Here is a 57,671-nt window from a genome sequence, read left to right as displayed (position 1 = left end):
AGCGCGCGGGCTCCAAAGACGCCCGAGTTGCTGGAGATGATCTCGCCATCGAACTGCATGCCCAGCGACGGCGTGCAGGTGATCTTGGCTTCCTTGGTCTGGATGATCTTGAACTGCGGGCGGCCGAGCACCTTGCCGGCGGGATCGAGCGCGGCGGTGATCACGGTCGGGAGCAGCTGGACGGTTTTTACGGGCTCGATGACCGCGATGTCGACCATGCCGTCGTTCATGCGGCAATCGGGGAACAGGTTGATGTCGTTTTGAATGACCGAGGTGTTGCCGGCCATGCAGCAGATGCCATCGAGCTCCTCGACAATGCCGTCATGCTCAATCGTAAAGTGCGCCACCGTGGGGTTGGGTGTGGCGAGCGCCGACAGGAAATAGGCGATCTCACCGATGTCGTTTTTGGCGGGGGCGGCCTTCATCATGATCTCGGCGTCGAAGCCCGAGCCGGCGATGATGATAAAGCCGTGGCGCTTTTCGTTGCCGTTCTCGTCGAGCCAAAAGAGCTCGCCCATGTCCACTTTGACCGTGCGACCGGCGCGGCAGGCCTTGGCAAGCGCCGCGGCCTCGGGGGCATTGCCAATGTTGTTGAAGAACAAGCAGGCCGTGCCGGAGGGGAAGACGAGCGTGGGGACGCCGCATCCGCGCATCTGGTCGAGCACGTTGGAGACGGTGCCGTCGCCGCCCGAAACGACCACGCGATCAAACTCGCGCACGTCTGCCACGGCGTCCTCGGGTTCCATGCCATCGCCGATAAAACGCATCACGATCTCGTCGCCGCCCTGCGCGAGGGCGTGCGCGAACGCGTAGATTTCATCTGAGCTGGGGCCCGATGCCGGGTTGTGGATGATAAGGCAGCGCATACTTACGTTCCCGTTCTGTGACTAACCGAGTATAGTTGTAAGGCAATGCCGATATCCTACCCGTGTTTTTCGGGCCTAACCTTATTCGATGGGTTGATATGTACATTTCCACACATCAGGCTCTGCTCGACTTTTGCCAGCGCGCCCGCGAGTTCGACGCGATTGCCGTCGATACCGAGTTTTTGCGCGAGCGCACGTTCCACCCGCGCCTGTGCTTGGTTCAGATCGCCACCCCTGCCGAGAGCGTCGCGGTCGATCCTCTGGTGATCGACAACCTGTCGCCGCTCGCCGAGCTTATGGGCGATGAGAGCGTGATCAAGGTGTTTCACGCCTGCTCGCAGGATATGGAGGTTATGCTCCATACCGTGGGCGTGCTGCCGCGTCCCATTTTTGACACGCAGGTGGCCGCCGCCTTTTTGGGTGAGCGCCAGCAGATTTCCTACGGCGCACTCGTGCAGACGTTTTGTGGCGTTTCATTGCCTAAGACCGAGTCGCTGACCGACTGGTCGCGCCGCCCGCTGACCGATAAACAGATCGAGTACGCGATCGATGACGTCAAGTACCTGATTGTCGCCTATACCGAGATGATGAGCCGCCTGCGTGAGCTGGGCCGCGTGGACTGGGTGCTCGACGAGTTGCGTCCGCTGGCCGACGAGTCGCACTACCGCGCCGACCGCCATGAGGCATTCCGCAAGGTCAAGCGCATCAACTCGTGTAGCCGCCATCAGCTGGGCATCGCGCGCGAGCTTGCCGCTTGGCGCGAGGACCGCGCCGAGCGGCGCAACATCCCGCGCAAGTGGGTCATGTCCGACGATACGCTGCTGGCCCTGGTTAAACGTAATCCCGTTCGTGTTGAGGAGTTCCGCAGCATTCGCGGTACCGACCAGCTGGGGGAGCGCGACGTGGACGGCGCGCTTATGGCCATCAAGCGCGGTGCGAGCTGCCCGCACGATCGCCTGCCGCTCATGGTGCGCGGGCATCGCCAAATTTCGCCGGAGCTGGAAAGCGTGACGGACCTGATGTATGCGCTCATTCGCCTGGTCGCCGAGCGCTCGGGCGTGGCGACCTCGGTCATTGCCTCGCGCGATGACCTGGCCGACTATATTGAGCATCCCGAGCAGAGCCCCCTGCGCGAAGGCTGGCGCTTTGAGCTCGTGGGCTCGCGCCTGGACGATCTGCTCTCGGGCAACATGGGACTCACCGTGAAGGACGGAAAGATTGAGTTGTTATAGGGAAGCCTAGCCGGTTGAGTGGGTAAAATGCCTCCAACGTGTAACTCGACTCGGAGGAATTCGCATGCCTTATTACTATGGATACGGCTTTGGCATCGACCCGCTGTACCTGCTGGTTGTTCTTGTCTGCACGGTGCTTGGCCTTGCCGCACAGAACTATATCAACTCGACGTACAAAACCTGGTCCAAGGTTCGCTCGGACGGCGATACGGGTGCCACAGTCGCTCGCCGCATGCTCGATGCCAACGGTTGTAGCGCCGTGGGTATCAAGGGTGCCGCTGGCGAGCTTACCGACCATTACAACCCGCAGGACAACAACCTGTATCTGTCGGATGCCAACCGTTCGGGCGGTTCGGTCGCAAGCGTTGCCGTCGCCTGCCACGAGGCGGGCCATGCCGCCCAGCGTCAAAGCGGCTATGCCATGATGAAAGTGCGTACCGCCCTCGTGCCGGTCGTCAACTTTACCCAGAACACCTGGACCATCGTGTTACTCTTGGGCCTGTTTATGAACATTGCCGGGCTCACGACCCTCGCGTTGATCTTCTTCTCGTTTAGTGTGCTGTTCCAACTCGTTACGTTGCCTGTCGAGATTGACGCCAGCCGACGTGCTGTGGCGTACATCGAGCAGTCGGGCATGAGCTCCAAGCAGGTCAACGGCGCCAAGAAGGTACTGACGGCAGCCGCGCTTACCTATGTGGCTGCAGCGCTCACTTCGATCATTCAGTTGCTCTACCTTATGGCTCGCTACAACAGAAACTCCAACCGATAACAAATGGGACAGGCAGGCGCCGCGGGGATTCGTGTCCTCGCGGCGCTGTACTATGTGTTGGACTTAATTTCGCACGGGGCCGGAGCCTCTGTGCTCGATAACGAAAGGAGGCTGCGTGGCAGGCTGGAATCTGACCGGCAATGCCGTTTCCGCCGAGTTTGACGGTTCGGATGAGCGGGAGCGCAAGGAGCTCAGCGTGAGCCAGGCGGTAGAGATCGCCGCCGGTGCGCTCGATGCCATTCCGCAGCTGAGCGTTTTGGGCGAGGTCACGGGTTTCCGTGGTCCCAACGCCCGAAGCGGCCACTGCTACTTCCAGATTAAAGACGACTCGGCCGCCGTCGACTGCATCATCTGGAAGGGCGCCTATCTCAAGCGTACCTTCGATCTGCGTGACGGCATGCAGGTGAGCTTTAAGGGCAGCTTCAACCTCTATAAGCCCACGGGTCGTATGAGCTTTGTCGCTCGCTCGTTTTCGCTGGCGGGGGAGGGTCTGCTGCGTCAACAAGTGGCGCAACTGGCCGAAAAGCTGCGTCGCGAGGGCCTGATGGACGAAGCGCGCAAGCGTCGCATCCCGGTGTTTTGCTCGCGCGTGGCAGTCGTCACCTCGCTTTCGGGTGCCGTAATCGACGACGTCAAACGCACGCTGCGCCGTCGCAACCCGCTCGTCGAGCTTGTCTGTGTGGGTGCCAAGGTCCAGGGCGAGGGTGCGCCGGCAGAGCTTATTGAAGGCCTGCGCCGCGCCGCTGCCATTACGCCGGCGCCCGATTGCATCTTGCTGGTGCGCGGCGGCGGCTCTTTCGAGGACCTCATGACCTTTAACGACGAGGAGCTTGCCCGTGCGGTGGCAGCCTGTCCCGTGCCTGTGGTGACGGGCATTGGGCATGAGCCCGATACCTCGATCTGCGATATGGTGAGCGACCGTCGCGCCTCCACGCCAACGGCGGCGGCAGAATCGGTAGCGCCGGCTATGACGGAGTTGGCCGACGTGCTCGAGGCGCGCCATCAGCGTCTGGGTGCCGCGATGGCATCGATGATTGGGTCGGCCCAGGTCGACCTGGAGATGCTCAACCAGCGCGGTCGTCGTGCCTGGGACACCTATACGGCTCGCTTGGGCGATGCGCTCGATGCGGCTGCGTGCCGCCCGTGCGTCAACGACCCAACTTTTATGGTCGAGCGTCGCGAGTCTGAGCTTGCCCTGACTGCCGATCGTCTGTCCGGCGCCATAGCGCGTTCGGTTGGGGCCTTCCGTTCCAACTTCGAGCGTCTGCCCGAGCGCTTGATCGCAAGCACCTCAGGACTCGATGGCAAGCGCCATGCGCTCACGCTCGCAAGCTCCCGCCTGGAGCATCAGGGGCGCACGATGCTCAGCAAACCCGCGTCCGACTTGGGCCGTGCGGCGGCCTCACTCGATGCCCTGTCGCCGCTCAAGGTGCTTGCCCGCGGCTATTCCATCGCGTACAGCGATGATGGGGTGGCTACGAGCGCCAAGACCTTTAAACCGGGCGACGCCATCCGCGTGCGCATGGCAGACGGTAACGTTGCGGCAACGGTCGATACGGTCGAGTAGGCCGCGTTTCATAGCGATAAACCTTTAGGAAAGGAAACAGATATGGCAGAGAAGACCCCGGTCGAGCAGCTTACGTACAAGCAGGCCTCGCAGGAGCTGGAGCTCATCATTCGCAGCTTGGAGTCGGGCGATATGGAGCTCGAGGAGTCGCTCGAGAACTATACCCGCGGCGTCGAGCTCCTCAAGAGCCTGCGCACCCGCCTGTCCGATGCCGAGCAGAAGGTCTCGGTGCTTCTGAAGGATGTTGACGGCAACGACGTGCTCGCCGACGGCGAAGCCGCCAACACGGACGACAACCTCTCGTTCTAACCATCCCGACCAAATATAATTACCTTGGTCTGTGAGAAAGGAACCAACCATGTGTGATTGCATCTTCTGCAAAATTGCCAACCACGAGATCCCCTCGACCGTCGTCTACGAGGATGACCAGGTCATCGCGTTCGACGACCTCAATCCCCAGGCGCCGGTCCACACGCTCGTGATCCCTAAGAAGCACTACAGTGACATCGCCGATAACGTGCCCGCCGAGACCATGGGCGCCATGGCCCACGCCATCCAGGAGGTCGCCAAGGCCAAGGGTCTGGAGGACGGTTTCCGCGTCATCTCCAACAAGGGCGTCAACGCCGGTCAGACCGTCATGCACTTCCACATGCACGTCCTCGGCGGCAAGAACCTGGGCGAGAACCTCATCTGAGGACGCACGGCCCGTCGCCTTGGCTGCCTTTGGAGTAACCTATGCAGTTTTCTCAACTCGAATACCTTCAAGCGGTAGCGAACTACGGCGGCGTGCGCAAAGCGGCTCGCGCCGTTCACGTGAGCCCACAGGCTGTCTCGTCGGCAATTAAGAAACTGGAGTCTGAGTATCAGATCGTTTTGCTCAATCGATCGGCGGGGGAGGCTGTTTTGTCTCCGGCGGGCAGAGAATTTGCGCGTCGTGCACGCGTGATCCTGGCACAAGTCGACGATCTCAAAAAGTACACCCAATCGGGGAACGGTGGCGTTTCGCCCGACGGCCACTTTCGTCTTTACGTCCCCTGTCTTCACGGGCGGGGGCGTCTTTTTTCCGAAAACTGGTACGACTCGTTTGAAAGCTCGCGCCCTCAGATTCACCTTGATGTGTGGCATCAGCCAACGGCTACATGCTTTGAATCACTTGTGCTTGGCATTTCGGATGCGGCCATCTCATTTGAGGAACCAAGGGACAGTGTCCTTTCTTCGAAATACTTGGGTGAAAAGGAGCTCAAGGTTCTTTCGTGCCCAGCGGGTCATCAATCTGTGGGTGCTATGACCGTTCGTGAGTTACTGGGCGGCAGGTTAGCTGTTCCCATTAATTTGTCGCTCTGTCTCAATGCGATCAATCAATGCCCCGAAGCTCAGCTGGTTAATTTCCGCTTCCGCGACGTCGAATACGGAAACAGAGCGCAGGCTGAGTTTCTTCAAGCCGGGGGATTGATATTGGGTTTTTCTGGCTCTTCTCTCGCATCAGATGGGTCGGAAGTGAGCGAGTACTCTATTGAAGGTTCGCATGACGTAGCCTTGCCCATCTACTTTTGCTATCGACAAAATGCCTGGACCGATCGACACCAGACGGTATTTCTTCACCTATTGCGTCATCTTGCTTCGTGAGGCCATTTGGCCTCGTGTCGTCAAGTGAATGTTGACGCCTTGTAACACATGACTGACGGCTTTGCCCTCATGCTTTTCCAAGATTCCGATTTAGATTGTTGACTCTTGGAGGGCGGAGCATGAAAAACCGTACGGTTTTGCTTTATATGACGTTTGTTTTTCTGTCGAACTTCAGCGCCATTTTGTATTTTCTGACGGTTTACCTTGAATTCGTCGGATTCTCGATGGTGGCGATTTCTAGCATGATGATTGCATATCAAGTGAGCAAGTTCATCCTTGAAGTTCCCACTGGCTATATTGCCGATAGGTTTGGACGAAAGACAAGTGGTCTCGTTGGCGTCGTGGGGATGCTTGGATACTACGCCGCCCTGCTTCTCGTCCGTTCTCCTCTGCTTTTAATCGGCGCGTTTGCTCTCAAAGGTTTTGCCGCTGCATGTATGAGCGGGTCCATGGAAGCGATTTACATTGACAGCGTTTCTCTGGACCAGCTCGTAAGGCTTAATGTCGTTGAGCGATTTGTTTTCTATGCCTCTTATGCCCTCTCCGCTTGTGTGGGCGGTTTCATTTCGTCCGCTGGCGCGTATCTCATTGGTCTTTTGGCAGATATCATCGCAATGGTGTTGACGTTGGTTGTCGTTGCCTGCATTCCTGAGATCCGAAGAGGGGACATTGCAGCGACACCTAAGCGTGGAATTAGCCCGAAGATGATCGGTGCCGCTATTGCGCGTAACGGCATTCTTCGTTCAGCGTTCATCATGGACTGCTCTCAGGCATTTGCTTTTGTCGCCCTGGAAGACTTTTTCTCACTGCTGCTTGCGGGTCGCGGAATGAATGCCGTCGCTTCGGGTGTGACCATTGCGGTCCAGCTCCTTGCCTCGGCTTCCATGGGGCTTATTGTGCCGAGTGTGATTGCTCATGTCGACAAGGGCCGTTTTGCGCGTATTTGCGGCATCGTGCGCCTTTTCCTGACTGCTCTGTTTTTGATTCCCTTTACTCCGGTCTATTTGCTGCCCGTGTTCTATGTGCTGCAGACGGTTGCTTACTCGTTATTTGCTCCAATTAAATACTCAATTTTTCAAAATGCTGTCGATTCTTCGATGCGCTGTTCACTGATTTCGGTCCAAAGCCAGATGGTGGCGGTGGGTGCCATCCTTTTCTATCTGTTCAATGCTGCGTTGAGCAGCATCGCGGGTATTCGAGTCATATTGCTTGTAGCGCTCGGGATATCTTCTTTGGTGTATATCCCCGCGCTCTTTCGTCTTACAAGTCAAAGGCCGTGAGTATTTGGGCACCGATAACTTATATATCAACGCAATAAACCCGAGCGCGAGGGCGTTTGGGTTTATTATTGAAGCGTATGTAACCTGGCGGCGCCACACCGCCTGTTAGTAGGGAGACACATGAACGTTCTGGTCGTCAACGCAGGATCTTCGACCCTCAAGTATCAGGTCATCGATACCAAGTCCCACAAGGTGTCCGCAAAGGGCTCCTGCGAGCGCGTCTGCTTTACCGGCGGTACCTTCACCCACGCTGCCAACGGTTCCAAGAAAGTGACCGAGAACATCGAGTTCCCCGACCACAAAGTCGCCATCGAGGTCGTCCTGAAGGACCTCGAGGCCAACGGCGTCAAGATCGAGGGCATCGGCCACCGTATCGTTCAGGGCGGTTGGTACTTCGGCGATTCCTCCCTCGTCGACGAGGACGTCCTCGCCAAGATCCGCGAGGTCGCTCCGCTCGCCCCGCTGCACAACAACCCCGAGGCCAACGTTATCGAGTACTGCCTCGAGCAGTATCCCGACCTGCCCAACGTCACGGTCTACGACACTGCTTTCCACTTCAATATGCCCGAGGTCGCCAAGACCTACGCCCTGCCCAAGGACGTCTGCGACAAGCTGCACATCCGTAAGTACGGCGCCCACGGCACCAGCTACCGCTACATCTCCAAGAAGGTTGCCGAGATGACCAACGGCGAGGCCCGCAAGGTCGTCGTGTGCCACATCGGTTCCGGCGCTTCCCTGTGCGCCATCGAGGACGGCAAGTGCATGGACACCACCATGGGCTTGACGCCGCTCGACGGTGTCATGATGGGCACCCGCTGCGGCTCCATCGACCCTGCTACCGTGTGCTACCTGCAGCGCGAAGGCGGCTACACCTTCGACGAGGTCGACGAGATGATGAACAAGAAGTCCGGCCTTTTGGCTGTGACCGGCGGCAAGACCAACGACTGCCGCAACGTTGAGGAGCTCGCCGCTGCCGGTGACCCCGAGGCTCAGCTCGCCTTCGATATGTTCGTCTACAAGATTGCCGCCAAGGCCGCCGAGATGGCCACTTCCATGTGCGGCATGGACACCTTGGTCTTTACCGCCGGCATCGGCGAGCACGCTCCGGCTGTCCGCGCTGGCGTGGCCGACCGTCTGGTCTTTATGGGCGTCAAGATGGACCATGCCCGCAACGCCCTGCGCGGCGACGGCGCTTGGTGCCTGTCCGCCAAGGATTCCAAGGTCAAGATCTTCGTCATCCCCACGGATGAGGAGTTCATGATCGCTTCCGACGTCGAGCGCATCGTCAACAGCAAGTAATTGCAAGAGGGGAGGGGCTGGACGACCAAGTGCCGTTCGGCCCCTCTTTTGCGCTCGTTGGGCGATATGCTGATATCTATTTATCAAGATATGATAACTTCTTATTAAAATGCGGCCGCCTTAAGGGGCCTGCGTCGACCGTATTGCACTGCGAAGGAGTCTCATGAACGTACTTGTTGTCAACGCCGGCAGCTCAAGCCTTAAATATCAGCTTTTGGATACCGATACCCGCAAGGTTTTCGCCAAGGGCAACTGCGAGCGTATCGGATCGGACATGGGCATCTTTGGCCACTCCGAGAACGGTGGCGCTAAGCAGACCGAGGAGGTCCCTTTCCCCGATCATCGCTCTGCTATCGCTCGCGTGCTCGAGGAGCTCGAGAAGACCGACTTTACGATTGATGGCATTGGGCATCGTATCGTTCAGGGCGGCTGGCACTTCGATGATTCCGCGGTTGTCGACGACGAGGTTATGGCCAAGATTCTTGAGGTGGCACCGCTTGCTCCGCTGCACAACTACGGCGAGGCCGCAGCGATTGAGTATTGCCGTGAGAAGTATCCGGAGCTGCCCAACGTGGCGGTCTTCGACACCTCGTTCCACATGACCATGCCCGAGGTTGCCTACACCTACGCGCTGCCCAAGGACGTTTGCGACAAGTACCACGTGCGCAAGTACGGCGCCCACGGCACGAGCCACCGCTATGAGTGGATGATGGCCAAGGAGATCCTGGGTTCGCGCTGCCACCGCCTGCTTTCGTGCCATCTGGGCAACGGTGCTTCGCTCGCTGCTATCGAGGACGGCGTGTGCCGCGACACCACGATGGGTCTCACGCCGCTCGATGGCCTGATGATGGGCACCCGTTGTGGTTCCATCGACCCGGCCACCGTGTGCTACCTGCAGCGCGAGGGCGGCTACAGCTACCAGGAAGTCGATGACATGATGAACAAGCAGTCTGGTCTGCTTGCCATCTCGGGCATCTCCAACGACGCCCGCGACATCCGCACGCGCGCCTCCGAGGGCGACGAGCGCTGCCTGCTCGCCTTCGATATGTTCGCCTATAAGGCCATGCAGCAGGCCGGTTCCATGATCGCTTCCATGGCGGGCGTGGACACCATTACCTTTACCGCCGGCATCGGCGAGAACGACTGGTCGATCCGCAAGGCCTTCTGCGACTGCTTTGAGTGGCTGGGCGTGCGCATCGACAACAACAAGAACCGCGAGGCCGTGGGCAACGGCCCACAGGTCATCAGCGCCGCCGGCTCTTCCGTCACGGTTATGGTCATCCCCACCGACGAGGAATACATGATCGCCCACGACGTCGAGCGCCTGACCAAGAACAACTAACGCGCGCATTTGCAAGTAAACGAAAGGCCTCCAGAGCAACAGCTCCGGAGGCCTTCCTGCTAACAGGCGGGCGGCGGAAACTCTGTCCCATTTCTAGCACAAATTCTGGGACACGCTTTCCGGTTGAGGCACGTTGCGGAAAGTGCGACCCACAATAAAGCAAAATTCCGTCCCACAGTTTCCCAAACAGCCCCCAAGCGGAAGCTGCATCCCACAATTCGCCTTCAAACCGGGACACGCTTTCCGGCACAACAACCGCCGAAGCCCATTGGCCTTTCAATCTCCAAAGTGATCGCCACCAGCAACGCCTGCGCTTTCAGCAACGGCACCCATCCATTCAGATTCTCAGCCCCAGCTCGTAGCCAAGCCGCCGTCCATTCCAGATGCCCTGAATGCTACGTGGCGGTAGAAGGCCGTACGGGCTAACCCCTGAAAACAATCCGCAGACCAGAAACGCCCCCGTTCGTAGCTCCGGAGGAGTAGAACGGGGGCGTTTCATTGGTCGAGGACGTTTTCAGGGGTTAGCCCGTGCGGCCTTCGGGCGAGTGCGTACGCTACTCAGCCATCTGAGCCTGGACGGCGGTGATGGCCACGACACCCACGATGTCGTCGGCAGAGCAGCCGCGCGACAGGTCGTTGACCGGCTTGGCGATGCCCTGCAGGATGGGGCCGTAGGCGTCGGCGCCGGCGAAGCGCTGGACCAGCTTGTAGCCGATGTTGCCGGCCTCGAGGTCGGGGAACACGAGCACGTTGGCCTTACCGGCAACGGAGGAGCCGGGAGCCTTGAGCTGGGCGACGGTGGGGACGATAGCGGCATCGAGCTGCAGGTCGCCGTCGATGGCGAGCTCGGGAGCCTTTTCCTTGCAGAACTTCACGGCCTCCTGGACCTTCTTGGCGACCTCGCCGCCGGCGGAGCCCATGGTGGAGTAGGAGAGCATGGCCACGTGCGGCTCAACGTTGCCCATGAAGGTGGACCAGGAGTGAGCGGAGGCGATGGCGATCTCGGAGAGTTCGTCAGAGGACGGGTTGATGTTGAGGCCGCAGTCGGCGAAGATCAGCGTGCCATCGGTGCCGAACTGCGGGGTGTTGGTGCACATCACGAAGAAGGCCGAGACCAGCTTGGTGCCCGGGGCGGTCTTGAGGATCTGCAGCGCGGGGCGCAGGGTGTCGGCGGTGGAGTGGCAGGCGCCGGAGACCAGGCCGTCGGCATCGCCCATCTTGACCATCATGGTGCCAAAGTAGGTGGCGTCCATCACCTGGGCGCGAGCCTGCTCGATGGTAACGCCCTTCTTGGCGCGGAGCTCGGCAAACTTCTGCGCGTACTCCTCGTGCTTCTCGGCATTGCGCGGGTCGATGACGGTAGCGCCGGGAACGTTGATCTCGTCGGGGTTGCCCAAGATGACGATCTTTGCCAGGCCCTCCTCGATGATTTTGGTGGCCGCGACGATAGTGCGCGGATCCTCGCCCTCGGGCAGGACGATCGTCTTAAGGTCGGCCTTGGCGGCAGACTTCATACGGTTTAGGAAATCGCTCATGTTACTCCTTACAAGCGTTTCGCTAAGCTCCAGGCGCCCGGCTGTTTACGAATAAACCCGCTGCTAGCGGGTTTACCTTTCAATTATGTACGCCGCGGTGCTTGAGCTTTCCTTGTGTGGCAAGCTCATTATAGGACGCATTAGCGCTATAATCGCTCTGATAAATATGTCTCGAAGAATGTTCGAGAAAAGCCCAGCTAACGAGCCCGTGGCTTTTGACAAGGAGTATCGATGCAGATTACCTCAGGCCTGCCTGAAGGCTTTAACGCCGGCGCGTACGACATGATTGTCGTCGGTGCTGGATATGCCGGTGCCGTTTGCGCCCGCCGTCTCGCCGAGACTATCGGCTATCGTGTTGCCGTTTTGGAGCGCCGTAGCCACATTGCGGGCAATGCCTATGACTGCACTGACGAGGCCGGAATCCTGATCCACGAGTACGGTCCGCATATCTATCACACCTTTAACGAGCGCGTTCACAATTTCCTGTCGCGCTTTACCAAGTGGACGGATTATCAGCACAAGGTGCTCGCCAACATCAACGGTACCCTTATGCCCGTGCCCTTCAACCATGCGAGTCTCAAACTCGCCTTTGGTGACGAGCGCGGCGAGGAGCTGTATCAGAAGCTCGTGGAGACCTTTGGCAAGGACGTCAAGGTGCCCATTATGGAGCTGCGTAAAAAGAACGACCCGGATCTTGCCGAGGTCGCCGATTACGTCTACGAGAACGTCTTTTTGCATTACACCATGAAGCAGTGGGGCCAGACGCCCGATCAGATCGATCCCTCGATTACCGGCCGCGTTCCCGTCTTTGTGGGCGATGATGACCGCTACTTCCCGCAAGCTCCCTTCCAGGGCATGCCGCAGGAGGGCTACACGGCGCTCTTTGAGCACATGCTCGACCACGACCTGATCGACGTGTTCTGCGACGTGGACGCCCGTGACCTCTTTGAAATCGACGAGACTACCGTCAAGATCGACGGCAAGGTCTATGGTGGCGAGATCGTCTACACCGGTCCGCTCGATGAGCTGTTCAATCTCGATCTGGGCGCGCTACCGTACCGCACGCTCGACATGAAGTTCGAGACGCTCGATATGGACCAGTTCCAGCCCGTGGGCACTGTCAACTACACCACGAGCGAGGACTACACGCGCATCACCGAGTTCAAGAACATGACCGGTCAGGTCCTGCCCGGCAAGACCACCATCATGAAGGAGTACTCCAAGGCCTATACGCCCGGCTCGGGCGAGACGCCGTACTACGCCATTCTTGAGCCCGAGAACCGTGAGCTCTATGAGCGCTATCTTGAGCGCGTCCAGAACCTGACGAACTTCCACCCGGTGGGTCGTCTGGCCGAGTATCGTTACTACGATATGGACGCTGTGACCAATTCCGCCCTCGATCTTTCGGATGAGATTATCGCCTGCCATGCATAAAGTCATAACATTCGGTATTCCCTCGTATAACGCCGCCAAGGACATGGACCATTGCATCACCTCCATCTTGGAGGGGAGCAATTACGCCACCGATATCGAGATTATCGTAGTGGACGACGGCTCCAAGGACGAGACGGCCGATAAGGCCGACGAGTGGGAGGCACGTTATCCCGGTATCATTCGCGCGGTGCACCAGGAGAACGGCGGCCACGGTATTGCCGTCCTTTCGGGTCTGCGCGAGGCACAGGGCACCTACTACAAGGTCGTCGACTCGGATGACTGGCTCGATGCTGCGGCTCTTTCGACTATGCTGTCGATTCTGCGTGGCTTTGAAGAGCGTGACCAGCGCGTTGACCTGTTTATCTCGAACTACGTGTACGAGAAGGTTTACGAGGGCACGCATACCGCTATTGGCTACAAATTTGCCCTGCCGCGCAAAAAGATCTTTTCCTGGGATCAGATCGGTCATTTCCGCCTGGACCAGAACCTACTCATGCACAGCCTGTGCTATCGCACGGATGTGCTGCGCGAGTCCAACCTTCCCATGCCGCCGCACACGTTCTATGTGGACAACATCTACGCCTACGTGCCGCTACCGCGTTGCAAGACCATGTACTACGCCGACATCGACCTCTATCGCTACTTTATCGGTCGCGAGGGCCAGAGTGTCAACGAGGCCACGATGGTCAAGCGTCTGGACCAGCAGTTCCGTGTGACGCGCATCATGATGGAGTCGTACCACCTGTACAGCGATGTTGAGTCGTCGCGTCTGCGCTCGTACATGATGGGCTATTTCACCATGATGATGGCGATCTGCTCGGTGCTCACCAAGCTTTCCGAGGAAGATTGCGCCGACGAGCGCCTAAAGACGCTGTGGAATGATTTGAAGGCCTACGACGAGCGCATGTATCGTCGTGCCCGCTACGGCGTGGTCGGGTTCTTCACCAATCTGCGCGGACGGGCCGGAGACAAAACCACACTCGGCCTATACCGTCTTGCCTCAAAGATCTTCAAATTCAACTAGCTGCTGAGTAATCGCTGCTGATAGGTTGACTGGGCCCCTTGGCCTTTAGTTTGCTACTGCGAACAGTCCTGCTCGCACGGAAAGCACATTTAGTGCTTTCCGGCTCGTGCGGAACTTGTATCAAACTAAAGGCCAAGGGGCCTCTGCAATAAGAATCGATTGTCAGGTTATTTGAATTTGAAGATCTTCGAAGCGCGGTACGCAGGGGCCTGGGCTGAAAAGAATTAGGTTGGAAGTCGGTCGGAGGCGGGCGGGCATTACGTTTGTCGCGAGTTCCGCATGCAAAGAAGGCCACTTAATGTGGCCTTCGTCTTGCATAGGACTGTAGAGCAGCAAACGTAACGCCCGCCCGTCTCCGACCGACGGTCGAGTGGACTACTTCGCGGCGCCGGGGATGCTGTGGGAGGTTTTGGCGGTTTTGGCTCCGTTTACGATGGCAGTTTCCAGGGCCCTTACTGCGAGCATGCCCAGCAGGTCTAGGGGAACGGCGGCGCTTGCCTGGGCGCCCAGTTTGCCGCTGGCGAGGGTGTAGATGGTGTCGCCGTCGTTGGTGGTGTGTGTGGGGCGGATGGCGTGTGCGTAGGCGTCTGCGGCCATCTGGGAGACCTTGGTGGCTTGTGCCTTAGTGAGTTCCACGTTGGTGATGATGCAGCTGATGGTGGTGTTGGTACGGTCGAGCGGCATCTGCATGGATCCGGCGGCGGCAAAGGCTGCGAGTTCCATGTCGACGATCTGGTCGCTATCGGCTGCGGCGCGCATACCGGCGACCCACTCGCCGGTGAAGGGGTCGACAACGTTGCCGCAGGCGTTGACCGAGACCACGGCGCCCACCTTGATGGGGCCGAGTGCCACGGCGGCAGCTCCAAGGCCGGCTTTCATGCAGGTGGCAGGCCCCATGAGCTTACCCACGGTAGCGCCCGTGCCGGCGCCCACGTTGCCCTGTTCGAGCTTGGTGGGGGTGTGGTCGAGTGCTTCGCGCACGGCGGCGATGCCGGCCTCAATGTCGGGGCGCACGGTGGGGTCGCCAAAGGCAAGGTCGAAGATGCAGCTGGAGCACACGATAGGCACCTGCGTGGGGCCGACGGGAAGGCCGATGCCGCGGCTCTCAAGCTCGCGAGCGACGCCGCTTGCAGCCTCGAGGCCAAAGGCCGATCCGCCCGAAAGGCAGACGGCGTGGACCTTGTCGACGGTGTTCTCGGGTCGCAGCAGGTCGGTTTCGCGCGAAGCGGGAGCACCGCCGCGAACGTCAACGCCGCCGGTGGCGCCCTCGGGTGCCACGATTACGGTGCAACCGGTGCCGGCCTCCTCGTCCGTATAGTTGCCATAGCAAAAGCCATCGACATCGCAGACGTCAATGGCCTCGAGCAGTGTATCCATGTTTAACTCCTATCGGTTTTCCGCCGCGCCTTGTGCCCGGTCGGGATCCGTACGGTACGCCAAAATTGTAGGCGCTGGGGAATACCCAGCGCCAGATGCAATTACGAGAGTTTTTGAATGGTACGTGCGACGCGGGCGATGGGTAGGCCCACCACGTTATAGAAGTCGCCCGAAATATCGTGCACGAGCATGCGGCCGCCTGTGCCCTGGATGCCGTAGGCGCCTGCCTTATCCATGGGCTCACCAGAGGTGACGTAGTGCTCGATCTGCCCGTCGGTAAGCTCATAGAACGTCACGTCGGTCACATCGACAAACGACAGGCTCTCGGCGGCATGCGGGGCGGCAGTATCGCCTGCCTTAACGATGCAGACGCCGGTTGCGACCTGGTGCGTGCGGCCCGAAAGCTCACGGAGCATGGTGCGCGCCTCGTCCTCGGTTGCCGGCTTGCCCAGAATCTTGCCGTCGAAGGTGACGATGGTGTCGGCCGCGACCGTCAGCTCATTAGGCTCGGCATGCTCGGCAGCAACGGCAGCCGCCTTGGCGCGTGCCAAGCGCTCGACAAGCGTGAGCGGGGCCTCGCCATCAAAGGGCGTTTCGTCGATATCCGCGGGAATCACGCGAATGTTGTAGCCTGCCTCGCGCATCAGTTCTATGCGGCGCGGCGATTGCGAAGCCAAAATCATAGTTGGATGCCCTCGGCGACCTTCTCGACGGCCTTGTCGCCGGCGAGCGTGCGCAGCAGCTCCAATGCAAAGGGGAGTGACTGTGCCATGCCGCTGGCAGTGATGATGTTGCCGTCTTGCGTGACCTTCTCGCCGGTATAGGCGCCTTCGGGGAAGCTTTTCTCAAAGCCAGGGAAGCACGTGGCATGGCGCCCCTCGAGCAGGTCGAGCTCGCCCAGGATAAACGGGGCGGCGCAGATGGCGGCGACGTGCTTGGTCGCGGCGAACTCGCAGACCACGTCGCAGACGCGCTGATCTGCGCGCAGGTTGGTGGCACCGGGCAGGCCGCCGGGCAGCACGACGCAATCGTACTCGTCAAAGTTGATCTCATCAAAGAGTGCATCGCAGGTCACGGGGATTTGCAGCGAGCTTACGACCTCACGCGTGGGCATGATCGAGACGAGTGTGGCGCGCACGCCGCCGCGACGCATGACATCGACCATGGTCAAGCATTCAATAGTTTCAAAGCCATCGGCGGCGAGAACGGCAACGCTGGGCATGAGGGTTCCTTTCATAGGCGGCATACAATTAGCCGTCTTATACCCCGAAGACCTCCGCTTGCCACGCTCGATTTCCCAATGATTTTTCTGAGCAATGATTAAGTGGCTAGTTGCGCTTGAGGTGGACGACGGTTTCGCAGTGGAAGGTTTGTGGGAACAGGTCGACTGGCGCGATCTTTACGGGGGAGAAGGTGCCTTCTTCGACAAAGCGTTTGAGATCGCGCGCCAGGGTGGCCGGGTCGCAGCTCACGTAGGCGACATCGCGTGCACTCGTGCTGGCGATAAGGTCGATCGCTTCGGGGGCGAGGCCTGCGCGCGGCGGGTCGACCACCAAGACGTCGGCATCCTGGTCGGGGAACTCGCGCACCGCGTCTCCGCCAATGACGTCGACGTTATCAAGCTTGTTGATCTCCAGGTTACGGCGCAGGTCGCGCACGGCGGGGCCGTAGGCCTCGACGGCGGCGACAAAGTCGCAGCGGCGGGCGAGCGGCAGGGTAAAGGTGCCGGCACCGCAGTACAGGTCCACGGCAAGCTCGTCTTCCTGCGGATCGAGCGCTTCCATGACAAGCTCGATCAAAATCTCGGCACCCTTGGTGTTGACCTGGAAAAAAGACGGGGCAGACAAGCGCATCTGACCCTCGGCGATATTCTCGGTCCATGAGCCCTCTCCGGCGAGCATTTCGACCTTGGAAACACGGCGGGCCTTCTTTTCGCCCTTGCTCATCACGCGTACGACACTTGTGGGGTGCGCGGCGTCTGCCAACACGCGCGAGACTTGCGAGCGCGGGAAAGAGCCCGTAGGCGTCCAGAGCGCCACCTCGAGTGCCTTGGTGCGACGCGAGGCGCGAATGCCCACGCGCTCAAGGCCCAGGTCGTGGCTGCCGCTCAGATAATTGAGCGCGCCGACGACCGATTTGAGTGCCTTGGGGAAGCGTTTGTCGAACAACGGGCACGAATCGACGGTCACGATCTTGCGAGGATCGACACCGTGCATGCCAAGACGCACGCGGCCGTTTACAACGGTCGGCTCGAGTTCGATTTTATTGCGGTAGCCCCAATCATCCTTGGTGTGGCGGATGGGTTGCACCAGTTCATCGACTTGATCGGGGCTGAACTTGCCGATACGCTCGAGCGTGGAGCGCAGATTTTGCTCCTTGGCGGCGAGCTGTGCCGTGCGTGAGAGATTGCCCCACGAGCAGCCGCCGCAGATGCCCACGAAGGGGCAGGGAGACTGAATGCGATCGGGGCTTGGCTCCAGAATCTCGGTGGTGCGGGCACGCATGAACGACTTGCCGTCCTGTACGACCTCGGCCTCGACGGTGTCGCCTGCCACGGCGCCCTGCACAAAGACGGCCTTGCCGTTGTCGGCGTGCGCCAGCCCGTCGGCGCCGTAGGTCATCGATTCTATAGTGAGCTTCATATTCCTGCCTGTCATTCGCGTTGTTGTTCGCACCATGGTAGCAGGGAAAAGCGCCCCGCATCCGAGGCTTTCCTCAAATGCGGGGCGCTTCTACAAACTGCTTCTACAAACGACTATTTCGTCTTGCCGGTAATGAGCGTCTTAAGACCCAGGCCGATCAGACCCAGGCCCATGCGCACGCGGCCGGGGCGATGGCGCTCGATGGCCTTGGTCTTGCCGGCGGGCTTATCGCGACGGGCGCTCGTCTCGGGTGCGGGCTTGATGACCTGCGGATCGGGCTGAGGTGCAGGTGCAGGCTCGGGCTCAATGACGGTCGCCTGGACCTCTTGGACCTTGGGTGTGGCCGGCTGCGGCTCAGGAGCAGGGGCGGGCTTTGCCTCGGCGGCGGGCTCCGGAGTCGCAGTAGCGGGCTCGGGCGCTTTCTCCACGGCGGGCTCTGCGGCAGCCTCGGGCTCATTCACCGGGGGAGCTGCAACCGCTTCCGGTTTGGCAGCTGCCCCGTGTTCAACCTCGGCCTGAATGGCCTCCTCGGCCACACGTTCCTTCTCCTGTGCGCGCTGCTGCGCGGCGGCCTCGGCGTTGCGATAGGCACGCTCCAGCAGGGCTTCCTGCGAGTTGAAGGGTTTCTCACCCTCTGCACGCTCCACGGGGACCCAGGTGCCGTCGCTCGTGAGGCTGCGGGCCTTCACGTTGTCGCGCAGCTGCATGCCCATGTACTCGTGCACTAGGGCGCGGCAGGTGGGGTCGAGCACGGGGAAGGCAATCTCCACGCGGTGCTCGGTGTTGCGCGTCATCATGTCTGCCGAGCTCAGGTAAATCATGTCCGAGTCCACGCCGAAAGCATAGACGCGCGCGTGCTCCAAAAAGCGTCCGACGATGGAGCGGACATGCACGTTCTCGGTCTTGCCCGGAACACCGGGCTTGAGGCACGAGATGCCGCGGATGATCATGTCTACGCGCACGCCGGCACACGATGCCTCGGCGATCTTGTCGATAACCTCGCGGTCGGTCAGCGAGTTGAGCTTAAAGAACACGCGGGCGGGCTCGCCGGCAAGGGCGCGCTGGATCTCGCGGTCAAGCCCGCGCATGATGAGCGGTTTCAGTCCGACGGGCGCCACACCCAGGAAGCGGTAGTCGCCGCGCAGGTTGCCCAGCGACAGATTGCGGAAGAACAGGTTGGCGTCCTCGCCGATGCCGGGATGGGCTGTCATGAGCATAAAGTCGCTGTAGAGTTTGGCCGTCTTCTCGTTAAAGTTGCCGGTGCCCAAAAGCGTGAGGCGCGTTAGCGCCATGCCCTCGCGATAGGTGAGCTGGCAGATCTTTGAGTGGCATTTAAAGCCCTCGGAACCATAGATGACGGTGCAGCCGGCCTCTTCCAGGCGCTCGGCCCACTCGATGTTGTTCTGCTCGTCAAAGCGGGCACGAAGTTCCATGAGCACCGTGACCTCTTTGCCGTTCTCGGCAGCATCGATCAGCGACTCGCACAGGCGGCTCTGCTTGGCCACGCGGTAGAGCGTGATGCGCAGCGAGATGCACTCGGGGTCGTAGGCGGCCTCGTGCACCAGATCCAGGAAGGGGTTCATGGCCTCGTAGGGATAAAAGAGCAGCTTGTCGTGCTGCAGCACCTGCTCGCGGATGGAGCGGGTCATGTCGATGGTGGGATTGGGCTGCGGCCTAAACGGCGTAAAGAGCAGCTCGTTGCGCAGGTGCTCGGGAATCTTGCCCTCAATGCCAAAGACGTAGCCCAGGTCGAGCGGGATATCGCAGGTAAAGACAGAGCGGCGCGAAAGCTCGAGCGCCTTGCGGATGGTCTTGAGCGTTGCCTTCTCGAGCGACCCCGAGACCGCGAGCACTACCGGCTGCAGACGCAGGCGCTTCTTGAGGATGCGCTTCATGTGCTGGCGGTAGTCCTCTTCCTCTTCGACGCCCTCGCCGTCCGGATCGATGTCGGCGTTGCGGGTGACGCGGATCAGCGCACGATCCAGCGGCTTATAGGAGCCAAAGCAGCTGTCCAGGCAGGCGAGGATGACGTCCTCGAGCAAGATGTAGGAGTAGGTGCCGGTGGGCGAGGGGATCTCGACCACGCGGTTCATCGAGGCGGGAATCTCGATAAGGCCCAGCAGGCTCTCCTCGTCGGTGGCGCCGTCCAGACCACAGGCCAGATAGAGCGCGCCATTGCGTAGGTTGGGGAAGGGGTGGCGAGGATCGATGACCAGCGGCGAGATGACCGGCGACACGTAGGCCTGGAAGTAGCGGGTTACAAAGGTGCGCTCCTCGGGCGTAAGCGAATCGATGCGGGCGCGGTGAACGCCCAAGGTGTCGAGCTTGCCCTCGATGCTCTTAAAGATGGACTCCCAACGGGTAAGGAGCCCGGGCATTTCGGCCATGACAGCATCGACCTGTTCGGAGGCGGTCATATTGCTCTTGTTGTCGACAGGTTGCTTTTTGAGCTCTGCCAGATCGGACAGGCCGCCCACGCGCACCATGAGAAACTCGTCGAGGTTAGACTCGAAAATCGACACGAACTTTAGACGCTCGAACAGCGGAACGGTCTCATCGAAGGCTTCGTCAAGCACACGGTTGTCAAAGCGTAGCCAGCTGAGCTCTCGGTTCTGCGTGTACGAGAAGTCGCGAGGCGGTTTGCGCAGCTTTGCGGCGGCTTGCTTTTTTTCGATTTTGCTCGGCATATGCATCTGTCCGTTCAGTCCCCGCAGGGGACGGTAGCTTAACCCTATTCACTATTGTCTCAATTTAGTCGACTTGTGGCACGGACGTATTGTGCGAACGGTATCTTTACCTACTTCTTACGCTGACAAGTCATAGGACTGACGCCCTGCTCGTCTGCAAGCGGTCTATATCCTCACTCAACTGGTACGTAAGTGTGAATAAGAATGATGGATAGCTGAATATCATTGAATGCAGGCGGAAACGTAAACAAACATCATTTATATACATAAAACCGATTTAGCTATGCAATTCTGAATCAAAAGTTTAGAGATGCAATTGCAAATAGTTTTTAGGAAAAAAGAGCGTTTACCTTAGAAAAGTTACTTTAGAACGCCGAAGTACATTATGGGGGAATCTCATGCGATATACCGTTCATCGCACTTTGTTGACCGTTCGGGGGCGAGGTGGAATTGCGGGTGGAATTTGGATATAACTAGAGCTGTCAGCAAGCAGCGTCCGCTATGGAAGGGCGCTGAGAGATTCGGCCGAAAGGCCCGAAAGAAAGGTAGGAGGCCATGACGAAAGGTCTGCACGTGCCTTCCGAGATCGGCAAGCTCAGGAAGGTCTGCCTGCACCGTCCCGGCGACGAGCTCCTCAACCTGCCGCCCGACGAGCTCGAGCGACTCCTGTTCGACGACGTCCCGTTCCTGGAGGTCGCGCAGCAGGAGCACGACACCTTCGCCCAGATCCTGAGGGACCAGGGCGTGGAGGTCCTCTATCTCGAGAACCTCGTCGCCGAGGTGTTCGACCAGGTCCCCGGCGCCCGCGCCGAGTTCACCGACCAGTACATCGCCGAGGCCGGCATCCGCGGCCAGCACATGCCGCAGATCGTCCGCGAGAAGCTGGACTCCATCGAGGACAACCTCGAGTTCGTCAAGAAGACCATGGCCGGCATGACCAAGTCCGAGATCGACATGCCCCTCACGGCGTCCACGACCCTCGACTCCCTGGTCAACTCCGAGTCCGAGTCCGACCTGATCATCGACCCGATGCCCAACCTCTACTTCACCCGCGACCCGTTCGCGGTCATCGGCGAGGGCGTCAACCTCAACCGCATGTACTCGGTCACCCGCAACCGCGAGACCCTGTACGGCAAGTACATCTTCAAGTACCACCCCGACTACAAGGACGTCTCGCTGTACTTCCGCCGCGACTGCCAGTTCCACACCGAGGGCGGCGACGTGCTGAACATCAACGAGAAGACCCTCGCCGTCGGCATCTCCCAGCGCACCCAGGCCGCCGCGATCGACGTCATGGCCCAGAACATCTTCTGGAACTCCGACTCCAAGGTCGAGCGCATCCTGGCCTTCGATATCCCGGTCTCGCGCGCCTTCATGCACCTCGACACGGTCTTCACCCAGATCGACGTCGATAAGTTCACGATCCACCCCGCCATCATGGGCACCCTGCGCGTCTACGAGCTGACCGCCGGCAAGAACCCGGGCGACGTGAACATCCGCCTGATCGAGGACACCCTCGAGCACGTCCTGGAGGACGCCACCGGCGTCGACCAGGTCAAGCTGATCCCCTGCGGCGGCGGCGACCCGATCGCGGCCTCCCGCGAGCAGTGGAACGACGGCTCCAACACCCTGTGCGTCGAGCCCGGCAAGATCTGCGTCTACGCCCGCAACACCGTCACCAACGACGTGCTGTACAAGGAGGGCCTGGACCTTCTCGTCGTGCCCTCCGCCGAGCTCTCCCGCGGCCGCGGCGGCCCGCGCTGCATGAGCATGCCCTTCTGGCGCGAGGACCTCTAAGGTCTTCAAGGACTCGTACGGGTCATAATACATACATCTAGCTGCCATTAGATGTCTCCCATTGGGGCGGTGCGGGTTTTCGCACCGCCCCAATCTTGTATGAGGAACGTCAACACGATTGGACGACTGCTTTTGTAAGGAGCTTGGCTATGGACATCAAGACGATTGGCGTTGAGGAATGGCTCAACGTTTGGGAGAAGAGCGCCACGTGGGACATCGCCCAGTCGACGATCTCGTCGTTCACCATGGGCGAGCTGCGCGCGCTCGATGAACAGGACGGCGCCACGTTCTACGAGCGCCTGGACCGCGAGAAGATGAACTACGGCTGGATCGAGGGCTCGCCGGAGTTTAAGGCCGAGGTTGCCAAGCTGTATCGTCGGGAGGTCAATCCCGATCACATTCTGCAGACCAATGGCTGCACGGGCGCTAACCTCAACGCCATCATGGCTGTGGTCGAGCCCGGCGACCATGTTATCGCCGAGTGGCCCACCTACGCGCCGCTCTACGAGATTCCGCGCACGCTGGGCGCCGAGGTCGAGTATTGGGAGCTTCGCGAGGAACTCGGCTGGAAGCCCGATATCGAGGAACTCAAGCGCTTGGTGCGCCCCAACACCAGACTCATCTGCATCAACAACGCATCGAACCCCATCGGTACGGTGCTCGATGCCGATATGCTCGGCCAGATTGCCGAGATCGCCCGCTCGGTGGGCGCCTACGTGCTGTGCGACGAGGTATATCTGCCGCTCGAAAACACTGAGTCCTTTATGTCGATGGTCGACGTGTACGAGAGGGCCATTGTCACCAACTCGTTGTCGAAGACCTATTCGACACCTGCGGCCCGCGTGGGCTGGGTCCTGGCCGACAAAGAGGTGTCCAACCGCATCCGTACCTATCGCGATTACACCATGATCTGCGGCGGCGTGTTCAACGATGCCCTGGCGACCTATGTGCTTGAGCACAAGGATAAGATTCTCGAGCGCAATCGCAAGATCGTGTTTGGCAACCGCGATATCGCGCAGGCTTGGATCGATACGCAGCATCGCGTTTCCTGGACGGCCCCGCAGGGCGTGTCCACCTCGTTTATCCAGCTGGATATTCCCGAGGATGACGAGGAGTTCTGCAGGCGCCTGCTGTCCGAGAGGGGAGTGCTGCTGGTCCCCGGTAGCCGTTTTGAGCTTCCCTGCGGCGCACGCCTGGGCTACTGCGCGAGCGAGGACGTTCTGCGCGAGGGCCTGAGGCTTTTGGGCGAGGCACTGGCGGAGTTCGATCGCTAGGATTCCGATGGTCTTCGGGGGCCTTATCCAAATTAGCCGAAGATAATCGAAAACGGACCCGTTTCCCTAGGGGAAGCGGGTCCGTTTTTCTATACCGAGAAGTCAAGTTGTTACAAATGGGGCCGTAAAGCGAGGCGGTATCCGCTGGGCCTTATACTGAGTTTCCGGTGAACGGTATCAAGCGTCTGGTAAACGGTAATTTATTTATCAGAAATGAATAGGACAAACTTTTTTCTGAATAAAAATGAAAATGGTTGAGACGCGGTGTGAACCGCTAATTCTATTCATAACTTTATTGGAAATATGCAATTTGAGGATGGTTTAACAAAGTTTAGTTCCATTTGATTTTAGGATTAAAACGCGTTTAAGCACGTAAATACGCTTTATTAAGATGAAGTGTGCCATGCGTGAAGTATATGTGTATGCCGTTCACCCCCTATAAAAAACCGTTCGAGGGCAAGGTGGAAGTATGAGCTGATTTTGGATATAAATATGTCATCAGCAATAACGCCTCACACGGAGGGGCGCTAACGAATCGGCCCTGACAAGGGCCCGAAAGAAAGGTAGGAGGCCATGACGAAAGGTCTGCACGTGCCTTCCGAGATCGGCAAGCTCAGGAAGGTCTGCCTGCACCGTCCCGGCGACGAGCTCCTCAACCTGCCGCCCGACGAGCTCGAGCGACTCCTGTTCGACGACGTCCCGTTCCTGGAGGTCGCGCAGCAGGAGCACGACACCTTCGCCCAGATCCTGAGGGACCAGGGCGTGGAGGTCCTCTATCTCGAGAACCTCGTCGCCGAGGTGTTCGACCAGGTCCCCGGCGCCCGCGCCGAGTTCACCGACCAGTACATCGCCGAGGCCGGCATCCGCGGCCAGCACATGCCGCAGATCGTCCGCGAGAAGCTGGACTCCATCGAGGACAACCTCGAGTTCGTCAAGAAGACCATGGCCGGCATGACCAAGTCCGAGATCGACATGCCCCTCACGGCGTCCACGACCCTCGACTCCCTGGTCAACTCCGAGTCCGAGTCCGACCTGATCATCGACCCGATGCCCAACCTCTACTTCACCCGCGACCCGTTCGCGGTCATCGGCGAGGGCGTCAACCTCAACCGCATGTACTCGGTCACCCGCAACCGCGAGACCCTGTACGGCAAGTACATCTTCAAGTACCACCCCGACTACAAGGACGTCTCGCTGTACTTCCGCCGCGACTGCCAGTTCCACACCGAGGGCGGCGACGTGCTGAACATCAACGAGAAGACCCTCGCCGTCGGCATCTCCCAGCGCACCCAGGCCGCCGCGATCGACGTCATGGCCCAGAACATCTTCTGGAACTCCGACTCCAAGGTCGAGCGCATCCTGGCCTTCGATATCCCGGTCTCGCGCGCCTTCATGCACCTCGACACGGTCTTCACCCAGATCGACGTCGATAAGTTCACGATCCACCCCGCCATCATGGGCACCCTGCGCGTCTACGAGCTGACCGCCGGCAAGAACCCGGGCGACGTGAACATCCGCCTGATCGAGGACACCCTCGAGCACGTCCTGGAGGACGCCACCGGCGTCGACCAGGTCAAGCTGATCCCCTGCGGCGGCGGCGACCCGATCGCGGCCTCCCGCGAGCAGTGGAACGACGGCTCCAACACCCTGTGCGTCGAGCCCGGCAAGATCTGCGTCTACGCCCGCAACACCGTCACCAACGACGTGCTGTACAAGGAGGGCCTGGACCTTCTCGTCGTGCCCTCCGCCGAGCTCTCCCGCGGCCGCGGCGGCCCGCGCTGCATGAGCATGCCCTTCTGGCGCGAGGACCTCTAAGTCTTTCCGTTTCCGGTGCGGTCCCCCTACAACCGCACCGGCTTCGCCCGTTAAACGGGCAACACTAATACTTACGTAATTCATTTCTTCGAAAGGAATCGAACCATGGGTGTTAACCTCTCCGGCCGTAGCTTCCTCAAGCTTCTCGACCTCACCACCGAGGAGATCGAGTACCTGCTCAAGCTCTCCAAGAACTTCAAGGATATGAAGCGCGCTGGCGTTCCGCACCGCTATCTCGAGGGCAAGAATATCGTTCTGCTCTTCCAGAAGACCTCCACTCGTACCCGCTGCGCCTTCGAGGTCGGCGGCATGGATCTGGGCATGGGCGTCACCTACCTCGATCCGGGTTCGTCGCAGATGGGCAAGAAGGAGTCCATCGAGGACACTGCCCGTGTTCTCGGCCGCATGTATGACGGCATCGAGTTCCGTGGCTTTGCCCAGGACGACGTCGAGGAGCTCGCTGCTAAGTCCGGCGTGCCCGTGTGGAACGGCCTGACCACTGAGTGGCATCCCACCCAGATGCTCGCCGATATCCTGACCGTCCAGGAGAACTTCAACTACGACATCAAGGGCAAGACCCTCGTCTTCATGGGCGACTGCAAGAACAACGTCGCTCGCTCCCTCATGGTCGTCTGCTCCAAGCTCGGCATGAACTTCGTGGCCTGCGGCCCCGAGGAGTGCATGCCCGCCGACGACGTCATCGAGGCCTGCAAGCCCATCGCCGAGGCCAACGGTTGCACCATCAAGCTGACCACCGACGTCAAGGACGGCGTCACCGGTGCCGACGTTATCTACACCGACGTGTGGGTCTCCATGGGCGAGCCCGACGAGGTCTGGGCCGAGCGCATCGCTCAGCTCACCCTGTATCGTGTCACCTCCGAGGTCATGGCTATGGCCAACCCGGGTGCCATCTTCCTGCACTGCCTGCCCAGCTTCCACGACACCAACACCACCATTGGCGCCGAGAAGTGCGAGCAGTTCGGCATCACCGAGCAGGAGGTCACCGACGAGGTCTTCGAGAGCCCCGCTTCCAAGGTCTTCGACGAGGCCGAGAACCGCATGCACACCATCAAGGCTGTCATGTACGCCACGCTCAAGTAAGAGCATCTAGCATCTCGCTCGGGGTGTATTGCTGCACACCCCGAGCAGTTTTATCTGGTAATAATCTCGCATCAAGCGGCAGGCACGGCACGGAAGAGCCGCTTCTGGCGAGATCAGTAAATGATTTATGAAGGGGGGATGAGAACTATGACTGAGACCGCTAAGAAAAAGCGCGGTATGCCTTCATCGTTCACCATTCTTCTTGCTCTGCTGGCAATTGTCGCAGTGATTACCGTTATCGTCTCCGGCACGTCCGGCGGCGCGGTTACTGCCGCCCGTCTGAGCGATTTCTGCACCGCCCCGATTAAGGGCTTCGCTGACGCTCTGCCCGTCTGTCTCTTCGTTATGATCCTGGGCGGCTTCCTCGGTATGATGACCGAGACCGGCGCCCTGGACAACGGCATCGCCGTTCTGGTGCAGAAGCTTAAGGGCAACGAGATTATGCTCATTCCCGTGCTGATGCTCATCTTCTCCCTCGGTGGTACCACCTATGGTATGTGCGAGGAGACCGTTCCCTTCTACGCCCTGCTCGCCGCTACCATGATGGCCGCTGGCTTCGACCCCATGGTCGGTGCCGCTACCGTCCTGCTCGGCGCTGGCTGCGGATGCCTGGGCTCCACGGTTAACCCGTTCGCCGTCGGCGCTGCCGTCGACGCTCTGACCGGCGTTGGCATTGAGGTCAACCAGTCCATCATCATCGGCCTCGGTGCCGTCCTGTGGATTGCCACTACCGCTATGTCCATCTTCTTCGTGATGAGCTACGCCAAGAAGGTCAAGGCTGACAAGGGTTCCACCATCCTGTCGATGCAGGAGCTCAAGGACGCCGAAGAGGCTCACGGCAAGGCTGCTTCCGAGGTCCACAAGGAGGTCAAGCTCACCGGTCGTCAGAAGGGTGTTCTGATTGCCTTCGCCTTCACCTTCGTCGTCATGATCGTCGGCTTCATTCCGCTGGCCGACCTCAACGAGGGCGTCGCTAACTTCTTCGACGCTGGCGCTGTCTACGACGCCGACGGTAACGCCGTCGTCCAGGGCTGGTCTGCCCTGATCACCGGCCTGCCCATTGGCCAGTGGTACTTCGACGAGGCTTCCACCTGGTTCTTCCTTATGGCCGTCCTGATCGGTATCATCGGTGGCCTGTCCGAGAAGCAGATCGTTAACACCTTTATCACCGGCGCTGCCGACATGATGTCCGTTGTTCTCGTCATCGCCCTCGCCCGTGGTATCTCCGTCCTCATGGCTAACACCGGCCTCGACGTCTTCGTCCTCGACGCTGCCGCCAATGCTCTGGCTGGCCTGTCCGGCGTGATCTTCGCTCCCATGAGCTTCCTGGTCTACTTCGGCCTGTCCTTCCTGATCCCCTCGACCTCCGGTATGGCCACCGTCTCCATGCCCATCATGGGACCGTTGGCTGTTAAGCTCGGCTTCTCGCCTGAGGTCATGGTCATGATCTTCTCCGCCGCCATCGGTGTCGTGAACCTGTTCACCCCGACCTCCGGCGCCATCATGGGCGGTCTCGCCCTGGCCAAGATCGAGTGGACGACCTGGCTCAAGTTTGCCCTTAAGCTCATCGTCGCGCTCTCTGTCGTCTGCGCCATCATCCTGACCGTCGCCTGCGTGTTGATCTAAGTACCCAACGGGTACCCCACGGAAACCTTGACGATCCTGTAGAGGATCACCTGGTCATCGTCTGTCCGGTGGGGTAAACCCACCGGTAGACTCCTACCTTTAGCCCCCTTCCGTTCCGTGCGCGGGAGGGGGCGCTCTTGTGTTCCGGCGTTTTACCAAACGCCGGAACCACTCGACGCTGCAAGCCCGCCAGAGCGGCAATCTGACGTTCAATCGTCGGGCATGGCCAAAAGGCCTATGCCCTCCTCTTTCACGTCACCTTGCTCGCTCTGGCGGGCTTTCGCTGACTTTTGCCCCACCTGCGGCGCTGCCATTGTTGCTGCAGGGGGACAGCTTGCTCGCTCTGGTGCCTGTTCGCTGTCCGTTCTCTGCCCGCAACGTTTCTGCTGTTGGTGCAAAGGGGTCAGATTACTTTGCGCCAAAAGGGGAAGTTGCGGTGGAATAGTTCCTGTTTGGCCGTCTTGAGGGGTTAAACGGGAACTATTTCACCGCAACTTATCGATGGCGTGTTTGGTTGGTGCCAGTTGATTGCTTGGGCGTTGGGGAGGGTCTGCTCCGTTATAATCGCCTAGAACATTAAATGGAAACGGGACGGGAGCCATATATGCGCCAGGGTTTCGACAACGCGAAGTATATCGAGCTGCAGGCTGCTCACATTAAGGAGCGCATCTCGCAGTTTGGTGGCAAGCTCTATTTGGAGTTTGGCGGTAAGCTGTTCGATGACTATCATGCGAGCCGCGTGCTGCCGGGTTTTGAACCGGACAGCAAGTTCCGCATGCTCAAGAGCATCGCCGACGATGTCGAGGTTATCATCGCGATCAACGCGAACCACATCGAGAAAAACAAGGCTCGTGGTGACCTCGGCATTACCTATGACGAGGATGTGCTGCGCCTGGTTGACCTGTTCCGCGGCAACGGCTTTGCTGTCGCGGCTGTGGTCATCACCCAGTACGCCGGCCAGCCTGCTGCCGATGTGTTCCGCAACCGCCTGAACGCGCTTGGTATTCCCGCCAAGCTGCACTATCCCATCGAGGGGTATCCGCACGATGTCGATCTGATCGTGTCCGACGATGGCTACGGCAAGAATGAGTTTGTCGAGACCACCCGACCGCTCGTCGTGGTCACTGCCCCCGGTCCTGGCTCGGGCAAGCTTGCCACCTGCCTGTCTCAGCTCTATCACGAGCACAAGCATGGCACGGCCGCCGGCTATGCCAAGTTCGAGACCTTCCCGGTCTGGAACCTTCCCCTCACGCATCCGGTCAACATCGCCTACGAGGCGGCCACGGCGGACCTCGACGATGCCAATATCATCGACTCCTTCCACCTTGAGGCCTATAACAAGACCACGGTCAACTACAACCGCGACGTCGAGGCCTTCCCGGTGGTCCGTGCTCTGATGGAAAAGATCCTGGGCAAGAGCCCCTACCAGAGTCCTACGGACATGGGCGTCAATATGGTCGGCTTTGCCATCACCGATGACGATGCCTGCCGCGACGCTTCCAAGATGGAGATCGTCCGCCGCTACTTTACCGCGGTCGAAAATGTGCGCCGTACCGGCGTGGGCGATGAGCAAGTCGACCGTCTCAAGATCATTATGAAGAAAGCCGGCATCGATAAGAACTACTCACCGGCGCGCTCGGCGGCCCTCACCAGGGAGCAGCTGACGGGTGGTCCCGTGGGTGCCATGGTTATGCCCGATGGCTCCGTGGTGACCGGCAAGACTTCCACGCGCCTGGGCGCTGCGAGCTCGCTCATCATGAATGCACTTAAGCATGTCTCGGGCGTCGACCTTGAGCTCGAGGTCATTAGCGATGAAGCGATCGAGCCCATCAGCAAGCTCAAGACGCATTTCCTGGGCAGCAAAAACCCGCGCCTCCACACCGACGAGACGCTTATGGCGCTGTCGATCACCTCGGCCACGAGTGAGACGGCCGCTCGCGTCCTTTCGGGCCTGGAGCAGCTGCGCGGTTGCGATGCCTTCTTTAGCGTGATTATCTCGCCGACTGACGAGACGGTGCTGCGCAAACTGGGTATCAACGTGTGCTGCGAGCCCAAGTTTGAGCGCCGCGGTTTCTTCCACCGCTAAGTTTGAAGCACCGCGGTAATTGCATTGCATTTTGGCCGTATCGGGTTAGCGCCCGGTACGGCTTTTTGATCAATAAAGCGCCTATTTCGGCGAAAAATAGCCGTTTACCTGCCTAGAAACAATTTGAGCGGTATACAATAACCGTAACTGTTTCATCCTTAGCGGGATGCCGCATGATGGATATTACCTGCCATCGTGAGGTGTGTCGGTCGCGCACGGCGCGTTAGATGCTCGTGCTCGGTTTGAGGAGGCTGCTATGGCGGGCAAGGGTCGTGCGAGTGTCAACGATATGAAGCGTGTCGAGGTGCTGGTGTTGATGGAGATCGACCAGCAAACCGAAGACAATGGCGGGCCGTATGGTTTCTCGCGCAAAACGCTTGCCGAGCGCGTGGGGGTTTCGCCGTATCGTGCCCGCGCCGCAATCGATCGCTTGGATTCCGAAGGCATGATTGATGTCGTCTCGCGTTATAGCGACGACGGCGGTCAGCTTGCAAATGGCATTTGCCTCACCGAACGTGGCGAGTGGTATCTTGAGGGCGTCCGTACCGGCATGCTCGTTCAAGAAATGCTTGAGGACGAGGTTGCTGATCGATAGCAGCATGTAACCCTTGCCATAGCGACGCCGCCTGGGAAACCGGGCGGCGTTTTGTTTCAAGATTGAGAAATGCAATCGCACGCAAGAAAAATTGCGAACGGTCCGCGGCGCGAGTATTACAATGAAGACCCGTAAGATGTGGATAAACAACTTCTACGGGAAGCGCAGGTAACTCAATATGACCAAGCATGTGTTCGTAACCGGTGGCGTGGTTTCGTCCCTGGGCAAGGGTATCACCGCGGCCTCGCTGGGCCGTCTGCTCAAGTCGCGTGGCTACAAAGTAACGATGCAGAAGGCCGACCCGTATCTGAACGTCGACCCCGGTACCATGAGCCCCTTCCAGCATGGTGAGGTCTTCGTTACCGAGGATGGTTACGAGTCCGACCTGGACCTGGGTCATTACGAGCGCTTTATTGATGAGAACCTGACCCGCGATTCCAACTTTACGACCGGCGCCATCTATAAGAGCTTGATCGCCCGCGAGCGTCGCGGCGACTTTTTGGGCGGTACCGTGCAGGTGATTCCTCACGTCACCAATGCCATTAAGGACAAGTTCCGCCGCATCGAGGAGCAGACCGGCTCCGATGTAGTCATCACCGAGCTGGGCGGCACGATCGGCGACATCGAGTCCCAACCGTTTGTCGAGGCCATCCGTCAGTACCGCAAGGAGGCCGGCCCCGAGAACGTCTGCTACATCCACGTGTCGCTCGTTCCCTATATCGCCGCCGCCCACGAGGTCAAGACCAAGCCCACGCAGCATTCCGTCAAGGAGCTCCGCAGCTTTGGCATCCAGCCCGATATCATCGTGCTGCGCTCCGACCACCATATCGATGACGCTATCCGCGGAAAGATCGCAAGCTTCTGCGACGTCGACACCGATTGTGTCTTTACCAACGAGGACTGCGCGAGCATTTACGATGTTCCGCAGCTGCTTGCCGAGCAGGACTTTGACCTGCGCATTTGCGAGCGCCTGGGTCTGGACCCGCGTGAGCGCGACATGAGCGAGTGGAATGAGTTCCTGCGCAAACAGAATCACGCCAACCATCACGCCGACAAGGTGAAGATCGCCGTCGTGGGCAAGTACACGCAGCTGCCCGATGCGTACCTGTCGGTTATCGAGGCCCTGCACCATGCGGGCGTCTTCTACGATCGCCATGTGGACGTCCAGCTGGTCGACGGCGAGAGCCTCGACGAGCAGAATGTCTCCGAGGTTCTGGGCGACGCCTCGGGCATCCTGGTCCCCGGCGGCTTTGGCAAGCGCGCCCTGGAGGGCAAGATCCTCGCGGCCGAGTTTGCCCGTGAGCACAAGATTCCGTATCTGGGCATTTGCCTGGGTATGCAGGTGGCCGTGTGCGAGTTCGCCCGCAACGTCGTCGGCCTTGCCGGCGCCAGCTCCTCCGAGTTCGATCCGGACGGCCCGTTTAGCGTCATCGATCTGATGAGCTCGCAGGAGGACGTGACCGAGAAGGGCGGCACCATGCGCCTGGGCGCCTATCCGTGCAAGCTCGCCGCCGATACCCTTGCTCGCGAGGCATATGGCGAGGAGCTCGTCTACGAGCGTCACCGTCATCGCTTTGAGTTCAACAACGCCTTCCGTGACCAGCTCGAGGACGCCGGCTTGGTTATCTCGGGTCTGTCGCCCGACGAGCGCCTGGTCGAGATGGTCGAGCTGCCGCGCGACGTGCATCCGTGGTATGTGGCAACCCAGGCTCATCCCGAGTTCAAGAGCCGCCCGACCAACCCGCAGCCGCTGTTCCGCGAGTTCGTGCGCGCTTCGATCGGCCAGCACGAGGGTGTCGACCGTCTGCAGGTGACGCCCATGAACCTCGCTACGGACTAAGGGTGCCGGCGAATAAGGAACATACCGAAGCTACTCCCTCGTCGCTCGCCGTGGCGGCGGGGGAGTATCTCGATTACCTCGCGGTCGAGCGGGGTTTGGCGCGCAACACGATTGCGGCCTATCGTCGTGACCTGACGACGTACTGCGCCTATCTGGAGCGGGCGGGTATTGTGTCTTTTGAAGAGGTGACCCGTCAGGTCGTGGAGGGCTTTGTCGCCGACCGTCGCGATGGGGGCTATTCCGATGCCTCGGTGGAGCGTGCGCTTGCGGCCGTGAAGGGCCTACATGCCTTTTTGGTGCGCGATGGGGCTGTGGCCCAAAATCCAACGGCGGCGTTGCGCCTGCCTAAAAAGGCTGAGCGTTTGCCGGAGTATCTATCGGTGGAGGATGTCTCGGCGCTGCTCGATCAAGACTTTCCCGAAGGCGAGATGGGACTGCGCGATCATGCCATCTTGGAAGTGCTTTACGGTTGTGGCTTGCGCGTGAGTGAGCTGGTTGGGCTCGATGTGGGCGATATCCATATCGATGACGGGTTTGTCCTGGTGCGCGGTAAGGGCTCCAAGGAGCGTCTGGCCCCGTTGGTGGGAAGCGCGGCGCGTGCCCTGACACACTATATAGGTGATGGGCGCACTCTCCTGGCCGCCCATGCTCACGGGACGGAGACCTCGGCGGTCTTTTTAAATAAGAACGGACGTCGCCTGTCGCGCCAGGCCGTGCATGCGATATGCGAGCGGTATGGGCGCCAGGTGGGGCTGGTGGGGCTCCATCCCCATACCTTGCGCCACTCCTTTGCCACCCACATGCTCGCGGGCGGTGCCGACTTGCGTGTGCTGCAGGAGATTTTGGGCCATGCCGATATCTCGACCACGCAGGTCTACACGCATGTCGACCGCACGCAACTGACCGAGGTCTATCTGGCGGCGCATCCGCTGGCACATCGCTAGCACCTCGCTGACCTGCATATTTATAAATATTAAAGGGGACGGGCCCCAGATTGCTGAGACGCACTTTTGCGCGCATGGGCAATCTGGGGCCCGTTCCATTTTTCGCCAGACACCGACGCGGTGGTGGGCCGTGTGTACCGTGGGCGGGGGAGTTTGGGGGCGATGTGAACGGCGTGTAAAGGGACGTAAAAATCGCCTCAAGGTCAACTTGAAGGTTGAGGTTCGCGGGCGTGGTTCTACAGGTGGCATCCCGCCGTTGCTGTAAACACAACATATTGTGTTTTCGAACATATGCTTGGGGGTGTTTTGCAATATATGGTGAGTGGAGTAGTGGGGCGGGGTGGGGGAAGGGGTGGGGAAAGGTGTTGAAAAATGGGGCGGTTCCCCATATTATTAATCACGTCGACAGGCGGGGTGGTTCCCCGCGTACGTGCCATCTGAGTAACCGAGGGGAGGGCGCACATGGGAATGACTGGTGCATACGAGCGCAATCTCGATGCAAAAGGTCGTCTGTCCCTGCCTGCACCCCTTCGTGAGGAGCTTGGAGAGCATGTTCGCGTGTTCAAAGCCCTGGATGTCGATGCTCTGTACGTGTTCTCTGCCGAGGCCTTCGATAAGTGGGTCGAAGGACTCTTCGCGGGTCGTGAGGGCCACGAGGGTTTTAACCCGCGTGACATTAACGACCAGAAGCTCATGAGGGCGATCAACAAGCGCACCACGTCGATGGACGTGGACAGCGCCGGTCGTATCGGTCTTTCCGAGTCTCTCCGCAAGCAGGCGAACCTCGACCGCGAGGTCACGGTTGTGGGCAACTACGACCACCTTGAGGTTTGGGATCGCGCCGCGGCCGATGAGGACGATGACGATGAGGCCCTGCTGGACCTCTTCTTCTCGTAAGGGCAAGGCACGGGTAACGGATGGAGCGTGGGATCTTGACACAAGAATATCGGCATGAACCTGTCATGCTCGGCGAAGTGCTTGAGTCGCTGCGGCTAAAGAGCGGCTCCGTTGTCTGCGATTGCACCCTTGGCGGTGCCGGCCATTCGGTAAAGATGGCCGCGCAGGTGGGGGAGACGGGCCTTTTGCTCGGCGTCGATCAGGACGACATGGCCCTCGAGGCCGCTGGCGCCCGTCTGGACCGCGAGGTTCCCGGCGTTCCGCACCAGCTGCTGAAGGGCAACTTCGGCGACTTGGACGAGCTGCTTTGCTCGGCCGAGGTGCCCGGGGTCGATGGCTTCCTGTTCGATTTGGGCGTTTCGTCACCGCAACTCGATATCCCTGGCAGGGGCTTTTCGTATAACGAGGACGCCCCATTGGACATGCGGATGGATCCGGGTAATAACACCTTAAACGCAGCTGAGGTCATCAACACCTATAACGAACACGACCTCGCCCGGATTCTACGCGTCTACGGCGAAGAGAAGTTCGCCTCGCAGATCGCGCGCGAGATCGTGCGCCGCCGCGAGCAAGAACCGATCGAAACCACCGGCCAATTTGTCGAGATCATCAAGGCGGGTATCCCGGCTGCCGCTCGTCGGCATGGTGGACACCCGGCCAAGAAAAGTTTCCAGGCCATTCGCATCGAGGTCAATCACGAGCTCGATGTGCTCGAACGAGGGCTTGATGCCGCCACCAGGTGGCTCAACCCGGGCGGACGTATCTGCGTCATCTCGTATCACTCGCTCGAGGACCGTATCGTAAAGAACCACTTTAAGGAGATGAGCCAGGGGTGCACGTGTCCGCCGGAGATTCCGGTGTGCGTGTGCGGCAACGTGCCGATACTCAAGGTCATCACCCGCAAACCCCTGGTTGCCCAGCCTGATGAGGTTGAGCGCAACCCTCGGGCGAGATCAGCCAAGATCCGCGTGGCGCAGCGTCTGTAGGCGCGACCGCGCGATATTGGACCTCCCGCTCGCACCATAAACGAAGCTTAAACACACTACCAACGTACTCGGGATGGGAGGCGGCATATCATGGGCTACAACACTTCAAGCGCAGCACTCGCCTATGATATGAACGCCATGCCCGCCTATCGTGAGACGCCGCAGGCCCCCGTTGCTCCCCGTGAGCAGCGCGCGCCGCGCTTTGATGTCTACACGGGCGCGGGCCGTCAGGCAAACCAGGCGGTAAGCCCGGTTTTCATGAGCGTTCTTAAAACGTTTTGCATCATTGCGGCTATCTTCATGACGATCGGCGTCGCCCGCGTGGCGCTCGCCGGCGTTACGGCCCAGGTGCTCAACAGTAACGCCGAGCTTACCAGCACGCTCGAAAAGGCGACCGATGAGAGCTCCGACCTGGAGGTCATGCATTCGGTCTATGGCGCCGACACGCGCATTCGCGACCTTGCGGGCGCTTATGGCATGGTGGAGCCCAGCGAGAGCGTTACACTTGACTTTTCGCAGGATGCAGCCGCGAGCGCCAACGCGACCGCGACCGCTCAGTAGCAAGACGGTAGCTGAGTATGACAAATGACTATCGCCGCGGTTCCGATGGGGGCCGCGGTTCTGGACGTCCCTCGTCGCGGGGACGTTCTGGTTATCAAGGAACGGGTCGGCAATCTTACAACGCCGGGCAGTCCCGTGGCAACGACCCGGCGTCGCGACTTCGCGGCTCGGGCGGCCCTCAAGTGCATAACACCAGGTCGCGCAAGAGTCCGTCGACCGAATGGCTCACAGGCGCACCTCTGCCTCGCCGCAAAGCCGTCATGGGCTTCATCGGGCTTGGCTTGGGCTTGGGCGTCTTTCGCCTTGCCGACTATCAAATTGTCGAAGCCGATAAACTGCGCGAGCGTGCCGATGCGCGCCGCCTGCTTGCGCAGACCCTCTATGCCAAACGCGGCACCATCTACGACCGCAACGGCAACGTGTTGGCGTCGTCGGTCGAATGTCGCAACATCGCCGTGAACCCGCAGCTTGTCGAGGATGTCGACAAGACGGTGTCGGCGCTGGTCAAGGCAACTGGAATCGATAAAAAGACCTGCCGCAAGCTCGTTGAGTCCGATGGAACCTGGGTGTATATCAAGCGCCAGGTGGACGAAGACGATGTTGCGGCGCTGGAGAAGAAGAACCTGCCCGGCGTGCTTTTTGAGCAGGCCATGAAGCGCGTATATCCATACGGCAATCTGGCATCGCAGGTGCTGGGTGTAGTGAATGTAGACAACGACGGCTTGACGGGTCTCGAAAAGCAATACAACAAGCTTCTGACCGGCACGAACGGTTCTCTCGTACGCGAGCGCGCGAGGGACGGCAGCTATATCGCGGGCGGTGTCTATAAAAAGGTGGCTGCGGTCGACGGCGTTGATATCGTGACGACGCTCGACGTCAATATCCAGCGTGCGGCCGAGGATGCCCTGGCAGAGGCAGTTGAGAAGACTAAGGCCAAGAACGGCTCGGCGCTGGTCACCGATCCTACGACAGGCGAGATTTTGGCAGCCTGCTCGTACCCGACCTACGACCAGACCGATCTGGAGAATGCCAAGACCGAGGATATGAATCTGCGCCTGGTCACCGACGCCTACGAGCCCGGCTCGGTCTTTAAGACGCTCGTGGCGGGCGCCGGCTTCGACTTGGGCGTCGTGCGATCGAGTACGTCGTTTGAGGTGCCGGCGAGCATCAAGGTGGGCGACGATACCGTCACCGATGCCGACAAGCGCGACTATGCCATGACCATGGATGTGCGCGAGATGATGCGCCGTTCGTCCAACGTGGGCTTTGTCCTAGTGGGGCGCAAGATCGGTGCCGACGACTTTGCCGCCTATGTGGACAAGTGGGGCATCGGTCACAGCTCGGGTGTCGATTTTCCGGGAGAGAGCCTGGGTATCGTCAAGGAGCGTGACCAGTATGACGGCGCCACGCTGGGCTCGATGAGCTTTGGACAGGCACTGTCCGTCTCGCCGATTGAGATCGCACGTGCCGTGGGCGGCATCGCCAACGGCGGCGTGATGATGACACCGCACTTCTATAAGTCCAGCAAAGGCGACGAGAAGGACTGGGGCGAAGGCGAGCGCGCGATTTCGGAGGACGCCGCATCCCAGGTGACATCGTGCATGCAGACGGTCGTGTCCGAGGGAACGGGCGTTGGCGGCGCGGTTGACGGCTATGACGTGGCGGGTAAGACCGGTACGGCCGAACGTGCCGACGAGAACGGCGGCTACCTCAAGGAGAACTACATGTCGTCCTTTATGGGCTTTGCACCGGCACAATCGCCCAAGGTGCTGTGCTATATCACGCTCGACGGAACGCCGAGCGGCTCGGATGCCGCTGCGGTGCCGTTCCAGTCCATTATGGCCAACGCGCTCGACGTGCTGGGTATCCCGCACACGAAGTAGGGGGTTACAATCTTTGGGGCGTGGTTTGTTGTCCCATATGAGGGGTGTTCACATGCCCTGCACCACGCATGCGCGGCGCTGGGATACAATACGCCGATAGCATTATTAGGTTTACAGGGGAGCTGCAATGATAGAGATCGCCGTCAACAACCTCGCGGCCGCAACAGGGGCCCGAACCGTGACGGGAGAAGCCGATCGGGTATGCCGCGGGTGCGTTATCGACTCGCGTCAGGTCGAGGAAGGGACGATTTTCGTCGCCTTTCCCGGTGAAAACGTCGACGGCAATGATTTTGCTTCCCGTGCCGTCCAGTCGGGTGCCGGCGCCGTCGTGATGACGCGTGAGCCCGAGGCCGAGCTGGTCTCGCTGGCGCAGGACAAGGGCTGTGCCATCTTGCTGACCGATGATCCCGAGGAGTTTCTGCTGCGTTTGGCGCACACGTACCGTCTGGAGCTTGGCTGCCTGGTCGTTGGCATTACCGGTTCCATCGGCAAGACGACGACCAAGGACGTACTCGCCGCTGTGCTCGCCAAGCGCTATCGTGTCTGGGCCACCAAGGGCAATTTCAATAACCTGATCGGCATGCCGCTCACGGTGCTTTCCGCTCCGGCCGATACCGAGGTCCTGGTGCTCGAGATGGGCATGAACCATTTCCACGAGATCGAGCGCCTGTCCCAGTCCGCCGATCCCAACCTTGCCATCGTGAGCAAGATCGGTACCTCTCATATCGGCATTTTGGGTAGCCGCGAGAACATCGCCCGCGCTAAGGCCGAGATTGTGCAGGGTATGTGCGCCGCCGGCGACTTCTTACCGCTGCTGGTTTTGGGCGGCGAGGACGACTTTACGCCGTTCATTCGCGATACGTTCGCCCAGCCTGCTGGTATCGACGTGATGCTGGCCGGCGTCTCGGACGATGATGAGGTCCGTGCCCGCGACATTCGTGTTGATGACGAGGGCCGTCCGGTCTTTACGCTCGATTTTGGCCAGGGTGAGACGATCGATACCATGCTTGCCATCCCCGGCGTGCAGTCCGTTCCTAATGCCGTTAAGGCCGCCGCGGTTGCCTATCGCCTGGGCGTGACGCCCGAGCAGATCGATGCTGCCTTTAGAGGCCTCACGATCACCGGTCACCGTCAGGAGATCAAGCGCGCCAAGAGCGGAGCGCGCATCATCGACGACTCCTATAACGCCAGTGCCGAGTCTATGGCTGCCGGCCTCGATTTGCTGTGCTCGCTTATTTGTGACGGTTCGCGCATGGCGATCCTTGGCGAGATGGGCGAGATGGGCGACGAGGCTCCCCGCATGCATGAGCTCGTGGGCGCCTATGCCGCCGCCAAGAAGCTCGACATGCTCGCGTGCGTGGGCGGCGAGCTGGCTCAGCTCATGGCCGATGCCGCACGTATGATGGGTATGGATGAGGACCGCATCCAGGTGTTCTCCGATTATCAGCAGGTGCTCGACCGCATGGGCGGCGCGCTTGAAAAACATGATGTTGTACTGGTCAAGGGTTCCCGCTTTGTTGAGCTCGACCGCTTTGTGGAAGGTGTGTGCTAGCCCATGTTCGGCAATCCCTCGTATCCAACGTATCAGGCTTTTTTGGGGCTTGGCATCGCCGCTGCCATTGCGCTACTGCTCATGCCGTGGTGGATCAAGCTGCTTAAGGTCGAGGGTATCGGCCAGCAGGTTCGTGCCGACGGCCCCAAGCGTCATTTGGTTAAGCAGGGAACGCCCACCATGGGTGGCGTTGTCATCCTCGTCGCGATCTCGCTGACCTGCCTGCTGATGGGCAAGCTCACCACCGAGCTCGTGCTCGTGCTGCTCGCCACGCTGGCGACCGGCGTGCTGGGCCTGATTGACGACCTAACCTCCGTTACGCATGGGCGCTCGCTCGGTCTGACGCCCCATGCCAAGATGATCGGTCTAACCATTATCTGTGTCACCTTTACGGTACTTGCCGTTAACTGGTGCGGCGTCGCCCCCGAGATTCGTTTTCCCGGCGGCCTGGCGATTGACCTCGGTGTTCTTTCGACCACTATCTGCGGCCTTTCGTTCCCGTGGCTCTACATTGTCTTTTGCTGGCTGATGATCGCCGGTCTTTCTAATGCCGTGAACCTGACCGATGGCCTTGACGGTCTTGCTGGTGGCACCTCCATGATTGCCATGCTCGCCATGGCTGCCATGGCGTTTTTGCACGGAGACGTGAACCTGTCCATCTTCTGCACCGCGTGTGCCGGTGCCTGCTTGGGCTTTCTGTGGTTCAACTGCTATCCGGCGAGCATCTTTATGGGCGATACCGGCTCGCTTGCCCTGGGCGCCGCGTTTGCCTGCACGTCCATCATGACCAACACCGAGGTCGTCTCCCTCATCATCGGCGGCCTGTTTATCGTTGAGACCCTGTCGGTCATGATTCAGGTTGTCTACTTCCACTTTACGCACAAGCGCGTCTTCCTTATGGCGCCCATCCATCATCATTTCGAAAAGAAGGGCTGGGCCGAGACCAAGGTCGTCATCCGTTTTTGGATTATCGCTGCGGCCTTTGGTGCCGTTGGCCTTGCCCTGTTCTTCCAGTTGGGATAGTGGTCTTTCATGCCTCTTGCTGATGTTTTTAGCCTGCTCGTTTTGGGTCAGGGCAAATCCGGTCTCGATGTCGCCCGCTGGGCGCTGGCACATCCCGAGCGCGTAAGCGCCGTTACCGTGTATGGCGGCGGCACCTCTGAGCCCAATGACGCCACGCGTGCGCTCGAGGCTGCTGGTGCGTCGTTTGTCTATGGGACCGAACAGGTCGAGGGCGCCTATGACGTATGCGTGACGTGCCCGGGCATCTCGGAGTTCTCGGGCTTCTTTAAGGCCGGGCGCGAGCATGCCGCCCAGATTATGGGTGAGCCCGAGTTTGCCTATCGCCTGTCGCCCGATAACTGGATTGCCATCACGGGCACCAACGGCAAGACGACCACCACGTCGCTGACTGATTTTCTGCTTAAGGCTGCCGGCGAGGCCAGCGTTGCTGTCGGCAACATCGGCGAGCCGCCGGTCAACGAGATTGACGGCCGAGCCCACAACGAGTGGTTTGTGGCTGAGCTCTCGAGCTATCAGATTGCTACGACAACCGAGCTCCACCCCCGCGTGGCGGTGCTGCTCAACATCACTCCCGACCACTTGGGCTGGCATAAGAGCCATAAGAACTATGCGCTTGCCAAGATCAAACTGTTTGACAATATGGTCGATGACGATCTGGTGGTTGTCGACGTCGAAGACGCCGGCATTCACGAGTTCGATGAGTACATCTACACGCCGGGTCGTCGCATCTGCAAGGTTGCCTTTGACGAGCCTGAGGGCGAGGATGCCGCCTTTGTGCGCGATGGCAAGATGATCGTGCGTCTGAAGGGCGTCGAGACCCCGCTCATCGCTACATCCGAGCTCAAGATCTCGGGCCATCACAATGTTATCAATGCCCTGTGCGCTGCCACGGCTGCCTTGGCGGTCGGTGCCGATGTCGATGGTGTCTGCCGCGGTCTTGCCTCGTTCCAGCCGCTCGAGCACCGCGTGGAGCCGTGTGGCGAGATTGACGGCGTGCGCTACGTCAACGATTCCAAGGCGACCAACACCGATGCGGTCGAGAAGGCGCTGACGGCATTTCCCGATGACGACGTGATCTTGCTGCTCGGCGGCCACGATAAGGGCACGCCGCTCACGGACTTCGCGCGCGTTGTTATGGATAACGTACGCTCGGTCGTCTGCTTTGGCGATGCGCGCGAGCGCTTCACCGCCGCTATGGACGAGGCCGATGTCGATGGCGATGTGGATATCGCCCAGGCGGATGACCTACGCGACGCCGTGGACGTTGCCCGTTCGCTTTCGAGCCGTGGTGACGTGATCTTACTTTCACCTGCCTGCTCTTCGTTCGATGAGTTCTCGGGCTATGAGGAGCGCGGCCGCGTGTTTAAGGACTACGTGGCTCAGCTTGCCGCTACAGCGAAATCACAAATGGAATAGGGGTTGCGGTGAGAGAGGAGAGCCCCCGACAAGGTATGAGGAGGCCCGACTCGGACCGTGCTTCCTCACGGCGCATCACATCGTGTTCCAGCCGCGGTGGGCAGTCGTTTAGCGAACGCTATATTGCCGGCGTTCCCGCCCGTATCATGCGCCCCCGTTTGATATTCATGGCCTGCTTGTTTACCTTGGTATGCTTTGGCCTGCTGATGGTGTACTCGGCGTCTTCGGTCGAGGCGCTGCACGAGAATGGCTCGGCGACGTTTTTTCTGGGTCGACAGGCCGCGTTTGCCGTGGTCGGTGTTCTGGCGCTGATTGCCATCGTGCGCGTTTTGCCGGACAGCTGGTTTGGGGAGGATGTGCTCAGGATCTTCCTCATCGGCATGATAGGGCTACTGCTTCTGGTGTTCTTGGTGGGCAGCGGCAGCCGTGGCGCCACGCGCTGGCTCAACATCGCCGGTATTCAGTTCCAGCCTTCCGAGTTTTTAAAGCCATTTGCCATTGCGTATTCGGCCATCATGCTTGATCGCTTCTTTTCGCCCGGTGGCAACATCAACGAATTCCTTCGCAAGATGGGCATCTACCTGGGCATTTCGCTCTTTCTGATCTTTATCCAGCCCGATTTCGGTACTGTCCTGATCATCCTGTTGACCCTCATGTGCATGGCGTTGTTTGCGGGTCTCGACCCCAGATTTATCATCGGCGTGCTAATCTTCGGCATTCTCGTGATCGTGATTGCGCTTGTCGCAGAGCCGTACCGTATGGTGCGTATTCAGGTTGCCTTGAACCCTTGGGCCGACGAGTATGGTGACGGCTATCAGGCCACGCTTGCCATCATGGCCTTTGCCTCGGGCGGTCTGTTCGGCCGCGGCATCGGCAACTCAACCATGAAGTACTCGTATCTGCCCGAAGCGCACAACGACTACATCCTGGCCATCATTGGCGAGGAAGTCGGTTTTGTCGGAACCGTGCTGTTCTTCTTGGTGTTTGCGATGCTGATCTACTCGGCGTTTCGCATTGCCGAGCAGGCGACCGATCGCCGGGGCGCGCTCATGGCGTCTGGCTCCGCGGTCATTCTCGCGGTGCAGTTTTTGATTAACGCGCTGGGCATCCTCAACGTGTTTCCCATGACGGGCAAACCGTTGCCGTTTATTAGCTACGGCGGTTCGTCGATTATTGTGTCGCTTATGCTTGCCGGGTTGATCCTGCGCGTTTCGTACGAGAGCGCCCGCCGCGATGAGTATGACCGTCGCCGTGAGAGCTTTGCCGTTATGGACGAGAGCACCGCCGGCGTAGCCCATGTGCGCGGTGAACGACCTTCGCGTAGCGGCTTTACCGTTCTGGATGGTTCTGCATCCGAGCCGGCAGCTCGTCCACGCTCGCGAACGGCTCCGCAAGGCCGTCCGCAGCGCCCCAGCCCTCGCAACGCGGGCGGCGGATATAATCGAATCGATTTGAACTCGGACCCGTCGGCGCGTCTGCGCACCGACGACCAGGGACCGCGTGTACGAAGGGACTACCATGACCGATAAAATGACCGTTGCTATTGCAGCCGGCGGCACGGCAGGACACATCAACCCCGCGCTCGCCTTGGCCGAAGAGCTGCGTGACCGTGGTCACCACGTTGTGTTCGTGGGCCAGTCGCGCAAGCTCGAGGGTCGTCTGGTCCCCGAGGCTGGGTTTGATTTTGTGCCCATTACGGTCACGGGCTTCGACCGCTCCCGTCCTTGGACGGCGCTGACCTCGCTGTGGCGTGTCAACAAGGCCAAACGTGCGCTCGCCAGTCATTTCTCAAAGGTTGGCAAGCCCGATGCCGCCATTGGTTTTGGTGCCTATGTCGAGGTTCCGCTGCTGGGGTGGTGTAAGGGCGCGGGCGTTCCGTATCTGCTGCATGAGCAGAACTCTGTTCCGGGCCTGGCCAACAAGATGATGAACTCCCACGCCGCCCGCGTGTGCATCTCGGTGCCGGCAGCGCGTTCGGTCTTTGAGCGCGAAGGTGACCCTGGCCACGTGCTCATGACCGGCAACCCCGTACGTCGCTCGGTAATCGAGGGCGATCGCGCTCGCGGCCGCAAGGCACTTGGTGTTCCCGAGGACGCTACGCTGCTGCTCGTCTTTGGCGGTTCACTTGGCGCCCAGCACCTCAACGAGCGCGTGGCTTCGCTCAAAAACGAGCTGCTTTCGCGCAAGAACCTCTATGTGTTGCATTCGACGGGTGCCGACGGCTTTGAGGAGACCGAGCGCGCTTTGGCGCTGACGCCCGAGGAGGCGAAGCGTTACCGCGTCCAGCCTTACATCGACAACATGGGCGATATGCTGGCTGCTGCCGATTTGGTGCTCTCGCGTTCGGGCGCATCGAGCGTGGCCGAGATCGCTGCACTCGCCGTGCCTTCGGTGCTCGTGCCGTACCCGCACGCCACGGCCGATCACCAAACCACCAATGCCCGTTATCTGGTCGACGCCGGGGCCGGCGTGCTCTGCGCCGATGCCGATATCGACGGTTCTGCCTTTGCCGATGAGCTGCTGCACCTGGTCGATGACGCGGCGGCGCGCGACGCCATGCGTCAGGCGGCGCGTGGTCTGGCTCAGGATAGGGCCGCCGCTCTTCTGGCGGATGCGGTAGAGGGTTTGCGTTAGTTAGACGGGATATCGTCGGTCGCCCTCGCGCTGATGCGGTTGGTGCGGTACAGTTAACGGGTTACAGGCAGTGTTTACGCAAGGAGTACACGAGCACATGGCTGATTCCCAGACTGCAACCTCCGCGCCCGAGTTTAAGAGCGCCCACTTTATCGGTATCGGCGGCGCCGGCATGAGCGGCATCGCCCTCGTTCTGCACGAGCGCGGTTATGCCGTTACCGGCTCCGACCTTAAGACGTCACGTTATATCCGCCAGCTTACCCGCGCTGGTGTGAAGGTGCATGTGGGCCATGAGGCCGCCACGATCGACGAGGTCAAGCCCGACGTGGTTGTTGTCTCTACCGCTATTCCGGAGTCCAACCCTGAACTCGTGCGCGCTCGCGAGCTTGGTATTCCCGTGTGGCCCCGTGCCAAGATGCTCTCTGCTTTGGGCCACGGCTACACCACCGTCGCTGTTGCCGGCACGCATGGCAAGACCACCACGTCTTCGATGTGCGCCACCATGCTCGACCGCATGGGCCTGGATCCGAGCTTCTTGATCGGCGGCATTGTCGAGGGCTATGACACGAACGGCAAGAACGGCTCGGGCGACTACTTTGTCGCCGAGGCCGACGAGTCCGACAGCTCCTTCCTGTTCCTGAACCCCAACGTGGTCATTGTGACCAACGTCGAGGCCGACCACCTCGATCACTACTCGGGTATCGAGGAGATCGAGGCAACTTTCGCCAAATTCATGAGCCTGGTGGGCGAGGACGGCACCGTCATCGTCTGCGGTGAGGACCCGCATCTGGTCGAGCTCGCCAAGTCGACGGGCCGTCACGTGCTTTCCTACGGCTTTGCCGAGAGCAACGACATCGTCTGCATGCACCCGGATGTCAAGGGCATCCAGAGTGACTTTATCGTTCGCTTTGAGGACGGCACTGAGCATGCTGTGGAGATCAAGAGCAATCCCGGTCGCCACAACATGCTCAACGCCACGGCGGTGCTCACCGTCGCCCATGTCCTGGGCCTTGACATCGACTCCGCCGCCAAGGCGCTCTCGAGCTTTGAGGGCGTCCGCCGTCGCTTTACCCACGTGGGCGATATCGATGGCATCACCGTGGTCGATGATTACGGCCATCACCCCACCGAGATCAAGGCGACGCTTGCTGCCGCTTCGTCGCTGGACTACAAGCATGTCGACGTCGTGTTCCAGCCGCACCGCTATTCGCGCCTGCAGGCCCTGTGCGACGACTTTGCCGATGCATTTGCCAATGCCGATAAACTGCTGCTGATTGATGTGTTCTCGGCTGGCGAGATGCCCATTCCGGGTGTCACCTCTAAGATGCTCGCCGATACCGTGCGCGCCAAGCATCCTGGCAAGGAGGTCGTGTACTGCTCCAGCCGTCTTGAGCTTAATCAGGAGCTCGAGCAGATGGTGGGCGAGGGCGACCTGCTGCTCACTATGGGTGCTGGTGACGTTACGACCGTCGGTCCCGAGTTCATTGAGTATCTGACTGCCAAGAAAGACGCTTAAGTCTAATGGGTCTGTTTAACGCCGTCATGGCGCTCTCGGGCATGATCGACACGGATGTGATCGAGGACGAGCGCCTTGCGCGTCATACGAGCTATCGTATCGGCGGCAAGGCCGACCTCTTTGTGACGTGCCATAGCTATCATGCCCTCCGCCGTGCCGTGGCGGTGCTCGATCGCGAGCAGGTGCCGTGGGTCATCATCGGCAAGGGCTCCAATCTGCTGGTTGCCGATGGCGGTTATCGCGGTGCCGTCATTTCGCTCGGACGTGAGTTTCAGCGCACGGTTGTTGCCGATGACGGTTGTACGCTGACGGTCGGTGCGGGCGTGATGTTTGCGCGCTTGGTCAACGATGCCCTGTCGCGTAGCCTCTCGGGCCTTGAGTTTGCCGTTGGCATCCCTGGTTCGGTCGGCGGTGCGATATCTATGAATGCCGGCACACGAACCGAGTGGATTGGCTCGCTGGTTGAGGATGTCGTAACGTTTGACCCGGCATCCGGTATCAAGCATTATGCGGGGTCCGAGATCACTTGGGGCTACCGCGAATGTAGCCTTCCCCGCAATGAGATCATCCTCGAGTGCGTGCTCAAGCTTAAACCGGCGCCCAAGGCCGACATTCGCGAGCGCATGGAGCGGTACCTTACGAGGCGCAAGCGTACACAGCCCATGGGTCGCGCATCCTGCGGGTCGGTCTTTCGCAATCCGCCCGATGCGAGCGTGGGCAAGCTTATCGAGGATTGTGGATTAAAGGGTTTTTCGATTGGCGGCGCGGAAGTTTCGCCCGTTCACGCTAATTTTATCGTTAATAACGGAACTGCCTCGGCCGATGACGTTGCCGCGGTTATCAGACATGTGCACGGAAAGGTGAGGGAGGCGTATGGCATCGAGCTCAGACCGGAAGTTAAATTCCTCGGCTTCTAGAGCATCGAAACCCACCTTCCGCCGCGCCGGAGGGCGTTCCGGCGCGCCTGCCAAACCTCAACGCAATACCGTCGCGCACTCTAAGTCTGTCGGGCATGCTCGACAGACCAGTCGTCCGGTTGTCGGCTCGCAGCTCGGTAATCGTCCGGCCGCAAAAAAGTCCTCGCGTCCCTCGGTGACGTCAAAGCCTGTTATGGGCGCCAAACCTGCCCGTCCCATGGCAACTCCTAAGCCCTCGACGGGAACTAAGGCGGCGCGTCCGGGTCGCACGCTGGGCGCATCGAAACCGCGCTCGCTGACATCGGTGCCGGCTACCGCCAAGAAGCCTTCGGGTAAAAAAGGCGTCAACCCGTTGTCTTCACTTGGGGCGATGGCAAATAAAACGTCAGACGCCGCTTCTCTCGTTACAGGCAAAGGCAAAATCGTGGGCGGCGTTCTGGCCGTCTTGGCCGTGCTCGTCGTCGTTGCCGTCGTGGTGATCAACTCTGGATTGTTTACCGCCACTGATATTCAGATTCAAGGCAGCGAGCATGTGACGAAGCACGATGCTATCCAGCTGATCGATTTGCCCGAGGGAACGTCGCTTTTTAACGTCGATCCTGACCAGATTACCGAGGACCTCAAGCAGAACCCGTGGGTGTCGGGCGTGGATGTCCAGCGTCAGTTCCCGCATACGCTCATCATTACGCCGATGGAGCGCAAGGTCATCGCAATTGCCTATATCAGCTCCGATGACCTTGCCTGGGCCATCGGGGATGATGACACCTGGATCGCCCCGCTGTCGACGTCGGTCGAAGTGGATGACCAGGGCAACGTCATCACGACGGGGCAGGGCTCAAATACCCTGACCGGCATTGATGCCGCGCTGGCGCTCGCTAAGCACTATGGCGCGGTGTTGTTGACTGATGTCTCGGCGGATGTCGCTCCGGTTTCCGGCCAGGCGGTGAGCTCCAAGGCCGTTAAGGCTGGCTTGGATTATGTGCGTGGTTTTTCGAGCGAGTTCTTGGGACAAGTCAAGGATATTTCCACGCCTTCGGTCGAAGCCATCTCGGCAAACCTCAATAACGGCATTGAGGTGTCGCTGGGTGATTCGAACGATATCGTCAAGAAGGAGCGCGTAGTCACCAAGCTGCTTTCGCAGGTAGAGGGCGTAACGTATATCAATGTGCGCTCTCCGGGTAACTATACATTTAGGAACGCTCCGACCTCGTAGCGCTGGTTGATGCTTTGTTGAGGGGTCATACCACGCCGTTTATCTGGTTTGTTTGGTTTTCACGGTCAATTATTTGACTGATACGTTCATAATGTGCAACCATAATACGGTTTACCTTTGCATTTACTTTCAACCTGAAGGTTAATGTGCGCGGGGTCGACCCATGCTATGGCTATAACCTTTGTTCGGAGGACCGACATGCACGAGACAGAGATCAACAACTACCTTGCCGTCATTAAGGTGGTCGGCGTCGGCGGCGGCGGTACCAACGCGGTCAATCGAATGATCGAAGAGGGCATCCGCGGCGTCGAGTTTGTTGCCATCAACACCGATGCTCAGGCACTCGCGATCTCTGATGCCGATATCAAGGTGCACATCGGCACCGACCTTACCCGCGGCCTGGGCGCCGGCGCCAACCCCGAGGTTGGCCGCAAGGCTGCCGATGAGTCCCGCGACGACATTGCCGAGGCGCTCGCTGGCGCTGACATGGTGTTCATCACCTGCGGCGAGGGCGGTGGCACCGGTACCGGCGCTGCTCCCATCGTTGCCGATATCGCGATGAACGAGGTCGGTGCGCTGACCGTCGCCGTCGTGACCAAGCCCTTCACCTTCGAGGGCCGCAAGCGCAAGAAGAGCGCCGAGGAGGGCATTAAGACCCTCTCCGATTGCGTCGACACCATGATCGTCATCCCTAACGATAAGCTGCTCGACATCGCCGAGAAGAAGACCACCATGCTCGAGGCCTTCGCGATTGCCGATGGCGTCCTTTCCCAGGGCACCCAGGGCATCACCGACCTCATCACCGTCCCCGGTATCATCAACTTGGACTTCGCCGATGTTAAGACCATCATGAAGCAGGCCGGTACCGCCATGATGGGTATCGGTACCTCTTCTGGGGATACCCGTGCCGTCGACGCTGCCCAGCAGGCCATCTCCAGCCCGCTGCTCGAGAGCTCCATCGATGGCGCCACGCGCGTGCTGCTCTCCATCGCCGGTTCCAAGGACCTGGGCATCCAGGAGATCAGCGACGCCGCCGACGTTGTCGCCAACGCCGTCGACCCCGAGGCCAACATCATCTTCGGTACCGTTGTCGACGAGTCCCTGGGCGATCAGGTGCGTATCACCGTCATCGCTACGGGCTTCTCCGACTCCAACGTCAACCGTCAGGACGAGCTCTTTGCTGCTCAGCAGTCTCAGAGCAAGGCCGCTGCCTCCGCTGAGCCGCAGCGCACCGCTCCTGCCACGAGCCCGGCTCAGGCCGCTCCGACCCGCAACATCGGTGGCACCGAGCTTCCTAACTTCGGCAACGATCAGTTCGAGCTTCCCGACTTCCTGAAGCGCGGTAGCTTCTAAGTCGTTCTTTGCATTGTTGTGCACAGGGGCGTGTCCGTATGGACGCGCCCTTTTTATTTCGACTTTGTAAACTAGAACCTCCAATCTCTTTACGTTCCCTTTACGATTGCCTCCAGCGCAGCAGGTATCCTTTTAGAGAAGTATGACAGCCGTATAAACGCGGGCTGTAGCGGCGATGCCGTGGTACTTGTGTTATTAGGAGGCTTTAGTATGGCAGCACGTGCGGACAACGTTTCGCGTGTCGACCATGATGGAGTTACGTTGGTGGAGGGCGCGACATCCGATGTTCGCTTTGCCTTCACCGAGCGCGCCGGTGGCGTTTCCGAAGATGCGTACTCCTCACTCAACTTGGGCTCGCATGTTGGCGATGACCCCTTTGCTGTTCAAGAAAATCGTCGTCGTGCGCTCGAAGCTATGGGTGCCGCCGAGTGCGAGCACAACCTGCTCGTTCCCAATCAGGTCCATGGTGATCATATCGTTGCGGTGACCTCGAACGGCGCCGATGACCTTGAGGACGTTCGCGAGCAGATTGCCGAGGGCTGTGATGCCATCGTCTGCACGGCGCATAACGTGCCCGTGCTGCTCTGCTTTGCCGACTGCGTTCCCGTGGTGCTGGAGGCCCCTGGCGGATTTGCCGTGGTGCACTCCGGTTGGAAGGGCACGATTGCACGTATTTCTGCCAAGGCGTGCCAGGCGCTTTGCGATGCTGCCGGCTGCGATGCGAGCAATGTTTCCGCCTATATCGGCCCCCATATCTTGGGTGACGAATATGAGGTATCCCAGGAACTCATGGATCGCTTTGCCGCCGAGTTCTCTTGCATCGATGCGAGTGCCTCTCGCATGCTCGATCTTTCCGCTGCCATTCGCGAGGCGCTGGTAGATGTCGGTGTCGACGCGGATAATATCGTGGATACCCAGCTTTCGACTGTGCGTCAGAACGACCGCTTTTATTCCTACCGTAACGAGGACGGCACCTGTGGGCGCCATGCTGCGATCGGCGTGATGCTATGAGAAAGATCGCATCGGTCCTGAGTGCAGCAGTGCTCACGCTCACGCTGTGCGCCTGCTCCTCGGGATCTTCTACGTCTTCTATTACCGTGGCCGGATCGACCACCTGCCTTCCCATTGCCGAGATCGCGGCCGAGGGTTTTAAGGAGGAGACCGGCATCGACGTGCTCGTTTCCGGTTTGGGTTCTTCCGCTGGCATCGAGGCCGTCAGCGCCGGCACGGCCGATATCGCCAGCTCGTCTCGTGGCCTCAATGTCGACGAGCAGGATTTGGGCCTGACCCCGATCGTTATCGCGCACGATGGCATTGCAGTCATCGTGAACGACGACAACCCGGTCGACAATCTCTCGACCGAGCAGCTCCGCGATATTTACGCCGGCAAGATTACCAACTGGAAAGAGGTTGGTGGCGAGGACTTGAAGATTCAGGTTATCAACCGCGACGAGGCGTCCGGTACGCGCGAGGCCTTCCGCACTATCGTGATGGACGGCACGCCGTTCGATCGCCGCTCGGCTGTTCTTTCGGGCACGGGTCAGGTACGCGATGTCGTGTCCCGCTCGCGTGGCGCTATTGGCTACATCTCGCTGGGTTTTGTCGAGAGCCTCAACGCTAAGACCTCGGTCAAGGCCGTTTCGGTCAACCATGTCGAGGCATCCGAGAAGACGGTCGCAAGTGGCGGCTATCCCATCTCGCGTGACCTCTACTTCTTTGTGAAGGGAACGCCTTCGCAGCAAGCGCAGGATTACATCGACTATGTGACGTCCGAAAAGATGGACAAGCAGATTCGCGAGGCGGGCTTTATTCCCGTCACCAACGACGAGAAGGGGAGTGAGTAGCATGGAAGCACAGGAAAACTCCCAGACTGAGCAGAATGTTCAGACGCCCAAGAAGCGCGAGCTGGCGCTCGTATCGCACAGTACCTATATCAAGGAGAAGGCACTGCAGTGGATCTTCTTTGCCTGCGCGTTCTTGGCGGTCGTCACCGTCATCCTGATTTTTGTCTTTACCACGTACTCGGCGCTGCCGGTCTTTACCGACATCGGCCTGGCGGATTTCTTTAGCTTTACGTGGGCGCCCTCTGAGGGTCATTACGGCATTATGTCGCTGCTGGCGGGTTCTGGTCTGGTGACCGTCGGTGCCCTTGCCATGGGCGTGCCGTTGGGTGTGGGCACCGCCGTGTATCTGGTCGAGATCGCCAGTAAGCGCGTGCGCAAGCTCATCAGCCCCGCCGTCGACCTGCTGGCGGGCATCCCCTCCATCATCTACGGCTTCTTCGGCATGATCATCATCCGCCCGTTTATCGCACAACTGACCGACGGCCTTGGTTTTGGTGCGCTGACGGCGTGGTTTGTGCTCGCCATCATGATCGTCCCTACCATCACCACGCTCACCATCGATGCTCTCAATTCCATTCCCATGGGCATTCGCGAGGCATCGTATGCCATGGGCGCCACCAAGTGGCAGACCATCTATAAGGTCGTGCTACCTGCCGCGAAGCTGGGTATCGTTGATGCCATCGTGCTGGGTATGGGCCGTGCCATCGGCGAGACCATGGCCGTGCTCATGGTCGTAGGTAACGCCCCGGTTATTCCCGACAGCATCGCGAGCCCCATCTCGACGCTCACGAGCCAGATTGCGCTCGACATGAGCTATTCCTCGGGTCTGCACCGCTCGGCGCTGTTCGGCATGGGTGTGGTCCTGTTTATCATCTCCGCCACGCTGGTGGGCATCGTCCGTCTGATTTCCAAGAAGAAGAGGGGGTAGGCTATGTCCGATTCCGTTGACACGACGGTCGATACGACCTCGTCGCGCGAGCGCATCAAGCGTGCCCTTTCCCACGGCAAGAAGGGCCGCATCAACAAGGACCTGTCCAACAAGATCATGCTTGGCGTGTTCCGTGCCGCTGCCTACATCACCACGCTGGTGCTGGTCGCTATCATCGCCTACGTGGTCATCAACGGCCTGCCACACATCTCGCTCGACTTTATCTTCGGTTGGCCCCAGGGCGTCAACGCCGAGGGCGGTATTTGGCCCACGATCGTCTCGACCGTCTATGTGACGGCGCTCGCCATGCTTATCTGCACGCCGATCGCTGTGCTGGCAGCCGTCTATCTGGCCGAGTACGCCAAGCAGGGCAAGGTCGTCGAGCTCATTCGCTACGCTGCTGACGCTTTGGCCTCGGTGCCCTCCATCGTTATGGGTCTGTTTGGCTACGCCTTGTTTGTCGAGGCCATGGGCTTGGGCCTTTCGATGGTCTCTGCCGCCCTGGCACTCGCGCTCTTGATGCTTCCCATCGTCATGCGCACCACCGAAGAGGCCATTCGCGCCGTTCCGCGCTATATCCGTTGGGGCGCGTACGGTCTGGGCGCCACCAAGTGGCAGGTTGTCTCCAAGATCGTGCTTCCTTCTGCCTTTGGCCGTATTGCCACGGGCATCGTCCTCGCCATCGGCCGTGCCATTGGCGAGACCGCGGTGGTGCTCTACACCATGGGGCAGGCCATCAATCTACCTATTTCGCCGCTCGATTCCGGCCGCCCCATGACGGTTCACCTGTACCTGCTTGCCAACGACGGCATCAACATGAACGCAGCCTACGGCACCGCGCTCTTGCTGATGGTGATCATTCTGGCCTTCAACCTGTTTGCGCGCTTCCTGTCGCGCAAGCGTCGCTAGTTAAGGAGTCCCATGTCCGTTTATCAGTCCGCTCCCACGCTGGAGCAAGCGGCCATTACGGCCAAGGATTTCAACTTTTGGTACGGTGACTTTCATGCGCTGACGGGGCTCGACCTCAACATCGCCAAAAACGCCATCACCTCGTTTATTGGCCCTTCGGGCTGCGGCAAATCGACGTTTTTGCGCTGCATCAACCGCATGAACGACCTGATCGAGGGCACGCGCATCGAGGGCACCATGACGCTCGACGGCAACGATATCTATGCCGAGGGTGTCGACCCGGTCGATCTCCGTCGTCGCGTGGGCATGATCTTTCAGCAGCCCAACCCGTTCCCCAAATCCATCTACGAGAATGTCGCTTTTGGCCCTCGTCTGCAGGGCGTGACTAGCAAAAGCGACCTCGATGACATCGTGGAAGAATCGCTCAAGCGTGCCAACCTCTGGAAAGAGGTATCCAATCAGCTCAACAAGGATGGTTTGGCGCTCTCGGGCGGTCAGCAGCAGCGTCTGTGCATCGCGCGTGTGCTTGCGGTGCAGCCCGATGTCCTGCTGATGGACGAGCCCTGCTCCGCCATCGACCCCACGTCCGTCTCTAAGGTCGAGGATCTGATGGCCGAGCTGGCGCCCGAGATGACGATCATCATCGTCACGCATTCTATGCAGCAGGCCGCTCGTATTAGCGACTACACCGCATTTTTCTTGCAGGAAGTTGCCGGCGAGCCCGCCACGCTCATCGAGTATGGTCAAACCGACGCGATCTTCACCAGCCCGGTGGATTCGCGGACGGAAGACTATATCACCGGCCGCTTTGGCTGATCGGTGCGACTAGTCCCAATCCGATCGGACCTGGTCCGGTGCGTATTCACTGTGCGGGCGGCATGACCGCACCCAACTGATTGGAGTGAACCATGCGTAAACTGTTTTCCCGTCAGCTCATCGAGGCCCGTCACGAGATGCTGAGCATCTACGAGGCCGTCGATCTTGCGCTTCACGACGCCGTGAAGGCCTATGTGACCGATGATCGCAAGCTCGCCACCAAGACCAAGAAGCGCACGCTTTCGATTGATGCTCGCTGCGCCAACTTGGAGGCCGTGTGCTACAACCTGATCGCTACGCAGTCGCCGGTCGCCTCTGACTTCCGCTTGCTGCAGACGATCATCTACGTCGACTTTAACCTGCAGCGCATGACCGATAAGGTTCGCCAGATCTGCCGCGCCACGCGTCACATGGTCAAGGCCGACATCTCGCTGCCCCAGGAACTCGTCGGTACGGTTGAGGCCGAGGCCGAGGCTGTTTGCCAGGTGCTGGGTTCGTCGCTTTCCGCACTCGTCACCAACGACATGTCCATCATCTGCAACCTGGCCGTCGAGGACGAGCCGGTGCATGCGGCGTACGAGAAGTTCTTCCGCACCTTTAACCGCATGGACACGGGCGATTTTATGGACGACGACAGCAACTATGACGACCTGCGCCGCGCCATCATGGTATCGCGCTATCTCGATCGCATCGCCTCGATTTCCATCGATGCCGCCTGCCGTCTGACCTTCCTGTTGACCGGACAGCGTATGACTGCCGGTGATATCGCCTGCACTGATGAGGATGAGCTCGAGAGCATGCGCGTGCCTTCGGGCGAGGGTGTTATCATGAGGCCCGCCGTCGATGCACGCTACGTTGCCAAGGTGCCCGTTAACGAGGTCAGCGAGGGTCTTCGCTACCTGCTCGATCATCTTGAGGATGAGGACGATGGCGAGGACGACGAGGAGTAAGTAACCCCGTTCGTCGAAAGATTGTAAATACCTAAGTGAGCGCGGCCTTGCACATGCGGGGCCGCGCTCTTGCGTTAGCATGGGACTACTTGTTTGGCTGTCAGCGGAGGCGATTGGCAATGCATAACTATTTGGACTTGATGCGCGCTCGCCGCGAGCAGATTCTGGAACGTTTTTATGCGGCGCTCGATCGCGCGGGCCGTCCCCACGACGCCGCGAGCCTCATTGCCGTGTCCAAGACCGTTGGTGTCGATGAGACCGTTGCCGCCATCCAGGCGGGGTATCGCCATTTTGCCGAGAACCGCCCGCAGGAGCTGGTTCGCAAGCTCACGGGTCTGGCGGAGCATCCGGAGCTGCCCGAGGTGCGCTTCGATATGATCGGCAACCTGCAGACCAATAAGATCAATGCGGTGCTGGGCTCAGCCGAGCTGATTCACTCGGTGGGTTCGCTGCATCTGGCGCAGGCGATCTCGAGCCGTGCTGTTCGCAAGATTGAGGCAGGCGAGCTCGTCGGCCCCCAGCGTGTGCTCATTGAGGTCAATGTGAGTGGTGAGGAGTCGAAGGGAGGCTTTTCACCCGATGAGATTCGCGCCGCCGCGGGTGAGCTTGCAGAACTTGAGGGAATTTGCGTACAGGGGCTTATGACTATGGCGCCCCGGGGGAATAAGGATGTGGCACGCCGCACCTTTGCGGGGCTTCGTGAGCTGAGGGATGAGCTGGAGGCGGCGCATCCCGATTTGAACCTGCCTGAGCTTTCCTGCGGTATGAGCGAGGACTTTGAGTCTGCCCTTGAGGAGGGCTCTACGCTCGTTCGCCTGGGCAGGGTAGTATTTAGCCCGGAGTTTGCAGTAAAATAAGGCTCTGAAGTGCGCACTGATTATCGGGGCGCCTGCACTAAACCGCGAGAGGACACAACCATGGGCTTCCTTGACGAGATTAAAAATAAGATGCACCTGGGCGGCCAGCAGGGTTACGACCAGGGTTATGGCCAGGACGACGACTACGGCTACGATGACGGCTACGACGATGGCTATCAGAACAACGGCTACAGTGGTGCTTCGGGCGAGGGCTTCTACACCCAAGACGAGCCGAGCAACGGTCTGCTTGGCCAGACGCGCCGCGGTGAAGCTGAGTCGGTTGCCGTGTATACGCGCTCCGGTCAGCTGGTCGGCGATGACTCCCGCCATGCCACGACGTATAACCCGCCTTCGCGCTCGCAGGACAGTGTTGCGAGCGGTTATCGTCCTGGTGCCTATGACACGCCGTCGAGCTACGCCGAGAATACCCGCGCCCGTGCCGCCGCTGCACCCGCGCCTGCACCGAGCGATGCCTCGGCCTATGCGAGCAATATCATCAACGCCACGCCGCAGCTGCCGGCCTATGTCCTGCGCCCCGAGAGCTATGACGACGTGGAGACCGTGGTGCGCCGCGTTCGCACCAAGCAGCCTGTCGCACTGATTTTTGTGGGCGTACGCACCGAAGTTGCCAAGCGCGTCTTGGACTTCTCTTACGGCTTTGCCTGCGGTCTGGGTGCCACGGTCAAGGAGGTGGGCGACCGCGTGTTCATGGTGCTGCCCGCCGGTTGCGAGGTCAAAGATTCCGATCTCAAGAAGCTTCGTGCCGACGGCTACCTTAAGTAAAGACAAGACGAGGAGATTCCCATCAACATCTACACTATCGTCCAGCTGGTCAACACGCTGTTCAACTTCTATTCCACGCTCATTGTCGTCTACTGCTTTATGACGTGGATTCCCATGAAGCAGGGTGGTTTGCTTCAGGATATTGCCGCGGTGCTTGATAGCGTGTGCGGTCCGTGGCTCAACCTGTTCCGTCGTTTCATCCCGCCGATGGGCGGTATCGATTTTTCGCCGGTCGTTGCGATTATTGCGTTGCAGTTGGTGCAGAGGCTGGTTCTGCAGCTTCTTATAGGTATACTCGTGTAGAACTGACTTAGTAACTTACGTCGGGCGTGTAGCGCCGAGGCGATGAAAAAGGAGACTTGTTATGGCTATTACCCCTGCAGACATCCAGGCTCAGACTTTCTCTGAGGCCAAGCGTGGCTACGATCCTGCCGAGGTCGACGTCTTCTTGGAGACGCTGTCCTCCGAGGTTGACGCTATGCTCGCTAAGATCGTCGACCTTAAGGGTCGTCTGACTGCTACCGAGCAGCAGCTTGCCGATGCACAGGCTCAGCTTGCCCAGGCTCAGGATACCGCCGACCAGGCCGTTCCTGCCGCCCCCGTGGCTGCTCCCGCCCCTGACTTCTCCGCTCAGGAGCGCCAGATTTCCGCCGCCCTGATCGCTGCCCAGCAGACCGCTGAGACCATCGTCAACGATGCCAACGAGAACGCTGAGCGTATCCGCAACGAGGCTGACGCCAAGGCCCGCGAGGTTATCCGCCAGGCTCTGACCGAAAAGCAGGCCGAGCTCGAGGAGATCGATCGTCTCAAAGCTTCCCGTGAGGAGTTCAAGGCCGAGTATCTCAAGCTCATCCAGCACTTTATGGACGATGCCC

The 57,671-nt window shown here is 59.7% G+C and carries 50 protein-coding genes (2 of these 50 cut by a window edge); 43 read left to right on the top strand and 7 right to left on the bottom strand.

The genetic code is table 11. From position 1 onward, the window contains the following. Window positions 1-866, bottom strand: partial view of a diacylglycerol kinase family protein gene (locus AAAX72_RS00760; protein WP_349128577.1) — the 5' portion only. 52 nt of this gene lie to the left of the window's left edge; 866 of the gene's 918 nt are visible here — the first part of the coding sequence; its start codon is at window positions 864-866; the stop codon falls past the left edge of the window. Window positions 867-964: 98 nt separating this feature from the next. Between AAAX72_RS00760 and rnd the strand changes: the two genes are divergently transcribed. The 9 genes from rnd (at window position 965) to AAAX72_RS00715 (ending at window position 9,981) form a co-directional block, all read left to right on the top strand. Next, on the top strand, window positions 965-2,098 hold the full coding sequence (rnd, locus tag AAAX72_RS00755; RefSeq protein WP_349128576.1) for a ribonuclease D: 1,134 nt from the start codon (window positions 965-967) through the stop codon (window positions 2,096-2,098). Between the two features lie 64 nt (window positions 2,099-2,162). Then, complete coding sequence (locus AAAX72_RS00750) at window positions 2,163-2,867, top strand: zinc metallopeptidase (RefSeq protein WP_349128574.1); 705 nt, start codon at window positions 2,163-2,165, stop codon at window positions 2,865-2,867. Window positions 2,868-2,997: 130 nt separating this feature from the next. After that, window positions 2,998-4,434, top strand: a complete 1,437-nt coding sequence (gene xseA, locus AAAX72_RS00745; RefSeq protein WP_349128675.1) for an exodeoxyribonuclease VII large subunit — start codon at window positions 2,998-3,000, stop codon at window positions 4,432-4,434. A 42-nt stretch (window positions 4,435-4,476) separates the two neighbouring features. Beyond that, complete coding sequence (xseB, locus tag AAAX72_RS00740; RefSeq protein WP_349128572.1) at window positions 4,477-4,743, top strand: exodeoxyribonuclease VII small subunit; 267 nt, start codon at window positions 4,477-4,479, stop codon at window positions 4,741-4,743. 49 nt (window positions 4,744-4,792) lie between these two features. Beyond that, window positions 4,793-5,128, top strand: a complete 336-nt coding sequence (locus tag AAAX72_RS00735) for a histidine triad nucleotide-binding protein (RefSeq protein WP_035137921.1) — start codon at window positions 4,793-4,795, stop codon at window positions 5,126-5,128. A gap of 41 nt (window positions 5,129-5,169) precedes the next feature. Then, the gene (locus tag AAAX72_RS00730; protein WP_349128570.1) at window positions 5,170-6,060 is read left to right on the top strand and encodes a LysR family transcriptional regulator; all 891 of its coding nucleotides are present in this window, start codon (window positions 5,170-5,172) and stop codon (window positions 6,058-6,060) included. A 119-nt stretch (window positions 6,061-6,179) separates the two neighbouring features. Then, window positions 6,180-7,340: an MFS transporter gene (locus tag AAAX72_RS00725; RefSeq protein WP_349128569.1), complete on the top strand. Its 1,161-nt coding sequence runs from the start codon at window positions 6,180-6,182 to the stop codon at window positions 7,338-7,340. Window positions 7,341-7,460: 120 nt separating this feature from the next. Further along, window positions 7,461-8,639 (top strand): acetate kinase, encoded by a 1,179-nt coding sequence (locus AAAX72_RS00720; RefSeq protein WP_349128567.1) that lies wholly within the window; start codon window positions 7,461-7,463, stop codon window positions 8,637-8,639. Between the two features lie 163 nt (window positions 8,640-8,802). Beyond that, a complete protein-coding gene (locus AAAX72_RS00715) occupies window positions 8,803-9,981 on the top strand; it encodes an acetate kinase (RefSeq protein WP_138339777.1) in 1,179 nt (392 codons plus the stop codon). Window positions 9,982-10,535: 554 nt separating this feature from the next. Here the strand turns inward: AAAX72_RS00715 and pta are convergent. After that, complete coding sequence (pta, locus tag AAAX72_RS00710; RefSeq protein ID WP_349128566.1) at window positions 10,536-11,516, bottom strand: phosphate acetyltransferase; 981 nt, start codon at window positions 11,514-11,516, stop codon at window positions 10,536-10,538. Between the two features lie 231 nt (window positions 11,517-11,747). Between pta and glf the strand changes: the two genes are divergently transcribed. Then, window positions 11,748-12,950, top strand: coding sequence for a UDP-galactopyranose mutase (gene glf, locus AAAX72_RS00705; RefSeq protein WP_195361192.1), 1,203 nt, complete (start codon window positions 11,748-11,750; stop codon window positions 12,948-12,950). After that, window positions 12,943-13,974, top strand: coding sequence for a glycosyltransferase family 2 protein (locus tag AAAX72_RS00700; protein WP_006234294.1), 1,032 nt, complete (start codon window positions 12,943-12,945; stop codon window positions 13,972-13,974). Before glf ends, AAAX72_RS00700 begins: the two co-directional genes overlap by 8 nt. Window positions 13,975-14,349: 375 nt before the next feature. On the opposite strand, the gene AAAX72_RS00695 is transcribed toward AAAX72_RS00700, so the two are convergent. The 5 genes from AAAX72_RS00695 to ppk1 form a co-directional block, all read right to left on the bottom strand. Then, a complete protein-coding gene (locus AAAX72_RS00695; protein WP_349128565.1) occupies window positions 14,350-15,351 on the bottom strand; it encodes a P1 family peptidase in 1,002 nt (333 codons plus the stop codon). Between the two features lie 101 nt (window positions 15,352-15,452). Continuing rightward, window positions 15,453-16,034 carry a Maf family protein gene (locus AAAX72_RS00690; RefSeq protein ID WP_349128563.1) on the bottom strand — a complete coding sequence of 194 codons (582 nt, stop codon included), beginning with the start codon at window positions 16,032-16,034 and terminating at the stop codon, window positions 15,453-15,455. Continuing rightward, complete coding sequence (locus tag AAAX72_RS00685; protein ID WP_055287259.1) at window positions 16,031-16,573, bottom strand: DJ-1 family glyoxalase III; 543 nt, start codon at window positions 16,571-16,573, stop codon at window positions 16,031-16,033. The genes AAAX72_RS00690 and AAAX72_RS00685 overlap by 4 nt, the downstream gene beginning before the upstream one ends. A 106-nt stretch (window positions 16,574-16,679) precedes the next feature. Further along, window positions 16,680-18,008 (bottom strand): 23S rRNA (uracil(1939)-C(5))-methyltransferase RlmD, encoded by a 1,329-nt coding sequence (rlmD, locus tag AAAX72_RS00680; protein ID WP_349128562.1) that lies wholly within the window; start codon window positions 18,006-18,008, stop codon window positions 16,680-16,682. 98 nt (window positions 18,009-18,106) lie between these two features. After that, window positions 18,107-20,680: a polyphosphate kinase 1 gene (ppk1, locus tag AAAX72_RS00675; protein ID WP_349128560.1), complete on the bottom strand. Its 2,574-nt coding sequence runs from the start codon at window positions 20,678-20,680 to the stop codon at window positions 18,107-18,109. Between the two features lie 555 nt (window positions 20,681-21,235). Here ppk1 and arcA (AAAX72_RS00670) point away from each other — a divergent pair. From arcA (AAAX72_RS00670) to AAAX72_RS00515, 32 genes are all read left to right on the top strand, one after another. Continuing rightward, window positions 21,236-22,477 carry an arginine deiminase gene (gene arcA, locus AAAX72_RS00670; protein WP_055309804.1) on the top strand — a complete coding sequence of 414 codons (1,242 nt, stop codon included), beginning with the start codon at window positions 21,236-21,238 and terminating at the stop codon, window positions 22,475-22,477. Window positions 22,478-22,626: 149 nt separating this feature from the next. Next, a complete protein-coding gene (locus tag AAAX72_RS00665) occupies window positions 22,627-23,751 on the top strand; it encodes an aminotransferase (RefSeq protein WP_349128558.1) in 1,125 nt (374 codons plus the stop codon). Window positions 23,752-24,324: 573 nt separating this feature from the next. Then, window positions 24,325-25,566 (top strand): arginine deiminase, encoded by a 1,242-nt coding sequence (gene arcA / locus AAAX72_RS00660; protein WP_055309804.1) that lies wholly within the window; start codon window positions 24,325-24,327, stop codon window positions 25,564-25,566. Window positions 25,567-25,671: 105 nt separating this feature from the next. Beyond that, entirely contained in the window at window positions 25,672-26,667 is a 996-nt protein-coding gene (gene argF, locus AAAX72_RS00655; protein WP_349128556.1) for an ornithine carbamoyltransferase, read from the top strand. Window positions 26,668-26,814: 147 nt separating this feature from the next. Further along, window positions 26,815-28,293, top strand: a complete 1,479-nt coding sequence (locus tag AAAX72_RS00650) for a YfcC family protein (RefSeq protein WP_349128554.1) — start codon at window positions 26,815-26,817, stop codon at window positions 28,291-28,293. A gap of 604 nt (window positions 28,294-28,897) precedes the next feature. After that, window positions 28,898-30,379, top strand: coding sequence for a DUF1846 domain-containing protein (locus tag AAAX72_RS00645; RefSeq protein WP_006234276.1), 1,482 nt, complete (start codon window positions 28,898-28,900; stop codon window positions 30,377-30,379). Window positions 30,380-30,635: 256 nt separating this feature from the next. After that, window positions 30,636-30,974, top strand: a complete 339-nt coding sequence (locus tag AAAX72_RS00640) for a hypothetical protein (RefSeq protein WP_040358312.1) — start codon at window positions 30,636-30,638, stop codon at window positions 30,972-30,974. A gap of 178 nt (window positions 30,975-31,152) precedes the next feature. Continuing rightward, window positions 31,153-32,814: a CTP synthase gene (locus tag AAAX72_RS00635; protein ID WP_055286060.1), complete on the top strand. Its 1,662-nt coding sequence runs from the start codon at window positions 31,153-31,155 to the stop codon at window positions 32,812-32,814. Window positions 32,815-32,816: 2 nt separating this feature from the next. Beyond that, on the top strand, window positions 32,817-33,758 hold the full coding sequence (gene xerD / locus AAAX72_RS00630) for a site-specific tyrosine recombinase XerD (RefSeq protein ID WP_349128553.1): 942 nt from the start codon (window positions 32,817-32,819) through the stop codon (window positions 33,756-33,758). A 462-nt stretch (window positions 33,759-34,220) separates the two neighbouring features. Then, entirely contained in the window at window positions 34,221-34,655 is a 435-nt protein-coding gene (locus AAAX72_RS00625) for a division/cell wall cluster transcriptional repressor MraZ (protein ID WP_006234269.1), read from the top strand. A 20-nt stretch (window positions 34,656-34,675) separates the two neighbouring features. Then, complete coding sequence (gene rsmH / locus AAAX72_RS00620) at window positions 34,676-35,641, top strand: 16S rRNA (cytosine(1402)-N(4))-methyltransferase RsmH (protein WP_006234266.1); 966 nt, start codon at window positions 34,676-34,678, stop codon at window positions 35,639-35,641. A 90-nt stretch (window positions 35,642-35,731) separates the two neighbouring features. Continuing rightward, complete coding sequence (locus AAAX72_RS00615) at window positions 35,732-36,202, top strand: hypothetical protein (RefSeq protein ID WP_349128551.1); 471 nt, start codon at window positions 35,732-35,734, stop codon at window positions 36,200-36,202. A gap of 182 nt (window positions 36,203-36,384) precedes the next feature. Continuing rightward, window positions 36,385-38,085: a penicillin-binding protein 2 gene (locus AAAX72_RS00610; RefSeq protein WP_349128550.1), complete on the top strand. Its 1,701-nt coding sequence runs from the start codon at window positions 36,385-36,387 to the stop codon at window positions 38,083-38,085. A gap of 127 nt (window positions 38,086-38,212) precedes the next feature. After that, complete coding sequence (gene murF, locus AAAX72_RS00605) at window positions 38,213-39,637, top strand: UDP-N-acetylmuramoyl-tripeptide--D-alanyl-D-alanine ligase (RefSeq protein WP_349128548.1); 1,425 nt, start codon at window positions 38,213-38,215, stop codon at window positions 39,635-39,637. Between the two features lie 3 nt (window positions 39,638-39,640). Beyond that, window positions 39,641-40,660 carry a phospho-N-acetylmuramoyl-pentapeptide-transferase gene (gene mraY, locus AAAX72_RS00600; RefSeq protein WP_195544186.1) on the top strand — a complete coding sequence of 340 codons (1,020 nt, stop codon included), beginning with the start codon at window positions 39,641-39,643 and terminating at the stop codon, window positions 40,658-40,660. A 9-nt stretch (window positions 40,661-40,669) separates the two neighbouring features. Beyond that, window positions 40,670-42,076 carry a UDP-N-acetylmuramoyl-L-alanine--D-glutamate ligase gene (gene murD, locus AAAX72_RS00595; protein ID WP_006234261.1) on the top strand — a complete coding sequence of 469 codons (1,407 nt, stop codon included), beginning with the start codon at window positions 40,670-40,672 and terminating at the stop codon, window positions 42,074-42,076. A 167-nt stretch (window positions 42,077-42,243) separates the two neighbouring features. Continuing rightward, window positions 42,244-43,605 carry a putative lipid II flippase FtsW gene (gene ftsW, locus AAAX72_RS00590; protein ID WP_260699167.1) on the top strand — a complete coding sequence of 454 codons (1,362 nt, stop codon included), beginning with the start codon at window positions 42,244-42,246 and terminating at the stop codon, window positions 43,603-43,605. Beyond that, window positions 43,595-44,710, top strand: coding sequence for an undecaprenyldiphospho-muramoylpentapeptide beta-N-acetylglucosaminyltransferase (gene murG, locus AAAX72_RS00585; RefSeq protein WP_006234259.1), 1,116 nt, complete (start codon window positions 43,595-43,597; stop codon window positions 44,708-44,710). Before ftsW ends, murG begins: the two co-directional genes overlap by 11 nt. A gap of 97 nt (window positions 44,711-44,807) precedes the next feature. Beyond that, window positions 44,808-46,226, top strand: coding sequence for a UDP-N-acetylmuramate--L-alanine ligase (gene murC, locus AAAX72_RS00580; RefSeq protein ID WP_349128546.1), 1,419 nt, complete (start codon window positions 44,808-44,810; stop codon window positions 46,224-46,226). A gap of 5 nt (window positions 46,227-46,231) precedes the next feature. Continuing rightward, window positions 46,232-47,143: a UDP-N-acetylmuramate dehydrogenase gene (murB, locus tag AAAX72_RS00575; RefSeq protein ID WP_006234257.1), complete on the top strand. Its 912-nt coding sequence runs from the start codon at window positions 46,232-46,234 to the stop codon at window positions 47,141-47,143. 217 nt (window positions 47,144-47,360) lie between these two features. Further along, a complete protein-coding gene (locus tag AAAX72_RS00570) occupies window positions 47,361-48,356 on the top strand; it encodes an FtsQ-type POTRA domain-containing protein (protein ID WP_244261733.1) in 996 nt (331 codons plus the stop codon). A 198-nt stretch (window positions 48,357-48,554) separates the two neighbouring features. Beyond that, entirely contained in the window at window positions 48,555-49,709 is a 1,155-nt protein-coding gene (ftsZ, locus tag AAAX72_RS00565) for a cell division protein FtsZ (RefSeq protein WP_349128544.1), read from the top strand. A 210-nt stretch (window positions 49,710-49,919) separates the two neighbouring features. Beyond that, window positions 49,920-50,720, top strand: a complete 801-nt coding sequence (locus tag AAAX72_RS00560) for a polyphenol oxidase family protein (protein ID WP_349128542.1) — start codon at window positions 49,920-49,922, stop codon at window positions 50,718-50,720. Further along, window positions 50,717-51,553, top strand: a complete 837-nt coding sequence (locus AAAX72_RS00555; RefSeq protein ID WP_349128540.1) for a phosphate ABC transporter substrate-binding protein — start codon at window positions 50,717-50,719, stop codon at window positions 51,551-51,553. The genes AAAX72_RS00560 and AAAX72_RS00555 overlap by 4 nt, the downstream gene beginning before the upstream one ends. A gap of 1 nt (window position 51,554) precedes the next feature. Beyond that, window positions 51,555-52,481 carry a phosphate ABC transporter permease subunit PstC gene (gene pstC, locus AAAX72_RS00550; protein WP_349128539.1) on the top strand — a complete coding sequence of 309 codons (927 nt, stop codon included), beginning with the start codon at window positions 51,555-51,557 and terminating at the stop codon, window positions 52,479-52,481. A gap of 3 nt (window positions 52,482-52,484) precedes the next feature. Next, entirely contained in the window at window positions 52,485-53,390 is a 906-nt protein-coding gene (pstA, locus tag AAAX72_RS00545) for a phosphate ABC transporter permease PstA (protein WP_006234250.1), read from the top strand. A 12-nt stretch (window positions 53,391-53,402) separates the two neighbouring features. Further along, a complete protein-coding gene (gene pstB, locus AAAX72_RS00540; RefSeq protein WP_055309817.1) occupies window positions 53,403-54,206 on the top strand; it encodes a phosphate ABC transporter ATP-binding protein PstB in 804 nt (267 codons plus the stop codon). Between the two features lie 92 nt (window positions 54,207-54,298). Next, the gene (locus tag AAAX72_RS00535) at window positions 54,299-55,156 is read left to right on the top strand and encodes a PhoU domain-containing protein (RefSeq protein ID WP_349128538.1); all 858 of its coding nucleotides are present in this window, start codon (window positions 54,299-54,301) and stop codon (window positions 55,154-55,156) included. Window positions 55,157-55,275: 119 nt separating this feature from the next. Continuing rightward, window positions 55,276-56,013 (top strand): YggS family pyridoxal phosphate-dependent enzyme, encoded by a 738-nt coding sequence (locus AAAX72_RS00530; protein ID WP_349128536.1) that lies wholly within the window; start codon window positions 55,276-55,278, stop codon window positions 56,011-56,013. Window positions 56,014-56,073: 60 nt separating this feature from the next. Next, window positions 56,074-56,796 (top strand): cell division protein SepF, encoded by a 723-nt coding sequence (locus AAAX72_RS00525; protein WP_006234245.1) that lies wholly within the window; start codon window positions 56,074-56,076, stop codon window positions 56,794-56,796. 15 nt (window positions 56,797-56,811) lie between these two features. After that, entirely contained in the window at window positions 56,812-57,099 is a 288-nt protein-coding gene (locus AAAX72_RS00520; protein ID WP_040358293.1) for a YggT family protein, read from the top strand. Window positions 57,100-57,160: 61 nt separating this feature from the next. Then, window positions 57,161-57,671, top strand: partial view of a DivIVA domain-containing protein gene (locus AAAX72_RS00515; RefSeq protein WP_148346099.1) — the 5' portion only. It continues 164 nt past the right edge of the window; only the first 511 of its 675 coding nucleotides appear in the window; the start codon lies at window positions 57,161-57,163; the stop codon falls past the right edge of the window.

Origin of the sequence: Collinsella sp. CLA-ER-H8, from assembly GCF_040092335.1 — a bacterium.
Classification (GTDB): Bacteria; Actinomycetota; Coriobacteriia; order Coriobacteriales; family Coriobacteriaceae; genus Collinsella.
The sequence above is the reverse complement of the archived record's forward strand: the minus strand, read 5'-3'. Positions and strand labels throughout refer to the sequence as shown.

Excerpts from the sequence above, each read along its gene's own strand:
- AAAX72_RS00615 (WP_349128551.1), top strand. The coding sequence starts at position 35,732 with ATGGGCTACAACACTTCAAGCGCAGCACTCGCCTATGATATGAACGCC.
- argF (WP_349128556.1), top strand. The coding sequence starts at position 25,672 with ATGGGTGTTAACCTCTCCGGCCGTAGCTTCCTCAAGCTTCTCGACCTC.
- AAAX72_RS00535 (WP_349128538.1), top strand. The coding sequence starts at position 54,299 with ATGCGTAAACTGTTTTCCCGTCAGCTCATCGAGGCCCGTCACGAGATG.
- AAAX72_RS00700 (WP_006234294.1), top strand. The coding sequence starts at position 12,943 with ATGCATAAAGTCATAACATTCGGTATTCCCTCGTATAACGCCGCCAAG.
- rlmD (WP_349128562.1), bottom strand. The coding sequence starts at position 18,008 with ATGACAGGCAGGAATATGAAGCTCACTATAGAATCGATGACCTACGGC.
- ppk1 (WP_349128560.1), bottom strand. The coding sequence starts at position 20,680 with ATGCCGAGCAAAATCGAAAAAAAGCAAGCCGCCGCAAAGCTGCGCAAA.
- AAAX72_RS00690 (WP_349128563.1), bottom strand. The coding sequence starts at position 16,034 with ATGATTTTGGCTTCGCAATCGCCGCGCCGCATAGAACTGATGCGCGAG.
- AAAX72_RS00635 (WP_055286060.1), top strand. The coding sequence starts at position 31,153 with ATGACCAAGCATGTGTTCGTAACCGGTGGCGTGGTTTCGTCCCTGGGC.
- pta (WP_349128566.1), bottom strand. The coding sequence starts at position 11,516 with ATGAGCGATTTCCTAAACCGTATGAAGTCTGCCGCCAAGGCCGACCTT.
- AAAX72_RS00730 (WP_349128570.1), top strand. The coding sequence starts at position 5,170 with ATGCAGTTTTCTCAACTCGAATACCTTCAAGCGGTAGCGAACTACGGC.
- AAAX72_RS00525 (WP_006234245.1), top strand. The coding sequence starts at position 56,074 with ATGGGCTTCCTTGACGAGATTAAAAATAAGATGCACCTGGGCGGCCAG.
- AAAX72_RS00725 (WP_349128569.1), top strand. The coding sequence starts at position 6,180 with ATGAAAAACCGTACGGTTTTGCTTTATATGACGTTTGTTTTTCTGTCG.
- murB (WP_006234257.1), top strand. The coding sequence starts at position 46,232 with ATGGGTCTGTTTAACGCCGTCATGGCGCTCTCGGGCATGATCGACACG.
- pstC (WP_349128539.1), top strand. The coding sequence starts at position 51,555 with ATGGAAGCACAGGAAAACTCCCAGACTGAGCAGAATGTTCAGACGCCC.
- AAAX72_RS00570 (WP_244261733.1), top strand. The coding sequence starts at position 47,361 with ATGGCAACTCCTAAGCCCTCGACGGGAACTAAGGCGGCGCGTCCGGGT.
- mraY (WP_195544186.1), top strand. The coding sequence starts at position 39,641 with ATGTTCGGCAATCCCTCGTATCCAACGTATCAGGCTTTTTTGGGGCTT.
- AAAX72_RS00530 (WP_349128536.1), top strand. The coding sequence starts at position 55,276 with ATGCATAACTATTTGGACTTGATGCGCGCTCGCCGCGAGCAGATTCTG.
- AAAX72_RS00720 (WP_349128567.1), top strand. The coding sequence starts at position 7,461 with ATGAACGTTCTGGTCGTCAACGCAGGATCTTCGACCCTCAAGTATCAG.
- AAAX72_RS00650 (WP_349128554.1), top strand. The coding sequence starts at position 26,815 with ATGACTGAGACCGCTAAGAAAAAGCGCGGTATGCCTTCATCGTTCACC.
- AAAX72_RS00665 (WP_349128558.1), top strand. The coding sequence starts at position 22,627 with ATGGACATCAAGACGATTGGCGTTGAGGAATGGCTCAACGTTTGGGAG.
- glf (WP_195361192.1), top strand. The coding sequence starts at position 11,748 with ATGCAGATTACCTCAGGCCTGCCTGAAGGCTTTAACGCCGGCGCGTAC.
- AAAX72_RS00695 (WP_349128565.1), bottom strand. The coding sequence starts at position 15,351 with ATGGATACACTGCTCGAGGCCATTGACGTCTGCGATGTCGATGGCTTT.
- rsmH (WP_006234266.1), top strand. The coding sequence starts at position 34,676 with ATGGAGCGTGGGATCTTGACACAAGAATATCGGCATGAACCTGTCATG.
- AAAX72_RS00750 (WP_349128574.1), top strand. The coding sequence starts at position 2,163 with ATGCCTTATTACTATGGATACGGCTTTGGCATCGACCCGCTGTACCTG.
- ftsZ (WP_349128544.1), top strand. The coding sequence starts at position 48,555 with ATGCACGAGACAGAGATCAACAACTACCTTGCCGTCATTAAGGTGGTC.
- AAAX72_RS00560 (WP_349128542.1), top strand. The coding sequence starts at position 49,920 with ATGGCAGCACGTGCGGACAACGTTTCGCGTGTCGACCATGATGGAGTT.
- pstB (WP_055309817.1), top strand. The coding sequence starts at position 53,403 with ATGTCCGTTTATCAGTCCGCTCCCACGCTGGAGCAAGCGGCCATTACG.
- AAAX72_RS00625 (WP_006234269.1), top strand. The coding sequence starts at position 34,221 with ATGGGAATGACTGGTGCATACGAGCGCAATCTCGATGCAAAAGGTCGT.
- AAAX72_RS00715 (WP_138339777.1), top strand. The coding sequence starts at position 8,803 with ATGAACGTACTTGTTGTCAACGCCGGCAGCTCAAGCCTTAAATATCAG.
- AAAX72_RS00685 (WP_055287259.1), bottom strand. The coding sequence starts at position 16,573 with ATGCCCAGCGTTGCCGTTCTCGCCGCCGATGGCTTTGAAACTATTGAA.
- rnd (WP_349128576.1), top strand. The coding sequence starts at position 965 with ATGTACATTTCCACACATCAGGCTCTGCTCGACTTTTGCCAGCGCGCC.
- murF (WP_349128548.1), top strand. The coding sequence starts at position 38,213 with ATGATAGAGATCGCCGTCAACAACCTCGCGGCCGCAACAGGGGCCCGA.
- murD (WP_006234261.1), top strand. The coding sequence starts at position 40,670 with ATGCCTCTTGCTGATGTTTTTAGCCTGCTCGTTTTGGGTCAGGGCAAA.
- murG (WP_006234259.1), top strand. The coding sequence starts at position 43,595 with ATGACCGATAAAATGACCGTTGCTATTGCAGCCGGCGGCACGGCAGGA.
- pstA (WP_006234250.1), top strand. The coding sequence starts at position 52,485 with ATGTCCGATTCCGTTGACACGACGGTCGATACGACCTCGTCGCGCGAG.
- AAAX72_RS00640 (WP_040358312.1), top strand. The coding sequence starts at position 30,636 with ATGGCGGGCAAGGGTCGTGCGAGTGTCAACGATATGAAGCGTGTCGAG.
- ftsW (WP_260699167.1), top strand. The coding sequence starts at position 42,244 with ATGGCCTGCTTGTTTACCTTGGTATGCTTTGGCCTGCTGATGGTGTAC.
- arcA (WP_055309804.1), top strand. The coding sequence starts at position 24,325 with ATGACGAAAGGTCTGCACGTGCCTTCCGAGATCGGCAAGCTCAGGAAG.
- arcA (WP_055309804.1), top strand. The coding sequence starts at position 21,236 with ATGACGAAAGGTCTGCACGTGCCTTCCGAGATCGGCAAGCTCAGGAAG.
- xseB (WP_349128572.1), top strand. The coding sequence starts at position 4,477 with ATGGCAGAGAAGACCCCGGTCGAGCAGCTTACGTACAAGCAGGCCTCG.
- AAAX72_RS00735 (WP_035137921.1), top strand. The coding sequence starts at position 4,793 with ATGTGTGATTGCATCTTCTGCAAAATTGCCAACCACGAGATCCCCTCG.
- AAAX72_RS00645 (WP_006234276.1), top strand. The coding sequence starts at position 28,898 with ATGCGCCAGGGTTTCGACAACGCGAAGTATATCGAGCTGCAGGCTGCT.
- murC (WP_349128546.1), top strand. The coding sequence starts at position 44,808 with ATGGCTGATTCCCAGACTGCAACCTCCGCGCCCGAGTTTAAGAGCGCC.
- AAAX72_RS00555 (WP_349128540.1), top strand. The coding sequence starts at position 50,717 with ATGAGAAAGATCGCATCGGTCCTGAGTGCAGCAGTGCTCACGCTCACG.